The sequence below is a fragment of the Curtobacterium sp. MCBA15_007 genome, from assembly GCF_001864905.1.
GTDB classification, from domain to species: Bacteria; Actinomycetota; Actinomycetes; order Actinomycetales; family Microbacteriaceae; genus Curtobacterium; species Curtobacterium poinsettiae.
Map to the genome: position 1 here is coordinate 1 of NZ_MJGM01000023.1, position 57,671 is coordinate 57,671.

General features: G+C 71.8%; 49 protein-coding genes, 1 tRNA gene and 1 pseudogene (1 of these 51 running past the window's edge). 4 read left to right on the forward strand and 47 right to left on the reverse strand.

The features are described 5' to 3' along the window. Positions 1-74: 74 nt before the first annotated feature. Entirely contained in the window at positions 75-2,717 is a 2,643-nt protein-coding gene (gene polA / locus BIU95_RS11005) for a DNA polymerase I (protein ID WP_235517497.1), read from the reverse strand. A gap of 149 nt (positions 2,718-2,866) precedes the next feature. Here polA and BIU95_RS11010 point away from each other — a divergent pair, with 149 nt between their 5' ends. After that, a complete protein-coding gene (locus BIU95_RS11010; RefSeq protein WP_081612299.1) occupies positions 2,867-3,214 on the forward strand; it encodes a PaaI family thioesterase in 348 nt (115 codons plus the stop codon). Between the two features lie 20 nt (positions 3,215-3,234). Here the strand turns inward: BIU95_RS11010 and BIU95_RS11015 are convergent, their stop codons facing one another. The 5 genes from BIU95_RS11015 to BIU95_RS11035 all read right to left on the reverse strand — a co-directional run bounded on the left by BIU95_RS11015 (position 3,235) and on the right by BIU95_RS11035 (position 6,820). Continuing rightward, positions 3,235-3,705, reverse strand: a complete 471-nt coding sequence (locus tag BIU95_RS11015) for a GNAT family N-acetyltransferase (protein WP_071251686.1) — start codon at positions 3,703-3,705, stop codon at positions 3,235-3,237. Between the two features lie 116 nt (positions 3,706-3,821). Then, a complete protein-coding gene (locus tag BIU95_RS11020; protein WP_017887240.1) occupies positions 3,822-4,427 on the reverse strand; it encodes an ANTAR domain-containing response regulator in 606 nt (201 codons plus the stop codon). A 128-nt stretch (positions 4,428-4,555) separates the two neighbouring features. Beyond that, positions 4,556-4,637, reverse strand: a tRNA-Leu gene (locus BIU95_RS11025). A gap of 12 nt (positions 4,638-4,649) precedes the next feature. Beyond that, positions 4,650-6,140 carry a cell wall metabolism sensor histidine kinase WalK gene (locus BIU95_RS11030; protein ID WP_017887239.1) on the reverse strand — a complete coding sequence of 497 codons (1,491 nt, stop codon included), beginning with the start codon at positions 6,138-6,140 and terminating at the stop codon, positions 4,650-4,652. Beyond that, positions 6,137-6,820: a response regulator gene (locus BIU95_RS11035; RefSeq protein WP_197068668.1), complete on the reverse strand. Its 684-nt coding sequence runs from the start codon at positions 6,818-6,820 to the stop codon at positions 6,137-6,139. Before BIU95_RS11035 ends, BIU95_RS11030 begins: the two co-directional genes overlap by 4 nt. Positions 6,821-6,969: 149 nt before the next feature. Here BIU95_RS11035 and BIU95_RS11040 point away from each other — a divergent pair, with 149 nt between their 5' ends. After that, a complete protein-coding gene (locus tag BIU95_RS11040) occupies positions 6,970-7,446 on the forward strand; it encodes a hypothetical protein (RefSeq protein ID WP_139179755.1) in 477 nt (158 codons plus the stop codon). Positions 7,447-7,471: 25 nt separating this feature from the next. Here the strand turns inward: BIU95_RS11040 and BIU95_RS11045 are convergent, their stop codons facing one another. The 3 genes from BIU95_RS11045 to BIU95_RS11055 are packed head-to-tail and all read right to left on the reverse strand — an operon-like array spanning position 7,472 to position 10,687. Further along, positions 7,472-8,695: a helix-turn-helix domain-containing protein gene (locus tag BIU95_RS11045; RefSeq protein WP_071251688.1), complete on the reverse strand. Its 1,224-nt coding sequence runs from the start codon at positions 8,693-8,695 to the stop codon at positions 7,472-7,474. Positions 8,696-8,747: 52 nt separating this feature from the next. Beyond that, complete coding sequence (locus tag BIU95_RS11050; RefSeq protein WP_042540264.1) at positions 8,748-9,146, reverse strand: DUF779 domain-containing protein; 399 nt, start codon at positions 9,144-9,146, stop codon at positions 8,748-8,750. Then, a complete protein-coding gene (locus BIU95_RS11055; RefSeq protein ID WP_071251689.1) occupies positions 9,146-10,687 on the reverse strand; it encodes an aldehyde dehydrogenase family protein in 1,542 nt (513 codons plus the stop codon). The genes BIU95_RS11050 and BIU95_RS11055 overlap by 1 nt, the downstream gene beginning before the upstream one ends. A gap of 151 nt (positions 10,688-10,838) precedes the next feature. Here BIU95_RS11055 and BIU95_RS19085 point away from each other — a divergent pair, with 151 nt between their 5' ends. Next, entirely contained in the window at positions 10,839-11,378 is a 540-nt protein-coding gene (locus BIU95_RS19085; RefSeq protein WP_161598066.1) for an HdeD family acid-resistance protein, read from the forward strand. A gap of 98 nt (positions 11,379-11,476) precedes the next feature. Here BIU95_RS19085 and BIU95_RS11065 read toward each other — a convergent pair. The 20 genes and pseudogenes from BIU95_RS11065 to BIU95_RS11160 all read right to left on the reverse strand — a co-directional run. Continuing rightward, positions 11,477-12,568 (reverse strand): annotated as a pseudogene (locus BIU95_RS11065) (acyltransferase family protein); the annotation flags it as partial. 38 nt (positions 12,569-12,606) lie between these two features. Then, positions 12,607-13,701, reverse strand: a complete 1,095-nt coding sequence (locus BIU95_RS11070; protein ID WP_071251692.1) for a VIT1/CCC1 transporter family protein — start codon at positions 13,699-13,701, stop codon at positions 12,607-12,609. 130 nt (positions 13,702-13,831) lie between these two features. Beyond that, positions 13,832-15,277, reverse strand: a complete 1,446-nt coding sequence (pyk, locus tag BIU95_RS11075) for a pyruvate kinase (protein ID WP_017887208.1) — start codon at positions 15,275-15,277, stop codon at positions 13,832-13,834. A gap of 233 nt (positions 15,278-15,510) precedes the next feature. Next, complete coding sequence (locus tag BIU95_RS11080; protein WP_017887206.1) at positions 15,511-16,968, reverse strand: glutamate synthase subunit beta; 1,458 nt, start codon at positions 16,966-16,968, stop codon at positions 15,511-15,513. A 53-nt stretch (positions 16,969-17,021) separates the two neighbouring features. Further along, positions 17,022-21,539: a glutamate synthase large subunit gene (gene gltB, locus BIU95_RS11085; protein WP_042540278.1), complete on the reverse strand. Its 4,518-nt coding sequence runs from the start codon at positions 21,537-21,539 to the stop codon at positions 17,022-17,024. Between the two features lie 247 nt (positions 21,540-21,786). Then, entirely contained in the window at positions 21,787-22,773 is a 987-nt protein-coding gene (lgt, locus tag BIU95_RS11090; RefSeq protein ID WP_175470759.1) for a prolipoprotein diacylglyceryl transferase, read from the reverse strand. A 96-nt stretch (positions 22,774-22,869) separates the two neighbouring features. Further along, the gene (gene trpA / locus BIU95_RS11095) at positions 22,870-23,664 is read right to left on the reverse strand and encodes a tryptophan synthase subunit alpha (protein WP_017887203.1); all 795 of its coding nucleotides are present in this window, start codon (positions 23,662-23,664) and stop codon (positions 22,870-22,872) included. Continuing rightward, complete coding sequence (trpB, locus tag BIU95_RS11100; RefSeq protein ID WP_017887202.1) at positions 23,661-24,875, reverse strand: tryptophan synthase subunit beta; 1,215 nt, start codon at positions 24,873-24,875, stop codon at positions 23,661-23,663. Before trpB ends, trpA begins: the two co-directional genes overlap by 4 nt. Positions 24,876-25,003: 128 nt before the next feature. Then, positions 25,004-25,789: an indole-3-glycerol phosphate synthase TrpC gene (gene trpC / locus BIU95_RS11105; RefSeq protein WP_071251727.1), complete on the reverse strand. Its 786-nt coding sequence runs from the start codon at positions 25,787-25,789 to the stop codon at positions 25,004-25,006. A gap of 19 nt (positions 25,790-25,808) precedes the next feature. Further along, a complete protein-coding gene (locus BIU95_RS11110) occupies positions 25,809-26,048 on the reverse strand; it encodes an HGxxPAAW family protein (protein WP_017887200.1) in 240 nt (79 codons plus the stop codon). Continuing rightward, complete coding sequence (locus BIU95_RS11115; RefSeq protein ID WP_071251693.1) at positions 26,045-26,743, reverse strand: Trp biosynthesis-associated membrane protein; 699 nt, start codon at positions 26,741-26,743, stop codon at positions 26,045-26,047. Before BIU95_RS11115 ends, BIU95_RS11110 begins: the two co-directional genes overlap by 4 nt. After that, positions 26,740-28,284: an anthranilate synthase component I gene (locus BIU95_RS11120; RefSeq protein ID WP_017887198.1), complete on the reverse strand. Its 1,545-nt coding sequence runs from the start codon at positions 28,282-28,284 to the stop codon at positions 26,740-26,742. Before BIU95_RS11120 ends, BIU95_RS11115 begins: the two co-directional genes overlap by 4 nt. After that, positions 28,281-28,679 carry a phosphoribosyl-AMP cyclohydrolase gene (gene hisI, locus BIU95_RS11125; RefSeq protein WP_017887197.1) on the reverse strand — a complete coding sequence of 133 codons (399 nt, stop codon included), beginning with the start codon at positions 28,677-28,679 and terminating at the stop codon, positions 28,281-28,283. Before hisI ends, BIU95_RS11120 begins: the two co-directional genes overlap by 4 nt. Positions 28,680-28,704: 25 nt before the next feature. Further along, positions 28,705-29,475 carry an imidazole glycerol phosphate synthase subunit HisF gene (gene hisF, locus BIU95_RS11130; protein WP_071251694.1) on the reverse strand — a complete coding sequence of 257 codons (771 nt, stop codon included), beginning with the start codon at positions 29,473-29,475 and terminating at the stop codon, positions 28,705-28,707. Continuing rightward, a complete protein-coding gene (gene hisG / locus BIU95_RS11135; protein ID WP_017887195.1) occupies positions 29,472-30,311 on the reverse strand; it encodes an ATP phosphoribosyltransferase in 840 nt (279 codons plus the stop codon). The genes hisF and hisG overlap by 4 nt, the downstream gene beginning before the upstream one ends. A 70-nt stretch (positions 30,312-30,381) precedes the next feature. Then, positions 30,382-30,645, reverse strand: a complete 264-nt coding sequence (locus tag BIU95_RS11140; RefSeq protein WP_031259753.1) for a phosphoribosyl-ATP diphosphatase — start codon at positions 30,643-30,645, stop codon at positions 30,382-30,384. Positions 30,646-30,746: 101 nt separating this feature from the next. After that, positions 30,747-31,406 (reverse strand): ribulose-phosphate 3-epimerase, encoded by a 660-nt coding sequence (gene rpe, locus BIU95_RS11145; protein WP_017887193.1) that lies wholly within the window; start codon positions 31,404-31,406, stop codon positions 30,747-30,749. 35 nt (positions 31,407-31,441) lie between these two features. Then, a complete protein-coding gene (locus BIU95_RS11150) occupies positions 31,442-33,010 on the reverse strand; it encodes an RsmB/NOP family class I SAM-dependent RNA methyltransferase (RefSeq protein ID WP_254783345.1) in 1,569 nt (522 codons plus the stop codon). Then, entirely contained in the window at positions 33,007-33,942 is a 936-nt protein-coding gene (locus tag BIU95_RS11155; protein WP_071251696.1) for a methionyl-tRNA formyltransferase, read from the reverse strand. The genes BIU95_RS11150 and BIU95_RS11155 overlap by 4 nt, the downstream gene beginning before the upstream one ends. A gap of 67 nt (positions 33,943-34,009) precedes the next feature. Further along, positions 34,010-36,964, reverse strand: coding sequence for a DEAD/DEAH box helicase family protein (locus BIU95_RS11160; protein ID WP_071251697.1), 2,955 nt, complete (start codon positions 36,962-36,964; stop codon positions 34,010-34,012). 111 nt (positions 36,965-37,075) lie between these two features. Here BIU95_RS11160 and BIU95_RS11165 point away from each other — a divergent pair, with 111 nt between their 5' ends. Beyond that, on the forward strand, positions 37,076-37,531 hold the full coding sequence (locus BIU95_RS11165) for a DUF4383 domain-containing protein (protein WP_071251698.1): 456 nt from the start codon (positions 37,076-37,078) through the stop codon (positions 37,529-37,531). A 124-nt stretch (positions 37,532-37,655) separates the two neighbouring features. Here BIU95_RS11165 and BIU95_RS11170 read toward each other — a convergent pair whose 3' ends face one another. From BIU95_RS11170 to mltG, 18 genes are all read right to left on the reverse strand, one after another. After that, complete coding sequence (locus BIU95_RS11170) at positions 37,656-39,638, reverse strand: hypothetical protein (RefSeq protein ID WP_071251699.1); 1,983 nt, start codon at positions 39,636-39,638, stop codon at positions 37,656-37,658. Between the two features lie 8 nt (positions 39,639-39,646). After that, positions 39,647-40,858, reverse strand: a complete 1,212-nt coding sequence (metK, locus tag BIU95_RS11175; protein WP_017887187.1) for a methionine adenosyltransferase — start codon at positions 40,856-40,858, stop codon at positions 39,647-39,649. Between the two features lie 5 nt (positions 40,859-40,863). After that, positions 40,864-41,127, reverse strand: a complete 264-nt coding sequence (gene rpoZ / locus BIU95_RS11180; protein ID WP_017887186.1) for a DNA-directed RNA polymerase subunit omega — start codon at positions 41,125-41,127, stop codon at positions 40,864-40,866. Positions 41,128-41,154: 27 nt separating this feature from the next. Then, positions 41,155-42,078: a guanylate kinase gene (gene gmk, locus BIU95_RS11185; protein WP_254783347.1), complete on the reverse strand. Its 924-nt coding sequence runs from the start codon at positions 42,076-42,078 to the stop codon at positions 41,155-41,157. After that, positions 42,075-42,959, reverse strand: coding sequence for an orotidine-5'-phosphate decarboxylase (gene pyrF / locus BIU95_RS11190; protein WP_235517503.1), 885 nt, complete (start codon positions 42,957-42,959; stop codon positions 42,075-42,077). The genes gmk and pyrF overlap by 4 nt, the downstream gene beginning before the upstream one ends. Positions 42,960-42,970: 11 nt before the next feature. After that, complete coding sequence (carB, locus tag BIU95_RS11195; protein ID WP_071251700.1) at positions 42,971-46,264, reverse strand: carbamoyl-phosphate synthase large subunit; 3,294 nt, start codon at positions 46,262-46,264, stop codon at positions 42,971-42,973. Further along, entirely contained in the window at positions 46,264-47,463 is a 1,200-nt protein-coding gene (gene carA / locus BIU95_RS11200; RefSeq protein ID WP_071251701.1) for a glutamine-hydrolyzing carbamoyl-phosphate synthase small subunit, read from the reverse strand. Before carA ends, carB begins: the two co-directional genes overlap by 1 nt. Continuing rightward, positions 47,460-48,023, reverse strand: a complete 564-nt coding sequence (locus BIU95_RS11205; protein WP_042540296.1) for a hypothetical protein — start codon at positions 48,021-48,023, stop codon at positions 47,460-47,462. The genes carA and BIU95_RS11205 overlap by 4 nt, the downstream gene beginning before the upstream one ends. Then, entirely contained in the window at positions 48,020-49,378 is a 1,359-nt protein-coding gene (locus tag BIU95_RS11210; protein WP_017887179.1) for a dihydroorotase, read from the reverse strand. The genes BIU95_RS11205 and BIU95_RS11210 overlap by 4 nt, the downstream gene beginning before the upstream one ends. Further along, positions 49,375-50,349 carry an aspartate carbamoyltransferase catalytic subunit gene (locus BIU95_RS11215; RefSeq protein ID WP_071251702.1) on the reverse strand — a complete coding sequence of 325 codons (975 nt, stop codon included), beginning with the start codon at positions 50,347-50,349 and terminating at the stop codon, positions 49,375-49,377. The genes BIU95_RS11210 and BIU95_RS11215 overlap by 4 nt, the downstream gene beginning before the upstream one ends. Then, positions 50,349-50,915, reverse strand: coding sequence for a bifunctional pyr operon transcriptional regulator/uracil phosphoribosyltransferase PyrR (pyrR, locus tag BIU95_RS11220; RefSeq protein WP_027465743.1), 567 nt, complete (start codon positions 50,913-50,915; stop codon positions 50,349-50,351). The genes BIU95_RS11215 and pyrR overlap by 1 nt, the downstream gene beginning before the upstream one ends. Positions 50,916-50,972: 57 nt before the next feature. Beyond that, positions 50,973-51,425 carry a transcription antitermination factor NusB gene (nusB, locus tag BIU95_RS11225; RefSeq protein ID WP_017887176.1) on the reverse strand — a complete coding sequence of 151 codons (453 nt, stop codon included), beginning with the start codon at positions 51,423-51,425 and terminating at the stop codon, positions 50,973-50,975. 11 nt (positions 51,426-51,436) lie between these two features. Continuing rightward, positions 51,437-52,000 (reverse strand): elongation factor P, encoded by a 564-nt coding sequence (gene efp, locus BIU95_RS11230; protein WP_017887175.1) that lies wholly within the window; start codon positions 51,998-52,000, stop codon positions 51,437-51,439. Positions 52,001-52,110: 110 nt separating this feature from the next. After that, positions 52,111-53,802, reverse strand: coding sequence for an AarF/ABC1/UbiB kinase family protein (locus tag BIU95_RS11235; protein ID WP_017887174.1), 1,692 nt, complete (start codon positions 53,800-53,802; stop codon positions 52,111-52,113). Between the two features lie 178 nt (positions 53,803-53,980). Then, positions 53,981-55,078, reverse strand: coding sequence for a 3-dehydroquinate synthase (aroB, locus tag BIU95_RS11240; RefSeq protein ID WP_017887173.1), 1,098 nt, complete (start codon positions 55,076-55,078; stop codon positions 53,981-53,983). Further along, entirely contained in the window at positions 55,075-55,656 is a 582-nt protein-coding gene (locus tag BIU95_RS11245) for a shikimate kinase (protein ID WP_071251703.1), read from the reverse strand. The genes aroB and BIU95_RS11245 overlap by 4 nt, the downstream gene beginning before the upstream one ends. Further along, positions 55,653-56,873 (reverse strand): chorismate synthase, encoded by a 1,221-nt coding sequence (aroC, locus tag BIU95_RS11250; protein ID WP_031259741.1) that lies wholly within the window; start codon positions 56,871-56,873, stop codon positions 55,653-55,655. The genes BIU95_RS11245 and aroC overlap by 4 nt, the downstream gene beginning before the upstream one ends. A 42-nt stretch (positions 56,874-56,915) precedes the next feature. Next, positions 56,916-57,671 carry the 3' portion of an endolytic transglycosylase MltG gene (gene mltG / locus BIU95_RS18270; RefSeq protein ID WP_139179759.1) on the reverse strand. Its footprint extends 825 nt past the window's final position, so 756 of the gene's 1,581 nt are visible here — the last part of the coding sequence; its start codon lies off the right edge, out of view; it ends in the stop codon at positions 56,916-56,918.

Below are 57,671 nucleotides of genomic sequence, written 5' to 3' on the forward strand. Positions count from 1 at the left end.
ACAGGAGGCGCGGTGCCAGCTGGCACCGCGCCTCCTGTCCGTCGACCGTCACCACCAGGGCCGGCGGCCCCGCGTCAGTGCGCGGCGTCCTCCCAGTTGCGGCCGACGCCGACGGACACGTCGAGCGGCACCGTCAGCTCGGCGGCGTTGCCCATCCGGGTGCGCAGGATCTCCTCGACGCGCTCCTGCTCGCCGGGAGCGACCTCGAGGATGAGCTCGTCGTGCACCTGGAGCAGCAGGTGGGACTCCAGCTCGTCGTCGCGCAGGTCGTCGGCGACCCCGAGCATCGCGATCTTGATGATGTCGGCGGCGGAACCCTGGATCGGTGCGTTCAGCGCGGCCCGCTCGGCGTTCTCGCGCAGCACCCGGTTCGGGCTCTTCAGGTCGGGGAACGGACGACGGCGACCGAAGATCGTCTCGGTGTAGCCGTCCTCACGCGCCTGCTCGACGACGTTGCGCAGGTAGTCGCGTACGGCGCCGAAGCGGGAGAAGTACTCGGTCATGAGCGTGCGGGCCTCGGACTGCTCGATGCGCAGCTGCTTCGACAACCCGAACGCGCTCAGCCCGTACGCCAGGCCGTAGGACATGGCCTTGACCTTCGTGCGCATCTCGTTGGAGACCTCGGACGGGTCGACACCGAAGACCCGGGCGCCGACGAAGCGGTGCAGGTCCTCGCCCTCGTTGAAGGCCTGGATCAGCCCGGGGTCGCCGGAGAGGTGCGCCATGATCCGCATCTCGATCTGCGAGTAGTCGGCGGTGACGAGCGTCGTGTACGGCTCGGCGACCGCGAACGCCGAGCGGATCCGGCGACCGACGGCGGTCTTCACGGGGATGTTCTGCAGGTTCGGGTCGGTCGACGACACCCGGCCGGTGCTCGTGCCGGTCTGCTCGTACCGGGTGTGGATGCGCCCGTCGACCACGGCGGCGTCGAGGGTGTCGACGATCTGCCGGAGCTTCGTGGCGTCGCGGTGCTGCAGCAGGAGCCCGAGGAACGGGTGCGGGTGCTGTTCCTGCAGGTCGGCCAGGCTCGCGGCGTCGGTCGAGAACCCGGTCTTGGTCTTGCGGGTCTTCGGCATCGCGAGCTCGGTGAACAGGACTTCCTGCAGCTGCTTCGGCGACCCGAGGTTGACCTCGTGCCCGATCTCGGCGAACGCCTGCTGCGCCAGCTCGGCGGCGCGCTCCCCCAGCTCCTTCGACAGGCCCGTGAGCACCGGACGGTCCATGCCGACGCCGATGGTCTCCATGCCCGCGAGCACCGAGACGAGCGGCAGCTCGATGTCGTCGAGCACCTGCAGCGAGGACGCGTCGATCCGGGCACGCAGGGCCGTGGTGACGCGGAGCACGAACCAGGCGTGCACCCCGACGTTGACCGGGTCGGTCTCGGGGACGAGCTGGTTCGGGTCGGCCGTCGGCAGTTCTTCGCCGAGCTCCTGGTAGACGAGGTCGGACAGCGGCTGCCCCTGCTTGCCGGGCTGTGCGAGCCACCCCATGATCCGGGCGTCGCCGGCGACGCCGTTCACCACGAAGCCGGCGGTGCCGAGGGCCTTGATCGCGGCCTTGGCGTCGTGGAAGTGCTTCGGTGCGTCGGACGCGAACCAGGCCGAGAGCTGCTCGTAGTCCTGGGCACCGCTGCCACCCGGCACGAGCACGGCGTCGTCGTGGGTCGCGATGCCGATGGCGCTGAGGCGTCCGTCGATGACCTCGACCGCGACGCCGTAGCCGTTCGCCGCCTCGGTCGCGTTCCGGCGTTCGAGCCAGTAGCCGAGCTCTTCGTCGATCAGGGTCTTGACGGGCGGCGGGGTCGGCGCACCGTCGTCGACGGTGCCCTCGGCCGAGGGTTCTGCGGGCTCGCCCGACCCGGCGACCTTGAACACGCGGTCGAGCAGCGTGCGGAACTGCAGCTTGGCGAAGAGCTCGCGCACCGCGTTCTCGTCGACGGGACGGAGTGCGACGTCGGCCGGACCGACGGGCAGTTCGACGTCGGTGACCAGGCGGTTGAGCCGGCGGTTCCGCACGGCACGGTCCCGCTGCTCACGCAGGTTGTTGCCGACGACGCCCTTGATCTCGTCGGCGTGCTCGAGGACACCGTCGAGCGACCCGTACTGGGTGACCCACTTGACCGCGGTCTTCTCGCCGACCTTGTCGATGCCGATCAGGTTGTCGCTGGTCTCGCCGACGAGGGCCGCGATGTCCGGGTACTGGTGCGGCTCGATGCCGTACCGCTCGTAGACCTTGTCGCGGTCGTAGCGGGTGAGTTCGGAGACACCGCGGACCGACGGGTACAGCAGCGTCACGTCGTCGTTGACGAGCTGGATCGAGTCGCGGTCGCCCGAGACCACGTAGACCTTGTACCCCTGGTCGGAGCCCTGCTTGGAGAGGGTCGCGAGGATGTCGTCGGCCTCGTAGTCCTCTTTCGTGACGGTGGTGATGCCCATCGCCTCGAGCGCCTGCTGCAGCAGCGGGATCTGGCCCTTGAACTCGGCCGGTGTCTCGGAGCGGGTGCCCTTGTACTCGGCGTACTCACGCGTGCGGAACGAGAACCGGGAGATGTCGAACGCCACCGCCAGGTGGGTGGGCTTCTCGCGCTGCAGGAGCATCAGCAGCATCGAGATGAAGCCGTGGATCGCGTTGGTGTGCTGCCCCTCGCGGTTCACGAAGCTGTCGACCGGCAGCGCGTAGAAGGCCCGGAAGGCGAGCGAGTGGCCGTCGATGACCATGAGGGTAGGCTTTGCGGAGTCCGACACCCGGACAGCCTACCGACGCCCGCTGACACGGAAGGTCGACGCAGACCGTGACCGACGACACCACCTCGACCACGATCGACCCCCGCCTCGATGACCGCGGCACGGGCGAGCTGGCCGAGAAGATGGGCATGGTCATCACCGAGCTCTCGGCGGAGCGAGCGGTCGGTTCGATCCCCGTCGAGGGCAACCGCCAGCCGGTCGGCCTGCTGCACGGCGGTGCCTACGTCGTCCTCGCGGAGAGCCTCGGGTCGATGGCCGCGAACGTGCACGCCGGGCCCGGCCGCTACGCCGTCGGCATCGAGCTCAGCGCCTCGCACTCCCGGAGTGCCACGAGCGGCCTGGTCACGGGCACGTGCACCGCCATCCACCTGGGCGGCACGCTCACCACCCACGAGATCGTCCTGACCGACGACCAGGGTCGCCGCTGCTCCACCGTCCGGATCACGAACATGATCCGCGAGCGTCGCTGACCGACGGGCCGACCGGCCGCTCAGTCCTCGGGCGGCCGCTGCAGCAGCAGGCGGGCGTCGCCGAAGCCGAGCCGCCGGTAGAGCCGCTCGCCGTCCACGCTCGAGTGCACCGACGTCCGCTCCGCGCCGAGTTCGTCCGCGACCTCGAGCAGGGCCGTGACGAGCCGTCCGGCGACGCCGGAACCGCGCAGCTCCGGGTGCACGTAGACCGTCTGCAGCTCGGCGGCGAACCGGTCGCCGTCCACGTTCGGCGCCGGCGGCCGCGGGTGCACCGCCAACCACGCCATGCCGAGCACGACGCCGTCCCGCTCGGCGACGACGCACCGGTGCGACTCCCGGTGCCGGGCAGCGAACTCCGTCATCGCCCTGCGGTACTCCTCCGGCGTCTGCGCCGGTGAGCGGCCGCCCTCGTCCACGCTCCACCGCCACCGCAGGTCGGCCACCGCCGGCATGTCGTCAAGCCGGGAGGCCCGGATCACCACGTCGTCCATGCCTCCAGCCTGCCAGGTGGTCGCGCCCCATGCCCCGCCCTCGGACGCAGGAACGCCGCCGACCCCGGGGGGTCCGACGGCGTTCCGTGAGCGACGGTGCTGTGCTGCGGCGTCCGCTACTTCTTGGCGCTGAGCTGCTCGATGATCGCCTTGGCGACATCGTGCATGGTCAGGCGGCGGTCCATCGAGGCCTTCTGGATCCAGCGGAACGCCTCGGGCTCGGTGAGGCCCATCTTCTCGTTCAGCAGGCCCTTGGCACGGTCGACGAGCTTGCGGGTCTCGAAGCGCTCGACGAGGTCGGCGACCTCGGCTTCGAGCGTGATGATCTGCTGGTACCGCGAGAGGGCGATCTCGATCGCGGGGAGCAGGTCGTTCGGGGTGAAGGGCTTGACCACGTAGGCCAGCGCGCCGGCCTCGGTGGCACGCTCGACCAGGTCCTTCTGGCTGAACGCGGTCAGCAGGACGACGGGAGCGATGTGGTTCTTGGACAGCTTCTCGGCTGCGGAGATGCCGTCGAGCTGGGGCATCTTGACGTCCATCACGACGAGGTCGGGACGCAGGTCGGTCGCGAGCTGGACGGCGGTCTCGCCGTCTCCGGCTTCACCGACGACGTCGAACCCGTTGTCGCGGAGGATCTCCACGATGTCGAGGCGGATGAGCGACTCGTCCTCGGCGACGACGACGCGACGGGGTGCTGGTGCTGTTGCTTCTGTGTCACTCACGGACGAAAGCCTACTAGACGACGGAACTGCCGCATCCCAGACCACGCAGATCGATCAGACGGATGGGCAGCTTGGTACGAGTGGCGGGACGCGGGTCCGAACTGCCCCGCACGCCGTGAGCAATTTCGTACGAGTGGCGGGACTTGAACCCGCACGCCGTGAGGCAGAGCATTTTGAGTGCCCCGTGTCTGCCGATTCCACCACACTCGCGAGGACTCCAGGCTAGCAGGACGCGCGCACCACCCCGGTCGCCGCCGGGAGCGACAACTCGAACACGGCGCCGCCCAGCGTGCCTTCCTCGCCGTACCGCAGCCCGCCGCCGTGCGCCTCGGCGATGCCCCGTGCGATGGGGAGCCCGAGCCCCGCTCCGCCCGAGCGGGCGTCCCGTGCGGCCTCGAGCCGGACCAACCGGTCGAACACCCGCTCACGGTGTTCCAGGGGGATCCCCGGCCCGTCGTCCTCGACCCGTACCACGGGGCCGGGTCCGCGGTCGTCGAGGCTGACGACGACCCGTCCCGTCGCACCGCCCGCACGTGCCGCGTTGTCGACGAGGTTGCCGAGGACCTGGGCGATCCGCTCGGCGTCGACGTCGGCCTCCACCGGGTGCTCGGGCACGACGACGTCGAGCTCGAGGGTGGGCAGCCGGAGCCGGAGCCGGTCTCCCTCGGCCGCCAGGAACGCCCCGAGCTCGACCACCTGCCGGTCGAGTTCGATCCCGCGGTCGAGCCGGGCCATCGTGAGCATGTCCTCGATGAGCCGAGCTGCCCGGTCGGCCTGCCGGACGACGTGCACGGCGAGCACCTCGCGGGTCCGGTCGTCACCGGCGCCACCCCGCACCAGGGTGTCGGCGGCCGCGCGGACCCCTGCGACGGGTGTCCGCAGTTCGTGCGCGGCGTCGGAGAGGAACGACCGGACGCGGGCCTCTGCGGCGACGGCGTCACGCTCGGCGCCCTCGACCGCGTCGAGCATCTCGTCCAGGGCGACGGCCACGCGACCGATCTCGGTGTCGCGGCGCGAGGGTCGGAGTCGCTGACCACGGTCACCGCCGGCGATCGACCGCGCCGTCGTCGCCATCTGGTCGAGCGGTCGCAGGGACCGTCGGACGACCAGGACGACGCCGAGGACGGCGATGCCGAGGAACGCCGCCGAGGCGCCGCCCATCACCCAGCCGAGCTGCACGAGCGTGTCCTGGACGTCACGGGTGCCGGCGGTGAGGGTGATCCGGGTGCCGTCGTCGAGCCGGCTCACCAGGGTGAGGACACCGTCGTCCTCGCGAACCGACGACGACGTGATCGTGGCGCCGTCGTCGGCGGGCGCCGGCGTGGCCGGATCGGTGGGTGTCCGTCCGACGCCCCCGCTGCCTCGCGGGACCGTCACGGGGAGGGAACCGGGGTCGGGCGGACCGGCGCGGAGCTGGTCCGGTGTCGGTCCGGCCTCGACGGCGTCCCCGTCCGGCTGGACGATCCGGACCGCGAGTCCCTGCGCGGAGAGCCGGTCGGCCAGGTCCTCGGCGTCGACGGTGCCGACGAGCGCCGCAGCGGCCGACGCACGGTCGCGCAGGCGGTCCTCGGCCTGGGCGCGGAGCCGGACGCCGAGCAGCCCCTCGACCGCGATCGTCAGCCCGGCGAGCAGGACGGCGAGCAGGACCACGATGGCGACGACGGTCCGCAGCCGCAGCGAGGTGGTCCGCAGGCGCCCGGCCTCAGCCCTCACGCTGCGGTCCGCTCGTCGCTGAGCCGGTACCCGATGCCCCGGACGGTGTGCACGAGGCGTGGTCCGTGCGCCTCCATCTTCCGCCGGAGGGCGCTGAGGTGGACCTCGACGACGTTCGCCGCGACGTCGTCGTACCCCCACACCTGGGTCGTGATCTGTCCCTTGGACACCGTCCGGCCCCGGCTCTCGGCCAGGAAGCGCAGCAGGCGGAACTCCGTCGCGGTGAGGTCGAGCAGCACCCCGGCGCGGCGGGCGGTGGCGGCGTCCGGGTCGAGCACGAGGTCACCCACCTCGACGACCGAGGGGATCCGGCCACGCCGTCGGAGCACCGCGGTCACGCGGGCGACCAGTTCGGCCATCGCGAACGGCTTCACCACGTAGTCGTCGGCCCCCTCGGCGAAACCGCGCAACCGCTCGTCGAGTTCGTCCCGCGCGGTCATCATGACGACGGCGGCGTCCGTGGCGGAACGCACCCGTCCGGCGAGCACGATGCCGCTCGGTCCGGGCAGCATCCAGTCGAGCAGGACGAGGTCGGGGGCGCTGCGTCGCAGGTCGTCGACGAGGTCCCGTCCGTCCCCGGCCTCGGCGACGAGGAAGCCCTCGGCGCGGAGTGTGGTCGCGACCGCGGTGCGGATGGAGTCGTCGTCGTCGACGACCAGGATTCGGGCGGGAGCAGGCACGGCGGACACCGTACGGCGCTCCGACGGCCACCGAGCATGGAGGACGCTGGAGAACCCCTGTGCTTCAGGCATGCTTCAGATTCGGACTCGAGCGTCGTCTGCAGCGGCGGATCACCCGGATCCGCTCGGACAGACGAACGGTGACCACCATGCACGACGAACGAGACGACTCGACCACCACTCCCACCCGACGACGCGGGGCGCTCCTGCGACGGGTCGGCATCGGCACGGCCGCGGCCGCGGTCCTGGTGCTCGGCGGGTTCGGCATCGCCACGGCGAACGCAGCCACGACCTCCCCGGCGCAGGGCACCCCGACCGGCGCACCGACCGGTGCGACCACGCCGGCCCCGGCTCCGGCCGACGGCGACACCGCGACGGTGCCCGCACCGCCCGAGGGCGGGCCCGCGACGGCGCCCGGCTGCACGGCGCTCCCGGACGCCGGTGCGCACGCGACCGTCCCCGCCCCGCCGAAGGGCGCCGACGGGAAGGCGCCGACCCCGCCGAAGGAGGGTGCGAAGCCCACGGCGCCGACCCCGCCGGAGGACGGCGCGACGGGGAAGGCCACGGCACCCGCCCCGGCAGCTCCCGACGCGACCACGACCCCTGCGCCGGCCTCCGGTTCCTGATCACCGAGCCGGGGAGCGCGCGCCGTCAGCGATCCCGATCGCGCGGGGCGCGCCTCCCGGCCTGGTCGTCCCGAGCGTCTCCGGAACCCTCGAGCGCCTCGATCGCCGCCACGAGACCGGCCCGTCGCGGCGATCGCCGCGGCAGCACCGCGAGCAGCGCGCGGAGGACGAACGCATCCGTCGCGCCGTCCGGCGTGCGTGCCCACGCGAGCAGGGCGTCGACGCCGCCGTCGGCGACGACGGACTCACGGAACCGCAGCCGCACCAGGTCACGGACCGCGTCGACGCCGGGTGCGGCGGAGCCCGGCAGGACCGGTCCGGCGTACCGGTCGACGGCCTGGAGGCGCGCCCCGCGTTCGAGCGCGGACAGCACGCCGTCGACGTCGGTCCGGACCCCGGTCACCCGGTACGGCCGCGACGTCACCGTCACGCCCGGCGCGTGCTGCGCGAGGACCCGGCGGAGCCGCACCACCTCGGCGCGCAGGGTGACGACCGCGCCCGGGTCGCCGTAGACGGCGGCGGCGAGGTCGGTCGCCGCGAGGCCGCCGGGGTGCGCGGCGAGCACGACGAGCAGTTCCGAGTGCCGGGCGGACAGCTCGACCCGGCGGTCGGAGACACGGAGCACGGCGGTGTCGGTCCCGAGCACGGTCAGCTCGGCCGACGGCGCGCGGGGTGTCCGCGCGCGTGGGCGGGCCGCGGCGAGGGCGAGCTGGGCCTCGGCGGCGGCGACCGTGGCGGCGAGCAGCGACAGCGTGTGCCGCTCGACGGCGCGGTCGTCGCCCGTCAGGTCGAGCACCCCGACGGTGGCACCGCTCACGTCGTGCACCGGGACGGCCGTGCACGAGAACGGCTTGACGGCGTTCGCGTAGTGCTCGTCGGAGCGGATCTGCACCGGACGGTCCAGGCGCAGTGCCGTGCCGGGCGCGCTGGTGCCGACGCGGTCCTCCGACCAGTCGGCCCCGGGGACGAAGCCCATGTCCTCGGCGGCGCGACGCGTGGAGCGGGCGCCGTCGACCCAGACGAGACGGCCCGCGGCGTCCGCGACGGCGACGACGCACCCGGCCGAGCGGGAGTCGTCGAGCAGCAGCCGGCGGACCACCGGCAGCAGGGTGGCGAAGGGGCCGTCGTGCCGGACGGCGTCGAGTTCGTCGTCGCCGAGGGCGAGGACCGGGGCGGCGTCGGGGTCGACCCGGGCGGACCGTTGCCACGATGCGGCGACGAGCGGGCGGAGCCGACCGGGTGCGCGCATGCGTCCTCCGATCGACCCCGCCCGCCGCTCCGTCGCGACGCGTGCGGTCAGCCTACGTCCGGGCCACCCGCGGGACCAGGCCGAGATCGGCGAGCTCGGCGTCGTCGAACATCCGCGACCGGGTGAGGAACCGCTTGCCCTCCGGGACCTCGACCGAGAACCCGCCTCCCCGACCGTCGACCACGTCGATCGTCAGGTGCGTGTACTTCCAGTACTCGAACTGCGACACCGACATGTACACCTCGACCGGGTCCAGCCCGTCGACCTGCAACGCACCGAGCAGGACGTCCCCCGGACCGGTCCGGAACATGCCGACGGGGTAGCACATCGGACTCGAGCCGTCGCAGCAGCCGCCGGACTGGTGGAACATCAGCGGGCCGTGCCGGGCGGTGAGGGTCCGCAGGAGCTCCCCCGCCGCCGGCGTCACCGCGACGCGTGCGGTGTCGGGCATCAGAAGAAGCCCATCGGTCCGTCTGCGTAGGAGACGAGCAGGTTCTTCGTCTGCTGGTAGTGGTCGAGCATCATCTTGTGGTTCTCGCGCCCGATGCCGGACTGCTTGTAGCCGCCGAAGGCCGCACCCGCCGGGTACTGGTGGTACGTGTTCGACCACACGCGCCCGGCCTGGATGTCCCGTCCGGCGCGGTACAGGGTCGTGACGTCCCGGCTCCACACCCCGGCGCCGAGCCCGTACAGGGTGTCGTTGGCCGTGGCGATCGCGTCGTCGTAGCCGCTGAAGGACGTCAGCGCGAGCACGGGCCCGAAGATCTCCTCCTGGAAGATCCGCATCGAGTTGTCGCCCTCGAACACCGTCGGCGTGACGTAGTAGCCACCGGAGAGTTCGCCGCCCAGGTCGGCGCGCTCGCCACCGGTCAGGAGCTTCGCGCCCTCCTGCTTGCCGATGTCGATGTAGCTCAGGATCTTCTCGAGCTGGTCGTTGGACGCCTGGGCGCCGATCATCGTCGACAGGTCGAGCGGATGGCCCTGCTTGACGGCACGGACGCGCTCCAGGCCGTCCGCGACGAACCCGTCGTAGATCTCCTTCGCCACGAGTGCCCGGGACGGACACGTGCAGACCTCGCCCTGGTTGAGGTTGAAGAACGTGAAGCCCTCGAGCGCCTTGTCGTAGAAGGAGTCCTTGTCGGCCGCCACGTCGGGGAAGAACACGTTCGGGCTCTTGCCGCCGAGCTCGAGCGTCACCGGGATGAGGCTCTGCGAGGCGTACTGCATGATCAGCCGCCCGGTCGTGGTCTCCCCCGTGAAGGCGATCTTCCGGATGTCCGGGTGCTGCGCGAGCGGTGCGCCGACCTCGATGCCGAAGCCGTTGACGACGTTGAGCACCCCGGCGGGCAGCAGGTCGCGGATGAGCTCGACGAGCACGTGGATGGACGCCGGGGTCTGCTCGGCGGGCTTCAGGACGACGCAGTTGCCGGCGGCGAGGGCCGGTGCGAGCTTCCACACCGCCATCAGGATCGGGAAGTTCCAGGGGATGATCTGCCCGACCACGCCGAGCGGCTCGTGGAAGTGGTAGGCCACGGTGTCGTGGTCGATCTCGCCGGCGGAGCCCTCCTGTGCGCGGATCGCCCCGGCGAAGTACCGGAAGTGGTCGATCGCGAGCGGGATGTCGGCGCCGAGGGTCTCGCGGATCGGCTTGCCGTTCTCCCACGTCTCGGCGACGGCGAGCATCTCGAGGTGCTCCTCCATGCGGTCCGCGATCTTGTTGAGGATGACAGCACGTTCAGCCGCGCTCGTCCGTCCCCAGGCCGGGAACGCCTTCCATCCGGCGGCGACGGCCCGGTCGACGTCCGTGGAGTCACCGCGGGCCACCTCGGTGAACACCTTGCCCGTGACGGGGGTGGGGTTCTCGAAGTACTGCCCGCTGGCGGACGGCACGTACTCGCCGCCGATGAAGTGGTCGTACCGGGATCGGTACTCGACCAGGGAGCCGGGCTCGCCGGGTGCGGCGTAGCTGGTGGGCGAGGGTGCGATGGTCATGGTGGTGCCCTTTCGACGACGCTGTCGGGGCGCACGGGTCGCGCGCCTGCTCCGCACGGTACGACCGCGGGGGTTGCAGGTCGTTGCACGGCCCGCGGCTCCGACGGGTAGCGTGCTGGACACCAGCGCTGGCGATCAGGGAGGAGCGCTCGTGGATTCTCGTGCCGTCAGGACGTTCCGGGTGTTCATCGTCGTCACCGCCGTCGTCGCCATCGCACTGGGCATCGTGGCCATCGTCTGGCCCCGCCCGTCGCTCGTGCTCGTGGCGCTGCTGTTCGGCGTGTACCTCGTCGTGGCCGGGGCACTGCGCGTCTTCGCCGCGGTGCGGGGGCACGGCACCCGTCCGGTGTGGCGGTGGACGTCCGGCATCGTCGGCGGCCTGGTCGCGGTCGCGGGGCTCGTGACCCTGCTCGACCCGGCGATCCCGCTCGTCGTCTACGCGGTGCTCGCCGGTGTCGGGTTCGTGATCGAGGGGATCGTGTCGACCGTCGGTGGGTTCGTCGGGCACCCGGGATCGTCGCGCGTGCCGACGCTCGTGAGCGGGGTGCTGTCGATCCTCGGCGGCGTGGCCGTGCTCGTCGCCCCGGTGCTCGCGCTCGCGGTCTTCATGGTGTTCGCCGGCATCGCGCTCATCGTCGTCGGCGCCGCTGCGCTGCTGCTGCTCCCCCCGCGCGCCGCCGTCCGACGCTGACCGCCGTCGCGGCGGCGGCGGCCGAAGGCGCCCTCGAGCAGCGCGCGTTGGTGCGAGTTCATGAACGGACGCTCTACCACCACGGCGAACAGCACGCAGAGCGCGACGGCGACGGGGGCGACACCGAACAGCATCAGCGCGAACTGCACCGGGGTCGGCAGGTCGAGCGGCAGGAGGAGCAGGTTCCCGAGCGCGAGCAAGGGGCTGTGCACCAGGTACACGCTGTACGACACCAGGCCGAACTGGACCAGGCGCCGGCCGCCGAGCACCCCACGCGCGCGGTGCGTCCCGGCGCGCCCCGTCCGCTGCCCCTCGGCGAGGACCATCAGGAGCAGGGTCGATCCGACGCCGACCACGACACCCACCGTGACCCCGGACACGGCGCCGGGCGCCACGACGACCAGGCCGTACGCCGCGACCAGCACCACGGTGGCGACGACCAGCGTCGAGCGCTGGTGACGCAGGAGCGCCCGCGCGAGGCGGGGACGTCGGCGGCGCAGCTCATCCTCGGGGCCGACGACCAGGGACGCGCCGTACATGCCCAGGGCGAAGATGCCCAGGAAGTGGGGCGCCGACCACGCGCCGACCCCGGTCCGGACGGAGACCGCGGCCAACACGAACAGCAGTGCGACGAGGACGAGCGGCGGCACGCGTCGCCAGACGACCAGGAGCACCGGCATCAGGAGCATGAGCTGCATCTCGATCGGCAGGCTCCACAGCGTCCCGTTGATGGTCGTGATCCAGTCCGGCGAGAAGTTGTGCACCAGGAAGACGTGCGCCACGATGCTCTGCAAAGTCACGGGGAGCTTGTCGTCCCAGAGCGTGCCGTGCGGGACCCCCATCACCGGCACGAACGCGATGAGTGCGAGCGAGACCAGCAGCGCGGCGAGGTAGGGCGGCACGAGCCGTCGGATGCGCCGCTGCGCGAACACCACGTAGCTGCTGCCGAGGGCGAGGTCCCGCCGTCCAGCCACCGCGATCATGAGCGTGAACCCGGAGATCGCGACGAAGGCGGGGACCCGTACGTCGCCGGCGTCGAGCAGGCGCCAGACGACGGGCATCGATTCCTCGAGCGCTCCGGCCACCCCGGTGAACCGAGCGGTGTGCGCCAGGACGACGAGGATCGCGAGGATCCCCCGGAGTCCGTCCACGTGGGCGAGGTCGAGCCGGGGAAGACGATCGGATGCCATCTCAACAGCATCTCACATCTCGTATATGAATACCAAGGTCATGCGGAGCCGGTCCCGAACAGCAACCCGAGCACGTAGGTGACGACCGCCGCGCCGAAGCCGATCGCGAGCTGCCGGAACGCGCGCTTGGTGGGCGAGGCGCCGCTCAGCACGCCGACGACCGCACCGGTGCCGAGCAGGGCGATCCCCACCAGCCCGCCGGCGACCGCGATCGCAGCCCAGCCCTGCATGCCGAACAGGAACGGCAGCACCGGGATGACCGCGCCCGAGGCGAAGAAGCAGAAGCTCGACACGGCGGCGCTCAGCCCGGTGCCGACGGCCTCGTGGTCGTCCGCGACCGGGGTCGGACCGGTCGCCGGCCGCCGCTCCCCGATGCCGGACAGCACCTGCGCCGCGTGCTCGGTCGCCTCGGCCTCGGACATCCCACGCGCCCGGTAGACCAGGGCGAGCTCGTTCGCGTCGACGTCGAGGTCCGACACCGCCCTGCCGGCTTCGGGGTGCGGCGCGGACGCCTCGAGCAGTTCCCGCTGCGACCGGACGGAGACGTACTCCCCCGCACCCATCGACAACGCGCCCGCGAGCAGGCCGGCGATGCCGCTCAGCAGCACGAAGTGCCGGTCGGCCCCGGAGGCGCTGATGCCGATGATGAGCGCCAGGTTGGACACCAGGCCGTCGTTCGCGCCGAACACCGCCGCGCGGAACGTGCCGGACAGCCGCATCCGGCCGCGGTTCGCGAGCCCGCGCACGACCTCGCCGTGGATGCGTTCGTCGGCGGCCATCCGCGCGGTCGCGTCGGAGTCGTCGGCGTAGGGCGAGCGGTCCTCGGCGCGCTGCATGAGCGCGAGGACGAAGACCGACCCGAACCGCTTGGCCAGCGCGGCGAGCACCCGGGTCCGGAGGCTGCCCCGCTGCGGCCGGCCGACGTCGTCGCCGAGCAGGTCGAGCCAGTGGTCGGCGTGCCGCCCCTCGGCCTCGGCCAGCGCGGCCAGGATCTCGCGCTCCTCGCCGGAACGGCGCGCGGCGAGGTTGCGGTACACGGCCGCCTCGGCACGTTCGTCGGCCAGGTAACGACGCCAGCGGCGGACGTCGGCGCGCGGCGCCGGGGTGTCGGATCGGAGGCTCACAGCGACCATCCTGCCGCCTGCGGCCGACGTCCGGTCACCACCAGGGCCGTGGAGACGCGGCAGGGCGCGGACCGGAAGCGGTCGGTGCTGCGCGCACCGTGCCTCCCGCCCGCGCCCTGGTGGCGACGGATCCGTCGGATCAGTCCCGGACGTACGCCGGGGCGGCCTCGGCGTGGGCGTCGCCCACCCGGTGCACGCGGAGGTCGTTCGTCGAGCCCTCGATGCCGGGAGGGGACCCGGCCGTCACGATGACGCGGTCGCCGGGGGCGGCCAGGCCGTTCTCGAGGAGGACGTCGTCCACCTGCGAGAAGAGCTCGTCGGTGTGGGTCTTGCGCTCCACCAGGAACGAACGGACGCCCCAGGTGAGTGCCATCCGGCGGCGCGTGGCCTCGTTCGGGGTGAAGGCGATGATCGGCAGGCCGTGGCGCAGGCGCGACATGCGTCGGGCCGAGTCGCCGGACTCGGTGAAGACGCAGAGGTACGACGCCTCGGTGAACTCGGCGATCTCGACGGCGGCGAGGGTGATCGCACCGCCGAGGGTGCGCGGCTTGGTGCCGAGCGGCGCGATGCGCTCGAGGCCGTGGTCCTCGGTGGACTCCACGATGCGGGCCATGGTGCGGACGGTCTGCACCGGGTACTCACCGACGCTCGTCTCACCGGACAGCATGACCGCGTCGGCACCGTCGAGCACGGCGTTCGCGACGTCGGAGGTCTCGGCGCGCGTGGGGATCGGCGACGAGATCATCGACTCGAGCATCTGCGTCGCGACGATGACCGGCTTCGCCATGCGGCGGGACAGCTCGACGGCGCGCTTCTGCACGATCGGGACGGCCTCGAGCGGGAGCTCGACGCCGAGGTCACCGCGGGCGACCATGATGCTGTCGAAGGCGTCGATGATCTCCTCGAGCGCGTCGACGGCCTGGGGCTTCTCGACCTTGGCGATGACCGGCAGGCGCTTGCCCTCTTCGTCCATGATCTCGTGCGCACGCACGACGTCGCTCGCGTTGCGGACGAACGAGAGCGCGATGAGGTCGGCACCCTGGCGGATCGCCCAGCGGAGGTCGGCCTCGTCCTTCTCGCTCAGCGCGGGGACGTTGACGGCGACACCGGGCAGATTGATGCCCTTGTTGTTGGACACCGTGCCGGGGACGACGACCTCGGTGCGGACCCGGACGCCGTCGGTGTCGAGGACACGCAGGCGGACGCGGCCGTCGTCGATGAGCAGCGGGTCGCCGGGCTTGACGTCCTGCGGCAGGCCCTTGAACGTCGTGCCGCAGATCTCCTTCGAGCCGGGGACGTCCTCGGTCGTGATGGTGAAGATGTCACCGACCGCCAGGTCGTGCGGGCCGTCGGCGAAGCGGGCCAGACGGATCTTCGGACCCTGCAGGTCGACGAGGATCGCGACGGGCTTGCCGAGCTCTTCGGCGGCACGACGGACGTTGACGTAGTTGGCCTCGTGGACGCTGTAGTCACCGTGGCTGAGGTTGAGGCGGGCGACGTCGACGCCCGCTTCGATGATCTCCTTGACGGTCTCGTAGTCCGACGTTGCCGGTCCGAGCGTCGAAACGATCTTTGCGCGTCTCAATGGATTCCTTCGTGGTGGTGGATGGAGCTTGGGTTTCCGCGCTGTGGGGCCGCGCGGAACGAAGCGAGGCCACCAGCACCCTACCGAGTGCTGGTGGCCTCACGCTCACGGGAGCGTGAGCATCTGGTGGAGACGGTCCGTCTTCTGGCGGCGATCCGTCGTCCGGTGGCGGTCCGACATCTGGTGGCCGTCCGACATCTGGTGGCGGTCCGACATCTCGTGATCGTCCGGCATCAGACGGAGATCGCCCGGTCGGTCGCCTTGACCGGAGCCGGCAGGATGGTGGAGCCCTCGAGGTACTCGTCCACCTGTGCGGCCGCGGCACGGCCCTCGGCGATCGCCCACACGATGAGCGACTGCCCCCGACCCGCGTCGCCCGCGACGAACACGCCGGCCTCGTTGGTCGCGTAGTCGGCACGGCGGTCGAGCGACCCGGAGCCCGTGGTCGGCAGGCCGAGCTGCGGCTCGATCGTGTCCGACTCGGGGCCCGTGAAGCCCATCGCGATGAGGACGAGGTCCGCCGGGATCTCCCGCTCGGTGCCCGCCTTCGGCACCCGTCGGCCGTCGAGGTACTCGGTCTCGGCGACCCGGAGCGCACGGACCTCACCCGCGTCGTTCGACAGGAACTCGACGGTGGAGGCGAGGAAGTGCCGCTCGCCGCCCTCTTCGTGGGCACTCGTGATCTCGAACACGGTCGGGAACATCGGCCACGGCTGGTCGGACGGACGCTCGAGCGGCGGCTGCTTGCCGATCGCCAGGTTCGTCACGCTCAGCGCACCCTGACGGTGTGCGGTGCCGATGCAGTCCGCACCGGTGTCGCCGCCGCCGATGACGACGACGTGCTTGCCCTCGGCCGTGATCTGGTTGTCGACCGTCGTGCCCGCGTTCGCCTTGTTCTGCTGGACCAGGTAGTCCATCGCGAAGTGCACGCCCTCGAGGTCGCGCCCCGGGATCGGCAGGTCACGGGGCACGGTGGCACCGGTGGCGACCACGACCGCGTCGTAGCGGGACTTCAGGTCGTCCCAGGTGATGTCCTTGCCGATCTCGACACCGGCACGGAACCGGGTGCCCTCGGCCTGCATCTGGGCGAGGCGCGCGTCGATCTGGCGCTTCTCCATCTTGAAGTCCGGGATGCCGTAGCGGAGCAGTCCGCCGATGCGGTCGTCCCGCTCGTAGACGGCGACCGTGTGCCCGGCACGCGTGAGCTGCTGCGCGGCGGCGAGCCCGGCGGGGCCGGAGCCCACCACGGCGACGGTCTTGCCGGTCAGGCGCTCCGGCGGGTGCGGCGTGACCCACCCGTTCTGGAACGCCTGGTCGATGATCGAGACCTCGACCTGCTTGATGGTCACCGGCGGCTGGTTGATGCCGAGCACGCAGGACGACTCGCACGGGGCCGGGCAGAGCCGCCCCGTGAACTCCGGGAAGTTGTTCGTCTCGTGCAGGCGTTCGATCGCCTGACGGCCCTCACCGCGCCAGGTCAGGTCGTTCCACTCCGGGATGAGGTTGCCGAGCGGGCAGCCCTGGTGGCAGAACGGCACGCCGCAGTCCATGCACCGGCCGGCCTGGCGCTTCAGGACACCGGACTCCTGCTGCTCGTAGACCTCTTTCCAGTCCATGAGCCGCACGGGCACGGGGCGCCGGGGCGGGAGTTCGCGTTCCTGGACCTTCAGGAATCCCTTGGGGTCAGCCACCGGTCACCTCCAGGGTTGTGATGGGCTCTGTCGATTCCGGACGTGCGTGACGCTCAGCCACCGGTCACCTCCATGATCCGATTCCAAACGATGTCACCGTCGGGGTCGAGCCCCTCGTCGACGGCCTGTCTGCGCGTCTCGAGCACCGCCGCGTAGTCGCGCGGCAGCACCTTGACGAAGTCGCTCAGGTCCCCGGACGCCAGCAGGTCGGACGCGAGCGTCGACCCCGTCTCGTCGGCGTGCCGGGTGAGCAGGTCGGTGACGATCTCGACGTCGGCACTGTCGAGCGCCTCGAGCCGGAGCTCGCCGGTCGCCAGGGCGTCGGTGTTCACGTGCTCCCGGCGCAGGCCCCGGACGTACGCCGTGCCACCCGACATACCGGCACCGAGGTTCCGGCCGGTCTCGCCGATGATGAGCGCGAGTCCACCCGTCATGTACTCGAGCGCGTGGTCGCCCACACCCTCGACGACCGCCGTGGCACCGGAGTTGCGCACCAGGAACCGCTCGCCCACGATGCCGCGGATGAACATGCTGCCCTGGGTGGCGCCGTACCCGATGACGTTGCCGGCGATGACGTTCTCGGCCGGGTCGAAGCCCGAACCGGCGTCGGGGCGGACGACGATCTGGCCGCCGGACAGGCCCTTGCCGACGTAGTCGTTGCTGTCGCCGATCAGGCGCAGCGTGATGCCCGCCGGCAGGAACGCGCCGAGCGACTGCCCGGCCGAACCGCGCAGCGTGACGTCGATCGAACCGTTGGGCAGCCCGTGTTCCCCGTGTCGCAGGGTCACCTGGTGGCCGAGCATGGTGCCGACGGCGCGCTCGGTGTTCCGGATGGGCAGGTCGAGCGCGATCGACCCGCCGTGGTCGAGCACGTCAGCGGTCTGCTGGATGAGCTGCACGTCGAAGTGCTGGTCCAGCTCGTGGTCCTGCTCGCGGTGGTGGCGGCGCGGCTCCGCGTCGTCGAAGTGCGGTCCCTTGAGCACCGGCGCGAGGTCGAGGCCCGACGCCTTCCAGTGCTCCACGGCGCGGTCCACGTCGAGCGCGTCGGTCTGCCCGATCGCCTCGTCGAGGCTGCGGAAGCCGAGCTCCGCGAGGAGCTCGCGGACCTCTTGTGCGATGAACTCGAAGAAGTTGACGACGAACTCCGGCTTGCCGGAGAAGCGCTTGCGGAGCTCGGGATTCTGCGTGGCGACGCCCACAGGGCAGGTGTCCAGGTGGCAGACGCGCATCAGGATGCACCCCTCGACCACCAGCGGAGCGGTCGCGAAGCCGTACTCCTCTGCTCCGAGCAACGCGGCCACGACGACGTCGCGCCCCGTCTTCATCTGCCCGTCCACCTGCACGACGACCCGGTCGCGCATGCCGTTCAGCATGAGCGTCTGCTGGGTCTCGGCCAGGCCGATCTCCCACGGAGTGCCGGCGTGCTTGAGCGAGTTCAGCGGGCTGGCGCCGGTGCCACCGTCGTGGCCGGACACGAGCACGACGTCGGCCAGGGCCTTCGTCACACCGGCCGCGACGGCACCGATGCCGGACTGGCTGACGAGCTTCACGTGGACGCGGGCGGCCGGGTTGGCCCGCTTCACGTCGAAGATCAGCTGCTTGAGGTCCTCGATGGAGTAGATGTCGTGGTGCGGCGGCGGCGAGATCAGGCCGACGCCCGCGGTGGCGTGCCGGGTGCGGGCCACCCACGGGTAGACCTTGGCCGGGGGCAGCTGACCACCCTCGCCGGGCTTCGCACCCTGCGCCATCTTGAGCTGGATGTCGGTGGCGTGCGTCAGGTACATGCTCGTCACGCCGAAGCGTCCGGAGGCGACCTGCTTGATGGCGCTGCGGCGCTCGGGGTCGAGCAAGCGGTCGACGTCCTCACCGCCCTCGCCCGTGTTCGAGCGGCCGCCGAGACGGTTCATCGCGATGGCGAGGGTCTCGTGGGCTTCCTTCGAGATGGACCCGTAGGACATCGCGCCCGTGTTGAAGCGCTTGACGATCGACTCGATCGACTCGACCTCGTCGAGCGCGATGGGCTTGCGCGCACCCTGCTTGAAGCGGAACAGCCCGCGGAGCGTCATCAGCTGCTCGGACTGGTCGTCCACGGCGCTCGAGTACTCGCGGAAGATGTCGTACCGGCGGGCACGGGTCGCGTGCTGCAGGCGGAACACCGTGTCCGGGTTGAACAGGTGCGGCGGACCCTGACGGCGCCACTGGTACTCGCCCCCGATCTGCAGCCGCTCGTGCGACAGCACCGCGCCGTCCTGCGGGTACGCCTGGGCGTGCCGCTCGGCGTTCTCCTTGGCGATGACGTCGATGTCGACGCCGCCCAGGATCGACGAGGTGCCCGTGAAGTACTTGTCGACGAACTCCTGGCTGAGCCCGACGGCCTCGAAGGCCTGCGCACCGGCGTAGCTGGACACCGTGGAGATGCCCATCTTCGACATGATCTTCAGCACGCCCTTGCCGAGCGCCTTGATGACGTTCTTGACCGCCTGCTCGGGGGTGATGCCAGGGATCATGCCCGCGCGGACCAGGTTCTCGCAGGTCTCCATCGCCAGGTACGGGTTGATCGCCGACGCGCCGTACCCGATCAGGGTCGCCACGTGGTGGACCTCGCGCACATCGCCGGCCTCGACGATGAGCCCGACCTTCATGCGCTGCTCGGTGCGGATCAGGTGGTGGTGCACCGCCGCGAGGAGCAGCAGGCTCGGCACCGGCGCCTGCTCGGCGTTGCCGTCGCGGTCGGACAGCACGATGAACTGCTTGCCGGACTCGATCGCGGCGTCGACCTCGTCGCACACGGCGGCGATGCGCTTCTGCATCGCCTTCTTGCCGGCGTCGACGCGGTACAGCCCCTTGATCGTGACGGTCAGGTGGCGACCCGACTCGGTCTCGAAGTGCTGGACCTTGGCGAGCTGGTCGTTGTCGATCACGGGGAAGTCGAGCGTGATCTGCTTCGCGTGCTCCGGACCGGCGGAGAGCAGGTTGCGCTCCGGACCGAGACCCATCCCCATCGAGGTGATGACCTGCTCGCGGATCGAGTCGAGCGGCGGGTTGGTCACCTGGGCGAACTGCTGCGTGAAGTAGTCGAAGAGCAGTCGCGGACGCTCCGACAGCACCGCGATCGGGGTGTCCGACCCCATCGCACCGAGCGGTTCGGCACCCGCCGCGGCCATCGGACGGAGCAGGATGCGGACTTCTTCTTCGGTGTAGCCGAACGCCCGCTGACGGCGGGTGACCGAGGCCGGGGTGTGCACGATGTGCTCGCGCTCCGGCAGGTCGTTCAGGTTGATGCGGCCGGCTTCGAGCCAGTCGGCCCACGGACCCGAGGCGGCGAGCTCGCGCTTGACCTCGTCGTCCTCGATGATGCGGCCGGCCTCGGTGTCCACCAGGAACATCCGGCCCGGGCGCAGGCGGCCCTTGCGCACGACCTTGGCGGCCGGCACGTCGATGACCCCGGTCTCGGAGCCCATCACGATGAGCCCGTCGTCGGTGACGAGGAACCGGCCGGGGCGCAGGCCGTTGCGGTCGAGGGTGGCGCCGACGAGCGACCCGTCGGTGAAGGTGATCGCGGCGGGGCCGTCCCACGGCTCCATGAGCATCGAGTGGTACTCGTAGAACGCCCGGAGGTCCGGGTCCATCCCGACCTGGTTCTCCCACGCCTCTGGAACCATCATCGACACGGCGTGCGGCAGCGTCCGACCGGTCAGGGTCAGCAGCTCGAGGACCTCGTCGAACGAGGCCGAGTCACTCGCCCCCGGGCTGACGATGGGGAGCAGCGGGGCCATGTCGCCCAGCAGTTCGCTCTCGAGCTGCGACTGGCGCGCCCGCATCCAGTTGCGGTTGCCGCGCACCGTGTTGATCTCACCGTTGTGGGCGATGGTCCGGAACGGCTGGGCGAGCGGCCACGACGGGAACGTGTTGGTGGAGTAGCGCGAGTGCACGATCGCGAGCTTCGACGTGAAGCGCTCGTCGCTCAGGTCCGGGTAGAACGGCTCGAGCTGGAGCGTCGTGACCATGCCCTTGTAGACCATGGTGCGGCTCGACAGCGACATGAAGTACAGGTCGTTGTCGTGCTCGGCGCGCTTCCGGAGCCGGAACGCCTGCCGGTCGAGGGCGATGCCGCTCCACGATGCCCCGTGCACGTCGTGCCGGATCGAGGCGACGAACAGCTGCTCGAACGCCGGCATCGCGGCGCGGGCGAGCGTGCCGAGGACCTCCGGACGCACCGGGACCTCGCGCCACCCCAGGACCTTCAGGCCCTCTTCGCGGGCGAGTCGTTCGACGGCGCCCTTCACCGCGTGCCGGGCGTCGTCGTCCAGCGGCAGGTAGGCGGTCCCGACGGCGTACTCCCCCGCTGCCGGCAGCTCGAACGGTACGACGTCCCGCAGGAACTCGTCCGGCACCTGGCACAGGATGCCGGCGCCGTCACCGGTGCCCGCGTCGGATCCCACGGCACCGCGGTGCTCGAGGTTCCGGAGCGCACCGAGCGCCGCGTCGACGATGTCGTGCCCCGGCGTGCCGCGCAGGGTCGCGACCATCGCCAGTCCGCAGGCGTCCTTCTCGTTCGCCGGGTCGTACATGCCCGTGGCGTCCGGGATCGCGGAGAAGCGGCGGTGCGGCGGCACGAGGCTCGTCGGTGCCGAGGGCTGGGTTGGCTGGAGCGCCATGGGGAACCGTCCTCACGAGGAAGTGGAACAGGGACAGCGGTGGCCCGGTGGTGCGTTCCGCCCGAGCGGGCGGGACTGGTGCCCGTGCCCGCCGTCAGTGGTCGTTGCCCTGGCGGCCGGCGAGGTTGCTGGGCCCCGCTTGTGGCGGAGACCGTCTGGTTCAGCGGGTGGTCGTGACCGGTTCGTCACTCGTGACGCCGTCTGCTGCGTCGTCGTCGTGCTCCGAGAAGGTGTCTACGGAGTCTACATCGGAGGTCGGACGAGGCCCGCGACCCGGCAGGTAGGGGCTCGGCTCCTTGCCGGTGTGCCGTCGGCTCTGCACCACGAAGATCAGGATGCCGATGACGACCGCGGCGAGGGCCATCCACACGTTCGTGCGGACGCCGAAGAAGGTCTCGCTCGTGTCGACGCGGATGGACTCGAGCACCGAGCGGCCCGCGCCGTACCAGATCAGGTACAGGCCGAGGACCTTGCCCCACTGCAGCGTGAACTTGCGTGCCAGGAACAGGATGACGACCACGCCGAGGACGTTCCAGATGATCTCGTACAGGAACGTCGGGTGGAACAGCGTGCCTTCGGGCAGGCCCTTCGGGAACGCGGCGTTGCTGGAGTCGATCTCGAGCCCCCAGGGCAGGCTCGTCGGCATGCCGAAGAGCTCCTGGTTGAAGTAGTTGCCCAGGCGTCCGAAGGCCTGTGCGAGCAGGACGCCCGGCACGACGGCGTCGATGAACGACGTGAACCGGAGACCGACCTGGCGGCACCCGATCCAGGCACCGACCGACCCGAGGATCAGCGCGCCGAAGATGGCCAGCCCGCCCTCCCAGATGTACAGGAACGACAGCGGGTCGATGCCGGGGCCGAAGTAGTCGGACACATGGGTGAACACGTGGAAGAGCCGTCCGCCGATGATGCCGGCGGGCACGGCCCAGATGGCGATGTCGATGATGATCCATCGCTCGACGCCCCGGGCGTTGAGCCGACGGTTCGCGAGGACGACCGCGGCGACGATCCCGACCAGGATGCAGATCGCGTACGCGTGGATGCGGAAGTCGAGGGGCAGCGACCAGCCGAACGCGTCGCGGAGCCAGGCGGTCAGGTCGAAGTACTGCCAGGCGGTGCTCGGGCTCGGGATGCTCAGGAGGGGCATGGAGGTGCTGTCGCCTTTCGGAACTGACGGGGCGCGGTCGACGTGGCGTCGGCCTCGCTCACTGTAGCGCGGGTCGCGGGCCCGACAGGAACTGGACTAGCGGCGGCGGGCGCCGGTGGCGAGGTCGGCGGCCCGGTCGGCCACACCCTGCACACCGAGGTCGGCCAGGGCCCGGACGAACGCGGACCCGACGATCGCACCGTCGGCGTACTCGAGCACCTCGCCGACCTGCTCCGCCGTCGAGATCCCGAGGCCGACACAGGTGCGCTCGACCCCGGCGTCACGCAGGCGCGACACGACGGTGCGTGCGGCGACGTCGACCCCGACCCGGGCACCGGTCACGCCCATCGTCGACACGGCGTAGACGAAGCCACGACTGGACTCCACCGCCTGACGCATGCGCTCGTCCGACGAGGACGGCGCGGCGAGGAAGACCCGGTCGAGGCCGGTGCGCTCGGACGCCTCGGTCCACGCGGTGGCCTCGTCGGGGATGAGGTCGGGCGTGATGAGACCGGCGGCTCCCGCGGCGACGAGGTCGTCGGCGAAACGGTCCACGCCGTAGCGCAGCACCGGGTTCCAGTAGGTCATGACGAGCACCGGCACGTCGGCCCGCTCGGTGATCTGCTGCACGGCGTCGAAGACCTGTGCGACCCGGAAGCCGTTCGCCAGGCTCTCCTCGGCTGCGCGCTGGATGACGGGGCCGTCCATGACCGGGTCGGAGTACGGCAGGCCGAACTCGATGACGTCCACGCCGTTCTCGGCGAGGGCGACGGCTGCGTCGACGCTGGTCTGCAGGTTCGGGTACCCGGCGGGCAGGTACCCGACGACGGCTCCGGCGCGCTCGGCGTTGGCGGCGTCGATCGTCTGGGCGACGGTCTTGTTCGTGGTCACAGCTGCACCGCGTTCTCGTCGAGGATGCCGAAGTAGCGACTGGCGGACGCGACGTCCTTGTCACCGCGGCCGGACAGGTTCACGAGCACGACGCCCTCGGGCCCGAGCTCCTTGCCGAGCTTGATGGCACCGGCCAGGGCGTGCGACGACTCGATCGCCGGGATGATGCCCTCGGTCTGGCTCATCAGGCGGAACGCCTCCATGGCCTCGGTGTCGGTGATCGGCTGGTACTTCGCCCGGCCGATCGACGCCAGGTACGCGTGCTCCGGGCCGACGCTCGGGTAGTCGAGCCCGGCGGAGATGCTGTGGCTCTCGATGGTCTGGCCGTCCTCGTCCTGCATCAGGTAGGACTTCGCTCCCTGCAGCACGCCTTCGCGACCGAGCGTGATGCTCGCCGCGTGCCGACCGGTCTCGACGCCGTCACCACCGGCCTCGAAGCCGTGCAGCGCGACGGACTCGTCGTCGAGGAACGCCTCGAAGATGCCCATCGCGTTCGAGCCGCCGCCGACGCACGCCGCGACGGCGTCCGGCAGCCGACCGATGCGGTCGAGGACCTGCTGGCGCGCTTCCTCGCCGATGACCTTGTGGAACTCGCGCACCATCTCGGGGAACGGGTGCGGACCGGCGACGGTGCCGAGCAGGTAGTGCGTCGACTCGACGTTGGCGACCCAGTCGCGCAGGGCGTCGTTGATGGCGTCCTTGAGGGTGCGCGAACCGGTCTCGACCGGGATCACCTCGGCGCCGAGCAGGCGCATCCGCGCGACGTTGAGCGCCTGGCGCTCGGTGTCGACGGCGCCCATGTAGACGACGCACTCCATGCCGAACAGGGCTGCGGCGGTCGCGGTGGCGACACCGTGCTGCCCGGCCCCGGTCTCGGCGATCAGGCGGGTCTTGCCGAGGCGGCGGGCGACGAGGGCCTGGCCGAGGACGTTGTTGATCTTGTGCGAGCCGGTGTGGTTCAGGTCCTCGCGCTTCAGGATGATCCGGGCGCCACCGGCGTGCTTCGCGAACCGCGGCACCTCGGTGATGATCGACGGACGCCCGGTGTAGTCACGGTGCAGCGCGTCGAGTTCCGCACGGAACGCCGGGTCCGCCCAGGCCTGACGGAAGGCGGCCTCGAGCTCGTCGAGCGCGAGGACGAGGGACTCGGGGACGAAGCGTCCGCCGAAGTCGCCGAAGTAGGGGCCGTGCAGGTCGCGGAGTGAGGTCACGATGTGTCTCCCGGGACGAGTCCGACGCGGCCGGTCGGCCGCGTCGGACGGGTGGAACGTGCGGCCGCGGTCGGCGGCCTCGATGCGTGGAGCGGACCGGGCCGCGGTTCGGCGGCCTGGTGAGCCGGTCAGGCCTGGTCGGCGGCGTCGATGAACGACGCGAGGGTCGCGGCGGGGTCGCTCCCCGTCACGAGCGCCTCGCCGACCAGCACGACGTCGGCGCCCGCTGCACGGTAGTGGGCGACGTCGGCGGGACCGGAGACCGCGGACTCGGCGACGCGCACGACCCCGTCGGGGATGCGGTCGGCGAGCGACCCGAACAGGTCGCGGTCGAGCGAGAAGTCGGTGAGGTCGCGGGCGTTCACGCCGAGGATGCGGGCACCGGCGTCCAGGCCACGCGTGACCTCGTCACCGGAGTGCGCCTCGACCAGGACGCGCATGCCGAGTTCTTCGGCGAGCGTGTGCAGCTCGACCAAGCGGGCCTGCTCGAGCGCCGCCACGATGAGCAGCACGACGTCGGCACCCGACGCCCGGGCCTCGATGACCTGGTACGGGTCGGCGATGAAGTCCTTGCGGAGCACGGGGACCCCGACACGGGCCTTCACGGCTTCGAGGTCGGCGAGGCTGCCGAGGAACTTGCGCCCCTCGGTCAGGACGCTGATCGTCGAGGCGCCACCACGTTCGTAGTCGGCGGCGAGGCCTGCGGGGTCGGCGATCGCTGCCATCGCCCCGCGGGACGGGCTGGCGCGCTTCACCTCGGCGATGATCTTCACCCGGTCGCCCGGGCTCAGGAACGCGAGGGCGTCGAGGGGCGACGCCACCCGGTTGAGGTCGCGTTCGACGTCCGCGTACGGGCGATCGACACGACGGGCTGCGGCGTCCTCGAGGGCGCCGGCGACGAGGGTCTCGAGCACGTTCGGCATCGGCAGACCCCTACTCGCCGTGGTGCTTGGGGACGAACTTCGGACCGTCGACGCCGTAGCCGGCCTTCTTCATCACGCCACCGACGATGAGGCCGATGAGGACGACGCCAGCGGAGGCCCAGACGCCCCACGGCTGGTCGAACCAGAAGAACAGCGTGCCTGCCGCGAATCCGATCAGCATGATCACGACGGCGGTCCAGGCGGCCGGCGAGTGGCCTTCGCCGAGTTCTGCGGGCTCAGTGTTGCTCACGGTGCTCCTCGTTCTGCTCCGGCGTCGTCGGTCGAGCGACGCCCTGTCGATCCTACCGTGTCGTCACTCGGCGCCCCCGCGCCCGCGCCGTCCACGGTGGTGGGGTCCACGCCCGCGCTCAGGTCGTCCCAGTCGACGACCGCATCGCGCTCGACGGGTGCCGCGGCCCTCGCCGCGGCGGCGGCTCCGGCGGTCGCGGCTCCGTACTTCCGGCTCGGTCCGGGCCAGGCGCGCTGGACCACGATGACGACGACACCCAGCAGCACGGCGAGCACGCCGCCCGCGATGCCGACTGCGGGCCACGGGCTCACGCTGACGCTCGACACGACGCTCCGGACGGCGCCGAGGTCGCTCACCCCGGCGACCTCGCCCACGGCGCCGCGTGCAGCGGCGATCGGGTCGGCGGCCGCGGTGATGCCGCTGACGACCACGCCGAGGCCGAGCAGGATCTCCACGGCGGCGAGCACGATGCGCAGCACCCATCCGGCGATGGTCATCGCGAGGAACAGCGCGAGGCTCGCGATCGCCAGCGCGGTGAACTGCGGCACGACCGCTGCGCCGTCGGCGGCGACCGTCGAGGTGACTGCCGCTCCCGCGTGCAGGCGGACGGTGAACCAGGTCTGGGTCCACGCGAGCATGATGATGCCGGCGACCAGGAGTCCGGCGACGACGACGATCGGGCGCGACCGCTTCACGAACGGACCTCGCGCATCCGGTTCGCCGTCGCGACGGCACGCAACGGGGCCGCGGCCTTGTTGACCGCCTCGACGTGCTCGGTCTCCGGGTCCGAGTCGGCCACGAGGCCGGCCCCGGCCTGCACGCGGGCGACGCCGTCCTTGATCAGGGCGGTGCGGATCGCGATCGCCAGGTCGGCGTCCCCGGCGAAGTCGAAGTAGCCCACGACACCGGCGTACGCACCACGCTTGGCGGGCTCGAGCTCGTCGATGATCTGGAGCGCTCGGGGCTTCGGCGCGCCCGAGAGCGTGCCTGCCGGGAACGTCGCCCGGAACACGTCGATGGCCGAGGCCTCGGGACGGATGCGGCCCTCGACGCTCGACACCAGGTGCATGATGTGGCTGAACCGCTCGACCGTCATGAACTCGGTGACGGCGACCGTGCCCGGCTCGCACACCTTCTGCAGGTCGTTGCGGGACAGGTCGACGAGCATCAGGTGCTCCGCGCGCTCCTTCGGGTCGCCGAGCAGGTCCTCGCCGAGGCGGACGTCCTCTTCGGGCGTGGCACCACGCGGGCGGGACCCGGCGATCGGGTGGGTGACGGCGTGGTCGCCCTGCACCTTCACCAGCGCCTCGGGCGAGGCGCCGACGATCCAGAACCGCTCGTCGGCGGTGTCCGCCAGCGCCAGGAAGTACATGTACGGGCTCGGGTTCAGGGTCCGGAGCACACGGTAGACGTCGAGCGGGTCGGCCGTCACCTCGTGGTCGAACCGCTGCGAGATGACGACCTGGAACACGTCGCCATCGCGGATGAAGTCCTTCGACCGCTCGACGGCGGCCATGTAGTCGGCCGGGCTCGTCCGGTGCGTCGGGGTCGGCTCCGCGATCTCGAACGCCTCGGCGACGGTCGCGACGCTCGGCTGCACCAGGTCGCCCTGCATGCGGTCGAGGCGCTGCTGCGCGTCCGCCCACAGGGCATCGGCGTCGTCCGTGCCGTCGTTCAGCACGCTCGCGACGAGCAGCACGAGCCCGGTGCGGTGGTCGAGGGCGGCGAGCTCGGACACGAAGGACAGGGCCTGACCGGGGACGTCGAAGTCGGACGGCGGCACGTTCGGCAGGTGTTCGAGCTGCCGGACGGCCTCCCACCCGATGAAGCCCACGGTGCCGCCGACGAGCGGCGGCGAGCCGGGCACACGGGGCGTGGCCCAGCGCTCGTGCAGCCGCGCGAGGACGTCCAGCGGGGCACCGTCGAGGGACCCGACGGCCCGCTCGGCGTCGATGCCGGTGTCGATCCACGCCGCGCGGTCGCCGTCCTGCGTCAGGACGCCGAAGCTCCGCACCCCGACGAACGACCAGCGCGACCACAGGCCGCCCTGGCCGGCGGACTCGAGCAGGAACGACCCGGGGCGGCCGTCGGCGAGCTTGCGGTACACGCCGACCGGCGTCTCGCTGTCGCCGTACAGGGCGCGGACGACCGGGATGACACGGTGGTCGTCGACCAGACCGTCGAACTCCGGCCGGGAGGTCGTGTGCGGGTTCTCGGAGATCGTCGCGGCGGTCATCGGGTCGCCTCCACGGCTGCGTCGGCCGGGGCGGACATGGTCACGGGCGCGAGCGGGTCGACGTCGAAGCACCGGTGCGCACCGGTGTGGCACGCCGCCCCGACCTGGTGCACCGTCACGAGGAGCGTGTCGTCGTCGCAGTCCAGCGCGGCCCCGCGGACGTACTGCGCGTGTCCCGACGTGTCGCCCTTCCGCCAGTACTCGTTCCGCGACCGCGACCAGAAGGTCACACGGCCCTCGGTGAGGGTGCGGCGGAGGGCTTCCCGGTCCATGTAGCCGAGCATGAGGACGTCCTTCGACGATTCCTCCTGCACGATGGCGGGGAGCAGGCCGTCCGCACCGAAGTGTGCGCGGTCGAGGACCGCCTCGGTGTCGGTACTGGTGCTGTCGGTCATGAGACTCCTAGCCTACGGCGGCGGATCAGCGGACGGCGTGACCGGTCGCGCGGAGCGCGGCCTTGACGTCCCCCACGGTCATCTCGCCACGGTGGAAGACGCTGGCGGCGAGGACCGCGTCCGCACCCGCGTCGACGGCCGGGGCGAAGTGCTCGACGCGACCCGCGCCTCCCGAGGCGATCACCGGGACGGACGAGACCGCGCGCACCGCGGCCACGAGTTCGAGGTCGAACCCGTTCTTCGTGCCGTCGGCGTCGATCGAGTTGACGAGCAGCTCCCCCGCACCGCGTTCGACGGCTTCGCGTGCCCAGGCGATCGCGTCGAGGTCGGACTCGGTCCGCCCCCCGTGGGTGGTGACCACGAAGCCCGAGGGCATCCGGTCCGACCGCTTGACGTCGAGCGAGAGCACGACGGCCTGCGCGCCGAACCGGTCGGCGATCTCGCCGACGAGTTCGTGGCGGGCGATGGCCGCGCTGTTCACGCCGATCTTGTCCGCACCGCACTGCTGCAGCCGCGACACGTCGTCGACGCTGCGCACCCCACCACCGACGGTGAGCGGGATGAAGACCTGTTCGGCCGTCCGGGTCACGGTGTCGTGCATCGTCGCCCGGTTCTCGACCGTGGCGCCGACGTCGAGGAAGGTCAGCTCGTCGGCACCCTGCTCGTAGTACCGCGCCGCGAGCTCGACGGGGTCACCGGCGTCCTGCAGGTCGAGGAAGTTGACACCCTTGACGACTCGGCCGCCCTTGACGTCGAGGCACGGGATGACCCGCACCGACACGCCGCCGGTGGTCACAGGCGTGCGGCGTGGATCGGGCTGACGAGGATCGCCCGGGCGCCGAGGTCGTAGAGCGCGTCCATGATGAGGTTCGCGTCGTCGCGCGGGATCATCACGCGGACCGCCGCCCACTCGCGGTCGTGCAGCGGCGACACCGTGGGCGACTCGATGCCGGACGCCACCGCCGTCGCCTGCTCGAGCAGTGCCGTGGGGACGTCGTAGTCGAGCATCACGTAGCCGCGGGCGACGAGCACGCCCTGCAGCCGCCGACGCAGCACGTCGATGCCGGCGATGGTCTCGTCGGTGGAGACGAGCACCGCGGTCGACTCGAGGATCACCGGGCCGAAGATCTCGAGGCCCGCCTGTCGGAGCGTGCTGCCCGTCGACACGACGTCGGCAACAGCGTCGGCGACCCCGAGCCGCACGGCGCTCTCGACGGCGCCGTCGAGCTTCACGAGCGTCGAGGTGACCCCGTGCTCGGCGAGGAACGCTCCGACGAGGCCGGGGTAGCTCGTGGCCACGCGGACGCCGTCGAGGTCCTGCAGCGAGGCGAACCGTCCGGGCGTGCCGGCGAACCGGAAGGTGGAGTCGGCGAAGCCGAGCGCGTCGACCTCGTGCGCCTCGGAGCCGGAGTCGAGCAGCAGGTCACGGCCGGTGATGCCGACGTCGAGTGCGCCGGACCCCACGTACGTGGCGATGTCCCGCGGGCGGAGGAAGAAGAACTCGACGCCGTTGCGCTCGTCGAGCAGGTGCAGCGCCTTCGGGTCACGGCGACCGGCGTACCCGGCCTCACGCAGCATGTCGGACGCGGTCTCGGACAGGGAGCCCTTGTTGGGCACGGCGATGCGGAGCATCAGGGGTCTGCTTTCTGGTCGGGGTCGTGGCGGATCGAGGTCGGTGCGCGGGCTGGTGCCCGAGCGCGTCCTACAGATGTCGCCAGACGTCCGCCGGGGTGAGCCCCTTGGCGACCATGAGGACCTGGAGGTGGTAGACCAGCTGCGAGATCTCCTCCGAGGTGCGCTCGTCGCCCTCGTACTCGGCCGCCATCCAGACCTCGGCGGCTTCCTCGACGATCTTCTTGCCGATCTGGTGCACGCCGGCGTCGAGTTCGGCGACGGTGCCGGAGCCCTCGGGGCGCGTGCGCGCCTTCTCGGTGAGCTCCTGGAACAGGTCGTCGAACGTCTTCACGGGGTCCAGGCTACCGGTCTCCGCTGACGCGGCCGACGCACCGTCCGGACGGGAGGCGGTGGTCGCCTCGGCCACGCCGGTACCGTCCGGCGTTCCCCCGGTCACGAGCGTGCCCGAGCGGCGGCCTCGCGCAGGTCGGTGATGCGCGCGGCGGGCTCGCCGCCGAAGACCGCGGACCCCGCGACGAGCGTGTCGGCACCGCTCCGCACGGCCTCGGGCACGGTGTCCACCGAGATGCCCCCGTCCACCTCGAGCCAGACGTCGAGCCCCGAGGCGTCGACCGCCGCGCGCGCGTCAGCGAGCTTCGGCATCACGGACGGCATGAACGACTGGCCGCCGAACCCGGGCTCGACCGTCATCAGCAGGATCATGTCGTAGGCGTCGAGGTGGTGCAGCACCTGGGTGATCGGGGTGCCGGGCTTCACGGCGACGGCCGCGCGGGCACCGTTCGACCGGATCGCCGCGGCGGTCGCCACCGGGTCCTCGGCTGCCTCGAAGTGGAACGTGACGCTCGACGCACCGGTCTCGGCGTACTTCGGCGCGTTGCGGTCGGCGTCAGTGACCATGAGGTGCACGTCCAGCGGCACCGGCGACACCTGCTGCAGGCGCTCGACGATCGGCAGCCCGAGCGTCAGGTTCGGCACGAAGTGGTTGTCCATCACGTCGACGTGCACCAGGTCGGCGGTCTCGATGCGGTGGAGTTCACGCTCGAGGTTCGCGAAGTCGGCGGACAGGATGCTCGGCGAGATGCGGATCGTCACCGGGCAAGCCTACCGGCGTGCCGCGCGTCGGGGCCTCAGTCGACGCGGCGGAACAGCGCGATGAACATCGCGTCGGTGCCGATCCGGTGCGGCCAGAGCTGCGCTGTGTCGCCGTCCGCGATCTCCGGGTCACGAGCGGCGACACCCCGGACGACCGTGGCGGTGTCGAGCTGCTCGAGCCGGTCACCGTGCCGCCCCATCAGCGCGTCGACCTGCCCGCGCGTCTCGGCCAGGTGCGGCGAGCACGTCACGTACGCCAGGGTCCCGCCCGGTGCGAGCACGCGGACGGCGGCGTCGAGCAGTTCGGTCTGCAGCGCCGCGAGCTCCTCGACGTCCTCGGGGAGCTTCCGCCAGCGGGCCTCCGGCCGGCGACGCAGTGCGCCGAGCCCGGTGCACGGGGCGTCGAGCAGGATGCGGTCGAAGGTCATCCCGGTGCCGTCGCGGCCGTACCGACGGGCGTCGCCCTCGACGACCCGCACGTGGTCGCCGAACACGCCGAGGGCGTTCCGCACGAGTCCGGCCCGGGCGGGCACGAGCTCGTTGGCGACCAGGGTCGCCCCGCCCTGCTGCGCCTCGGCGGCGAGCAGCGCGGCCTTGCCGCCGGGACCGGCGCACATGTCGAGCCACCGCTCCCCCGCACGCACGTCCGACGAGCGGCTCAGCGCCAGCGCGGCGAGCTGCGACCCCTCGTCCTGCACGCGCAGGCGCCCGGCGGCGACGCCCGGCACGCGCGCCGGGTCGCCGCTGATGCCGCGGATGCCGACGGGCGACACCGGCGCGGCGTCCGCCTGCACGACGGGCTCGTCGGCCCGGACGGGAGGCACGGTGCCGGTCGCGCCGTCGGCCTCCGGTTCGTCGTCCGCGGGCATCAGGGCCGCGGGCACGTCGTCCGCACCGGTCGCGTCAGCGAACGCGGCGTCCGGGTCGTCGTCCGGCGCGGTGCGCGCGGTCGCCGTGGCGATGTCCTCGTCGGTGGCGAGTCCGGGCAGGGCTGCGAGCTGCACCCGGGGTGCTGCGTTGTCGGCAGCGAGCAGGGCTGCGAGCTCGTCGCGGGAGCGCTCGGCGGCCAGGGCGTCGCGGAGCGCGGAGACGACCCAGACCGGGTGCGACCACCGGGTGGCGAGCAGGGCGTCCCCGGCGCGGCCCTCGGTGATCAGGGCGTCCCACTCGTCGTCGGTGCGGGCGGCGATCTTCCGCATCACGGCGTTGACGAACCCGGTGGCGCGGCGGGCACCGACCTCGCGGGCGAGCTCCACCGTGGCGTCGACGGCGGCGTGCGTCGGCGTGCGCATGGCGAGCAGCTGGTGGGCGCCCAGGCGCATCACGTCGAGGACGTCCGCCTCGATGTTCTCGGCCCGGCGACCGGAGGCCAGCGCGATGATGACGTCGTAGCGGCCGAGCATCCGGATCGACCCGTAGGTGAGCTCGGTCGCGAACCCGGCGTCGCGGGCGGTGAGCCCGGCACGACGGATGCGCGTCGGCAGCAGCAGGTTCGCGTAGGCGTCGTCGACCTGCACGGCGCGGAGCACGTCGAACGCCACGCGGCGGGCACTGGCCGGGCGGGGGCCACGGCGGGCAGCCTGGGGCTTCGTCTGGGGGCTCATGCGAGGACCTTCCCGTCCAGTTCGCCGAGGCCACGGGCCCAGGCGGCGGCGTCCATCGCCTTCTTGCCCGCCGGCTGCACCTCGAGCAGCACGAGCGGGGTGTCGGCGGTCCCGACCAGCAGCCGACCGCCGTGGAGCGCGAGCGCACCGGGCGCGAGCGACGGGGCGGGGTCCTCGGCGCCTCCTGGCTGGAGCGTGCTGCGGAGCAGCTTCACGCGGGTCTCGCCCAGGTGGGCGTACGCGCCGGGCTCGGGCGTGACGCCGCGCAGCCGGGCGTGCACGACCGCTGCCGGAGCGGCGAAGTCGACACGGCCGTCGTCGATCGTGAGCTTCGGGGCGAGCGTGGGCTCGCCGGACTGCTCGGTCGCGACAGCGGTGCCGGCGGCGATGCCGTCCACGACGTCCGCCACGACGTCGGCACCGACCTCGGCCATCGCGGCGAGGACCTCACCCGAGGTCGCCCCGGGGTCGATCTCGAAGGGCCGCGCGGCGTAGACCGGGCCGGCGTCCAGCGCCTCGACCAGCTGGAAGACCGTGGCGGCGGTCCGGGTGTCGCCGGCCATCACCGCACGCTGCACGGGAGCAGCACCGCGGTACGCCGGCAGGTCGGAGAAGTGCAGGTTGATCCACCCGTGCCGCGGGGCGTCGAGGGCCGGGCGGCGGAGCAGAGCGCCGTAGGCGACGATCACGCCGAGGTCGACGTCGAGGTCCGTGATCCGGGCGGTGACGGCGTCGTCGACGCGCGAGGCCTCGATGACCGGCAGTCCGAGCTCCGCGGCGACGACGGCCACCGGGGTCGGGGTGAGGACACGCTTGCGGCCCTGCGGGGTGGCCGGCCGGGTGAGTACCGCGACTATCTCGTGGTCGGACGCCGCCAGACGGCGGAGGGTGGGGACGGCCGCAGCGGGGCTGCCGGCGACGACGAGACGCATGGGTCCATCGTCCCACGCGCGTCGCCCGCGGCTGGCACGAGCACCGGCCGACGTCACCAGCCCGTCGTCAGGACCACTGGTCACGCAGGGACGGCGGCGTCTTCGTCGCCCCGGAGTCACGTCGAGCGCGGAGCAGCAGCACGAGCGACGCTGGCGAGTCGATCTCGTGGAGTCGACACGGACCGACCGAACGGTCCCAGTCGGCGGCGAACGCCTCGGCGTCCTCCCGCCGTCGTCCGATCCCCGTCGGGACCGCCAGGAACCGGTTGCCGCGGGTGGTCGTCCGTGCGATCCACAGCGCGAGCGCCAGCAGCGGTGCCCGGCGCAGCCGCGCTGCCTCGCCGCGCCCGGTCTCGAGCAGGAACCGCGGCGTGCGGACCGGACCGAACGCCTCGGCGAGTGCGCTCGTCACCGTGCGGCGGTCCTCCACGGTCCCGCCGAGGGCCTCCATGGTGAACGCCACCGGCAGCCTGCCGACCATCGTCGGGGTGACGCGGATGTCGCCGTCACCGTAGGCGGGGATGCGTCCGGCGCGGTGCAGGCCGTCGACGACGACGCGGACGGCGCTCCGGTAGCCGTGCGCGGTGTCGAACCGCTGTCGCAGCGCCGTGCCGAGCTGGCGGGCGACCGGCCAGGCGACCGCGGTCGCGGCGACCACGGCGAGGACCGCACCGACGACGCCGAGGACGACGCCGGCGCGCCAGAGTTCGACGACGACACGGAACGACTGTGCGACGACCGCGAGCACCAGCGCGAGCACGACGGTCATCACGGCGGCTGCGGTGGGGCCGGTGGTCCACGGCGCGGCATCGGGTTCGTGGAGGACGGCGGCCGTGCTCTCGCGGTCGGCGTACGGCTCGCCGATGCGCCAGGCCGCGTGGGTCTGCTCACGGGACGGCAGCGCCGCCGCGATGTCGTCGTCGAGCGCTCGGACGCTCCGCCGCTTGTCCTTGGCGACGATCGCGGCGAGCCGCAGGGCGTGTGCGTCGGAGAGTGCGGTCCCGGTGCCGCGGACGACCTGGGTGTCGTCCTCGCGGAGGAGTCCCCAGAGCTGATCGTGCTTCCGGTGCATGCGGCTGACGTCCGGCGCTGCGAGGAGCGGGACGTCAGCGGGCACGACGGCGGTGACGGTCCAGTTGTGGGCGACCTTGCGGGGCCAGGCGGGGTCGAGGCGCAGGGTGCGACCGCGGAGCTGCTGGGTGGCGGAGGACGTCGCGACGGCCGTGAGGTCGATCAGGGTGTTCACCGCCGGGCAGTCCCAGCCCTCGCCGAGGAGTCCGCGGGTGCCGACGACGAGACGGGTGGTCGCGTCGGTAAGCAGTGCCGAGACGGCGGCGATGACCGCGGCCGAGCCGGTGCCGGCGGTCTCCACCGCGAGCACCCCCGGTGTGCCGTCCACCGGACTGGCGGGCAGTTCGGTGCCGAGGTGGCGTCGGAGCGCGGGCAGCAGGACGTCGGCGTCGCGGGCGGCGATGCGGAGGTGCTTCGCGGTGACGAGGACGGGGTGCAGGCCGGTGAGGGTCGGGTCCGCGGCGATCGTCGCGAAGGTGCGGAGCGCGCCGGCGTCGCGCCCACCCGAGCCACGGGCGTTGCCGTGCGTGGCGTGGTCCGTGACGACGACGGTGCGCAGGCGGCCCGCGCCCTCCTGCTCGAGTTCGAGCCGGAGGATCTCCCCCACCGCGGTGTCCTTGGCCGCGGACGAGGCGAGGACGGTGTCGACGGGGTCGCGGCCACGCCGGACCCCGCGGTCCGTCAGGGTGAAGCCGAAGTCGACGATGGACCGTTTGATCCGCTGCCACTGTTCCGCTCGGTCGGGATCGGGCAGGAGCCGGTCGAGGGCGTAGCGGGCGAGCAGCCGGAGTCGCTGCTCGGCGTCGGGTGTGCTCCGGGCGGCGTGGTGGACGAAGGCCAGGACCGGGTGGTCCGGACGGACCTCCGCGAGCATGCGCGCGGCGGACTCGGCGACGGCGAAGTCGGTGTCGAACGCACGGGCCAGCCGCGTCTCGGGCGATGCCGTGGCCGAGCGGTCACCGTCGGACTGGTCGACGGGTGGCTGCAGGGTGTGCACCAGCCAGTCCGCGCCGTCGGGGTCGTCGAACGTCGTCGCCACCAGGCTCGCGAGCCGGTCCTCGTGCTCGCGGAGGAACGCGATCTCGTCCTGCGTGGGTTCGACGAACCAGACGTGGTCTCGGTAGGGCGCGAGGTTGCCCTCCTTCACCACGGCCGGCGTCGGGACCTCGTGGTCGACGTCGCCGAGCAGCGCGGTGTAGTTGTCGTGCGCGTCCCGGTCGTCGGTGGACGGCAGGGTGGCGGTGAGCCCGATGAGCAGGGGTTCACGGCCGGCCTGCCGGATGCGTGCGGCGAGGTACGCGACCACGAGCGCCCAGTGGTCGAGCAGGTGGTGGCACTCGTCGAGCACGATGGTGCCGACGCCGTGCGCGACGAGCCGGTCGACCAGGGCCCGGGCGTTCGGGTGCAGCGCGGTCGCGAGGAGCGCCGGGTCCTCGCGGGCGAGTCGACGGCGGATGGCCCGTGAGCGCCGCGCGATCCCCTTCCGGTACGCCGTCGGGTTGGAGCCCTCGAGGTCGACGAGCCACGCTGCCGCTGCCTGCTCGTCGCGGCCGCCCTCGACGAGTTCGCGGCGCCAGTCCGCGGCCGCGAGCTCGGTGAGCGGGTTGCCGGTCTCGAGGACCGAGAGCATCTGGTAGGTCAGCGCGGTCAGGTCACCGGGGTGCTCGGGGTCCTCGGACACGCGGACGGCCGGAGCACCGTCGAGCGCGGCAGCCGAGACGGCCCACTGGGAGCGGATCGTCGCGGTCGGCGCGAGGACGAGCGCGCGGGCTCCGGCGCGGCCGGCCAGCAGGAGCCCGAGCAGGGTCTTGCCGGAGCCCGGCGGCGCGACCACGTGCACCGGGTCCCCTGGCACCACGGGCACCCGGTCGAGCACGTCCTGCTGGTAGCGCCGCAGCGTCCCCTGGTAGCGCCAGCCCGTGAGCGGACCGCCCCGTTCCCCCGTCGTCACGCCTCGAGTCTCCCACGGGCCGTGCGCGGCGGGATGCGTTCCGTGGACCGTCCGTGAACCGACTGCGCGGTGGCTGCGTACGGTCTGAACCACATCAGGAAAGGAACCACCATGAGCGACGTCACCACCGCCACCAACCGCTACGCCGGTTCGTCCGTCCAGAAGGCCGCCCTCGTGGTCGGCATCGTGTTCCTGCTCGTCGGGATCGCCGGGTTCGTCCCCGGCATCACGACCGGTGACCTGGCCGGCGCCGGACACGAGTCGATGGGCATGCTGCTCGGCATCTTCCAGGTGTCGGTGCTGCACAACATCGTCCACCTGCTGTTCGGCGTCGTCGGACTGCTCGCCGCCAACCGGGCCACCGGCTCGCGGATGTACCTCGTGCTCGGCGGGGTCGTCTACTTCGTCCTGTGGGTCTACGGCCTGTTCACCGCCGGGCACAGCTCGGGTGCGAACTTCGTCCCGCTGAACAACGCCGACAACTGGCTGCACCTCGTGCTCGCCATCGGCATGGTCGCCCTCGGCGTCGTGCTGCCGCGCGAGCGTCGCCGGCCCGCCAGCGCCTGACCGGCGCACACCCGACTGTCGCAGCAACGCGGCAGACCCCGAACGACACCGCCGACGTCCCACGACGTCGGCGGTGTCGTTCTGCGTCGGGGCCAGCCAGTCGTGCCCACCCGGTCGGCCGGGCTCAGACCTCGGAGAACGGTTCGGCGTCGTCGAGCCGCACCCGCAGCGTCGGAGCGGCCCGTCGGCGGTTGCCGCCCTTGAGCACCCGCCGGGTCGACGAGCGCCGGATGACCTCGGCCTTGAGCGTCGCCGCGACCTCGGCACCGTGGGCGTACGGGAACCGCACGATCGCCCGGACCGTGCCGGGCAGGGCATCGTCCTCGACGGGGACCGGACCGAGCACCGGACCGACGACGGCGTCGCCCAGGGCCTCGACCGCAGCGGTGACGGCCTCGTCGGTGCCGGTCATCGTCGCCACCCGGACGGCCGGCGGGAAGTGGAGTTCACGGCGGTCGGTGAGTTCGTCGTGCGCGGGTCCGTCGAGCCTCCACAGGGCCATCGCCGATGCCAGCCGGCCGCCGATCCCGACCAGGTACACCTCGGCGCCGGGGGCCGACTTCGCCGCCGCGTTCGTCCAGAAGCGCAGCACGTCCTCCTGCACGCGCAGCCCTTCGCGGGCGAGCATCTTCTCGCCGTCGAGCAGCAGCACGCAGGCGTAGCCACCGGGCACCGAGGGTTCCGCCCCCCGGGTGGCGACGACGACCGACGGCTTGGCGGGGACCTCGTCGAGCGGACGGGATCCGTCCGCGACGATGATCCGGGTGCCGGGGAACGCCCGCCCGAGCTCCTCCGCGGTGCGCTGTGCGCCCTGGCCGACCGGCTTGACGGTGCCGTTGCCGCACGTCGGGCAGCGGAACCCGACGGCCAGCGCACCGCAGAACCGGCACTGCGGCGTGGCGCCCCGGTGGGGGCTGCCGAGCGGGCCGCCGCAAACCCGGCAGTGCGCCCGTTCGCCGCACTCGGCGCAGACCAGGCCGGTGCCGAAGCCCGGGCTGGCGACCTGCACCAGGACGGCGCCGTGCTGGCTCGCCTCGCGCGCGGCACGCCAGGCCGAACTCGGGATGCGCGCCTGGGCGGCGAAGCCCTCGGCCCCGGTCTGCTGCACGGTGGGGATGACCTTCGGGGTCTTCACGCGGTACGGGACGACGTCCTGCAGCCAGTGCAGCTCGACCAGGCGTTGCACGTCGGTGCTGCGCGCGTGCGAGACGAACAGCAGCGCGGCACCGGACTGGGCCGCCCGCACCAGGGCGACGTCGCGCGTGTGCACGTAGGGGGCCCGCTGCTCGATGAACGAGGCGTCGCCGTCGTCCCACATCGCGATCAGCCCGAGCTCCGTCGCCGGCGCGTACATCGCCGTGCGGTTCCCGATCGCGACCACCGGGTGCGTGCGGGCCTGCAGCAGGGCCTTCGCACGCTGCCCGTTCGTCTGCTTCGCGTCGAACCGCACCACCCGCTCCGGCGGCAGCACGGCGAGCAGGGCGCGCTCGAGGTCGATGACGTCGCGGAAGTCCGGCACGGCGACCACCGCGGACTGCTCGGCCGCCAGCGTGTGCGCCGCGGCCTGGGCGAGCGTCGCAGCCCATCCCGGCACCCACACCGATGCGTCCGCGTCACCCACCGCCACGGGCTGGGGGACGGCGGCGACCGCAGCACGTCCGTGCTCCGTCACCACGGCCTCCAGGACGCCGTCGGCGTAGCCGGTGACGGGCGGAGCGGTCACCGGCGGGGGCGACCACGCGGTGTCACGGGCGAGCCAGGCCTTCTCGGCGCGCACCTGCCGCGGTGGGATGGCGAGGCGCAGGACGTCGGAGGCGACGCCCGCCGCCCGGTCCGCGACGGCGCGCGCGAGGGTCCAGATCTCCGGCGCCAGGACGGGCACCGGGGACAGCACGGCCTCGATCTGGCTGAGTTCCCCCGGGTACTCACCCTCGGTGACGATCTCGACCACGTACCCGTCGGACATCCGCGCCCCGGTGCGCAGCGGCACCTTGACGCGGACCCCCGCGACGCAGTCGTCCTCGAGCTCGGCCGGCACCCGGTAGTCGAACAGACGGTCCAACTGCGGGAGCGGCGAGTCGAGGACGACGCGCGCGACGGTGGTCACGCGGTGCTTCAGACGGTCGCGGCGACGAGTCCTGCGGCAGCGCGGAGTTCCTCGACACGGTCGAGCTGCTCCCACGTGAACCCGGGGAGCTCGCGGCCGAAGTGGCCGTAGGTCGCGGTCTGCGCGTAGATCGGTCGGAGCAGGTCGAGGTCGCGGATGATCGCGGCCGGACGCAGGTCGAACACCTGGCGGATGGCGGCTTCGATCGTGGCGTCGTCGACGTGTCCGGTGCCGAAGGTCTCGACGTAGAGCCCGACGGGCTTCGCGCGGCCGATCGCGTACGCGACCTGCACCTCGAGCCGGTCGGCGAGCCCCGCGGCGACCGCGTTCTTGGCGACCCAGCGCAGCGCGTAGGCGGCCGAACGGTCGACCTTCGACGGGTCCTTGCCGCTGAACGCGCCGCCACCGTGACGGGAGGCCCCGCCGTACGTGTCGACGATCACCTTGCGGCCGGTGAGTCCGGCGTCGCCCTGGGGTCCACCGATCTCGAAGCGACCGGTCGGGTTGACGATGACGTCGACGTGCGAGGAGTCGAGGTCGACGAGGTCGAGGACCGGACGGATCACGTGCTCGGTGATCGCGGCGGTGAGCTCGTCGAGCGTGACGCTCGGCGAGTGCTGCGTGGAGAGCACGACGGTCTCGACGGTCTTCGGCACGACGCCGTCGTACCCGACGGTGACCTGGGTCTTGCCGTCGGGACGCAGGAACGACAGCTCGCCCGACTTGCGGACCGCGGCCAGGCGCTCGGCGAGGCGGTGCGCCAGCCAGATCGCGACCGGCATGTACTCGGGGGTCTCGTTCGTCGCGAAGCCGAACATGATGCCCTGGTCGCCGGCGCCCTGACGGTCGAGCGGATCGACCGCACCGGTGCGGGAGTCGAGCGACTCGTCCACACCCTGCGCGATGTCGGGCGACTGCGCACCGATCGAGACCTCGACACCGCACGTGGCACCGTCGAACGAGACGTCCGACGAGTTGTAGCCGATGCCGGTGATGACGTCACGGACGAGCTTCGGGATCTCGACGTAGCCGGAGGTCGTGACCTCGCCGGCGACGTGCACGAGCCCGGTGGTCACCATCGTCTCGACGGCGACGCGCGCGTTCGGGTCGACCGTGAGCAGCGCGTCGAGGATGCTGTCCGAGATCTGGTCGCAGATCTTGTCGGGGTGCCCCTCGGTCACCGACTCGGACGTGAAGAGGCGGAGAGCAGCTGCAGTCACCGGGATCAGTCGGTGGGCTGCTGCTGCTTGGTGACGGTGAGCTTGTCCTCGTTGATCTCGTGGAGCGCAACGGACAGCGGCTTGTCGTCGATCGTCGAGTCGACGAGCGGGCCGACGTTGTCGAACAGCGAGCCCTCGTGCAGGTCGGCGTAGTAGTCGTTGATCTGGCGGGCGCGCTTCGACGCGAAGATGACGAGCGCGTACTTCGACTCGACCTTGCTGAGCAGGTCGTCGATGGGCGGGTCGATGATGCCCTGGGGGTTGGCCATGGTGTCTCCTCGAAGTCAGTGCACCCGTCAGGGCGCAGAGAACAAGTCTACGACCTCACGTGCCGCGGTGCCGACATCGGAGTTCACGATCCGCACGTCGAACTCGTCCTGGGCGGCCAGCTCGACCTTCGCGGTCTCGAGACGACGCGCCTGTTCATCCGCGGATTCGGTGCCACGGCCGATGAGCCGGCGCACCAGTTCCTCCCACGTCGGGGGCAGCAGGAACACCAGCACGGCCTCGGGCATGGCGTCACGGACCTGTCGGGCGCCCTGCAGGTCGATCTCGAGCATGACCTTCTCGCCGGCGTCGAGCGCACGGTCGATCGGCGGCCGCGGGGTGCCGTAGCGGTACGAGTTGTGGACGGTCGCCCACTCGAGCAGGTCGCGATCGCGGATCATCCGGTCGAACTCGGCGTCGTCCACGAAGTAGTAGTGCACACCGTCGACCTCGCCGGGGCGCGGCTTCCGGGTGGTGGCGGAGACGCTGAGGTTGACGTCCGGGTACTGCTGTCGGATGTGCGCGCTCACCGTGCCCTTGCCGACCGCGGTGGGTCCGGCGAGCACGACGAGCTTCGAGGCACCACGCTTGCGACCGCGCGCGGCGAGCCAGTCCGCCAGCGCGGTCCGCTGCCGGGTGCCGAGGCCACCGAGGCGCTTCGACGGTGCGATCCGCAGGGTCCCCATGATCGCCTCGGCTCGTGCGGGGCCGATGCCCGGCAGGCTGACGAGCAGGTCGCGGACCCGCAGCGAACGCTCGGCCGAGGTCGTCTCGACCAGCGAGTCGTCCCACGCGGCACGGGCGACGTCGAGTGCGGAGCGCTCCCCCGACGCGATCGCCGCCTTCACCGCAGCCCGGGCGCGTCGCGCGGCGACGGCGGCCTTCGCCGCGGCGACGCGGTCCACCTCTGGCGGGGTGCGGTGCGCGGGCAGGCCCTCGGGCGCGTCGGTCACGCTGCCGCCGCCAGTGCCGTGCGGATGCGGTCGGCGCGGTCGGCGACGAGGGCCGCGACCCCGTCCGGACCGTCGGTCAGCAGGCCGCGCGACTCGCTCACGAGCACCTGCTCGGCACGGGCGCCGTACAGCGCCCGGAGGTCCTCGATGCGGGCCCCCTGGGCGCCGAAGCCCGGGGCGAGGACCGGCGCGGAGCCGATCGCGTCCGCGTCGATGCCGAAGTCGTCGAGGTGAAGGGTCGCGCCGAGCACGAGCCCGACGTCGCCCAGGGCCTGATCGCCCACGGACCGGTTGTCGTCTGCCACGTCCAAGACGATACCGGCCGCGACCGTCCGGCCGGTACGCGGTCCCTCGGCCAGCACCGCGGTCTGCAGCACCCGGGCCTCGGGGTTGCTCGTCGCCGCGAGCACGAAGACCCCCGCACCGTTCCGGCGCGCGACGTCGATCGTGCCCCGGAGCGAGCCGTACCCGAGGTACGGCGACACCGTCATCGCGTCGGCCGCGAACGGCCCGTCGCGGTCCAGCCACGCCAGCGCGTAGTCGTCACCGGTCGTCCCGATGTCGCCCCGCTTCACGTCGGCGACGACCAGGAGGCCCGCATCGCGTGCCCGACGGATCGTCGCGTCGAGCGCGCGGTAGCCCGCCACCCCCGCCGCCTCGAAGAAGGCGACCTGCGGCTTCACGATCGCCGCGCGGCCGGCAGCCGCGTCGACCAGGGCCGCGCCGAATGCGGCAAGGCCCTGCTCGTCGCGGCCGAGCCCCCACGCCGCCAGGGTGGCGGCGTGGGGGTCGATGCCGACGCAGAGCGGTGAACGCTCGCGCACGGCGGACGCGAGTCGGTCGCCGAAGGAGGCCGGGCCTCCTGACCGGTTCGTGCCCACGCTGGCAGCCGTCACCAGGTGGCGCGCTCGAGCGCGTAGTCCTGCAGGCTGCGGACGTTGAGCGGCGAACCGATCGTCTCGATCGCCGCGACGGCCGCCCCGATCTGCGCGATCGTCGTGAACAGCGGCTTGTCCGCCGCGACCGTGGCCGCACGGATCTCGTACCCGTCCGCACGACCGGCAGCACCGGACGGCGTGTTGATGACGATGTCGACCTCGCCGGTGGCCAGCAGGTCGACGACGCTCTCGCCACCCTGGCTGTACTTGCCGACGATGCCGACCTCGATGCCGTTGCGCCGGAGGATCTCCGCCGTGCCCTCGGTCGCGATGATCGTGAAGCCGAGCTGCTGCAGTCGGTGCACCGGCAGCACGATCGCGCGCTTGTCGGTGTCGGCGACGCTCACGAAGACCGTGCCGCTGGTCGGCAGGCCGCCGTACGCGGCGTCCTGCGACTTGAGGAAGGCCCGCGGGAAGTCGCGGTCGATGCCCATGACCTCGCCGGTGGAGCGCATCTCGGGGCTGAGCACCGAGTCGACGACCTGGCCCTCGCGGGTGCGGAAGCGTCGGAACGGCAGCACGGCTTCCTTGACGGCGACCGGCGACTGCGCGGGCACGAAGGCACCGTCGCGCTCGGGCAGCATGCCCTCGGCGACGAGCTCGGCGACCGTGGTGCCGGTCATGATGCGGGACGCGGCCTTGGCCAGCGGGATGCCGAGTGCCTTCGAGACGAAGGGCACCGTGCGGCTGGCGCGCGGGTTCGCTTCGAGGACGTAGAGCACGCCGGCGCCGATGGCGAACTGGACGTTGAGCAGGCCCTGCACGCCGATGCCGCGGGCGATCTTCTCGGTCGCGTCGACGACGCCCTGGATCTCCGCGCGGCCGAGGCCGACCGGGGGCAGGGTGCAGGCCGAGTCGCCGGAGTGGATGCCGGCCTCTTCGAGGTGCTCCATGATGCCGCCGATGTAGAGCCGCTCGCCGTCGAAGAGCGCGTCGACGTCGATCTCCACGGCGTCGTCCAGGAACCGGTCGACCAGCAGCGGGAGCTCCGGGCCGATGATCGCCTGGTCGGCCATCCGGTCGAAGTAGTCCGCGAGCGACGGGGAGTCGTAGAGGATCTCCATGCCGCGGCCGCCGAGCACGAACGACGGGCGGACGAGGACCGGGTACCCGATCTCCTCGGCGACCGTGGTGGCGCTCGTCAGGTCGTGGGCCGTGCCGTTCCGCGGTGCGAGCAGCCCGGCCGCGTCGAGGATGGCGGAGAACTGCCCGCGCTCCTCGGCCGAGTCGATCGCGGTGGGGCTGGTGCCGAGGATCGGGATCCCGGCGGCCTCGAGCGGCTTCGCCAGGCCCAGTGCGGTCTGACCACCGAGCTGCACGACGACACCGACGAGTTCGCCGGACGCCGCCTCGGCCTCGATGACCTCGAGGACGTCCTCGGCCGTGAGCGGCTCGAAGTACAGGCGGTCCGAGGTGTCGTAGTCGGTTGACACGGTCTCGGGGTTGCAGTTGATCATGATCGTCTCGAACCCGGCGGCGCTCAGCGCGAAGGACGCGTGCACGCAGGAGTAGTCGAACTCGACGCCCTGCCCGATGCGGTTCGGACCGGAACCGAGGATGACGACCTTCTTGCGGTCGCTCGGCGTGATCTCGGTCTCGGTGTCGTACGACGAGTAGTGGTACGGCGTCAGGGCGGGGAACTCGCCGGCACAGGTGTCGACCGTCTTGAAGACCGGTCGGATGCCCTGGGCGTGCCGCTCGTCACGGACCTGCTGCTCGGAGACCGGTGCCGCGTCCGTGCTGCGCAGGCTCGCGATCTGGGTGTCGCTGAAGCCGTGCTCCTTCGCCCAGCGCATCGTGTCCGCGTCGAGGGTCTCCGCGGCACGGACCTCGTCCGCGACCTCGTTGATGAGCACGATCTGGTCGATGAACCAGGGGTCGATCTTGGTGGCCTCGAAGACCTCTTCCGCGGTGGCACCCGCGACCAGGGCCTGCTGGACCGTGACGATGCGGCCGTCGGTCGGGATCGACGACTTCGCCAGCAGGGCGTCCTTGTCGAGCTCGGACGCCGGGGTGTCCCAGTGGAAGCTCGACCCGCGCTTCTCGAGCGAGCGCAGCGACTTCTGCAGCGCCGTGGCGTAGTTCCGGCCGATGGCCATCGCCTCGCCGACGCTCTTCATAGTGGTGGTCAGGGTGGCGTCGGCGGCCGGGAACTTCTCGAACGCGAACCGCGGGGTCTTCACGACCACGTAGTCGAGCGTCGGCTCGAAGCTCGCCGGGGTGACCTTCGTGATGTCGTTCTCGATCTCGTCGAGCCGGTAGCCGATCGCGAGCTTCGCGGCGATCTTCGCGATCGGGAACCCCGTGGCCTTCGACGCCAGGGCCGACGAGCGGGACACGCGGGGGTTCATCTCGATGACGATGACGCGGCCGTTGGACGGGTCGACGGCGAACTGGATGTTGCAGCCACCGGTGTCGACGCCGACGCGACGGATGATGTCGATGCCGATGTTCCGCATGTTCTGGTACTCACGGTCGGTCAGGGTCAGCGCGGGGGCGACCGTGATCGAGTCACCGGTGTGGACACCGACCGGGTCGACGTTCTCGATGGAGCAGATGACGACCGTGTTGTCGTAGTTGTCGCGCATCAGCTCGAGCTCGTACTCCTTCCAGCCGAGGATGGACTCCTCGAGCAGGACCTCGGTCGTCGGGCTGGACTGCAGCCCGTCGCCGACGAAGCGGACGAGTTCGGCCTCGTTGTAGGCGAAGCCCGAGCCGAGGCCGCCCATGGTGAAGGACGGGCGGACGACCAGCGGGTACCCGAGGTCCTTCGCGAACTCCTTCGCCTCTTCCAAGGTGTGCGCGATGTGGCTGCGGGCGACGTCGGCACCGGACTCGAGCACGAGCTCCTTGAAGAGCTGGCGGTCCTCGCCGCGCTGGATCGCCTCGACCTTGGCGCCGATGAGCTCGACGCCGTGCTTGGCGAGGATGCCCGCCTCGTCGAGCGCGATGGCCGCGTTCAGGGCCGTCTGACCACCGAGGGTCGGCAGGACGGCGTCCGGCTTCTCGATGCGGATGATCTCCTCGAGCGACGCGTTCGTGATCGGCTCGATGTAGGTCGCGTCGGCGAAGTCGGGGTCGGTCATGATCGTCGCCGGGTTCGGGTTGACGAGGATGACCCGGACGCCCTCGGCCCGCAGGACGCGGCACGCCTGGGTGCCGGAGTAGTCGAACTCGGCGGCCTGACCGATGACGATCGGGCCGGAACCGATGACGAGGACGGAGTTGATGTCTGCGCGCTTGGGCATCAGTTCGCTTCCTTGGTGATGTCTGCTGCTGGGGTCGTGGCGTCGGCGGTGGCCGCGTCGAGCGGCTCACCGTCGCGACGCTCGCGCACCATGTCCGCGAACCGGTCGAAGAGGTACATGCTGTCGTGCGGCCCGGCGGCGGCCTCGGGGTGGTACTGCACGCTGAACGCCGGCACGTCGAGCGCTCGGAGACCCTCGACCACGTCGTCGTTCAGCGAGTAGTGCGAGACCTCGACCCGACCGAACCCGGCCGGCGACTCGATGACCTCGCCCAGGGGCGCGTCGACCGCGAAGCCGTGGTTCTGGCTCGTGATCTCGACCTTGCCCGTGGTCGTGTCGAGCACCGGCTGGTTGATGCCGCGGTGGCCGAAGGGCAGCTTGTAGGTGCCGAAGCCCAGGGCACGGCCGAGCAGCTGGTTGCCGAAGCAGATGCCGAAGAACGGCCGGCCGGTGCGCAGGCTGCCCTGCAGCAGTTCGACCTGCGCGTCCGAGGCGGCGGGGTCACCGGGGCCGTTCGAGTAGAAGAGGGCATCCGGTGCGAGGGCTTCCAGCTCCTGGGCGGAGATGTCCTGCGGCACGACGTGCACCTCGAAGCCGCGGGCGGCGAGGTACCGGGTGGTCGACGCCTTCACACCGAGGTCGAGGACGGCCAGGGTGCCGATCTGCTCACCTTCGGCCGACACCACGTACGTCTCCGGGGTGGACACCAGCGACGAGAAGCTCGCGCCCGCCATGGTGGCCTGCGACCGCACGGCGTCCAGCTGCTCCGACTCCGGCAGTGCCGCGTCGGCGCCGCTGAAGACGCCGCCCTTCATGGCGCCGGCGTCGCGGATGCGGCGGGTGAGGGCGCGGGTGTCGATCCCTGCGATGCCGACGATCCCGTCGCGCACCAGGTGGTCGTCGAGCGTGGCGTTCGCGCGGTGGTTCGACACCACGCGGCTGGGGTCGCGCACCACGTACCCGGCGACCCAGATGCGACGGGACTCGGGGTCCTCGTCGTTCACCCCCGTGTTGCCGATGTGCGGCGCGGTCTGCACCACGATCTGCCCGGCGTAGGAGGGGTCGGTCAGCGTCTCCTGGTAGCCGGTCATGCCGGTCGCGAAGACCACCTCGCCGAGCGTGCGCCCACGGGCGCCGTAGGCCCAGCCGTCGTACCGGGTGCCGTCTTCGAGGACCAGGACGGCCCGTTCGCGTGTCATGCTTTCTTCCCTTCGCCCGCGGTTCGCGGAGCATCGGCCGCAGTCGCCTGCGGCCCGGTCTCGGTCAGTCCCTGCAGGGCGTGCAGCGCGGCTGCGTCGCCCTCCGGGAACCGGAAGTAGGTGTCCAGGTCCGTCGCACCTGCGGCGCCGGTCGCCGTCCATCGCAGACGGACCAGTCCCCCGGGTTCGACCACTCGGTCGATCGCCCACGTGGAGCGGTCGGCGCCGCGGACCGCGTCACGCGCGATCCAGCGGTCGTCGGTACCGGCGAGGCGCATCACCACGCCGGTCGCGTGGACCGTCACCCCGCCGCGGCCGCGGAACCCGAGGCCGCCTGCGGTGATGCGTTCCAACGGCTGGTCGGCGCGGGTCGTCGCGACGGTGAACCCGTCCCACGACCCGACCGCCGGTGCCAGGTCGGCCGGCACCCGGACCGGAGGCACGGCTTCCGCCTGCTTCCTGGTCCGCGTCCGCCAGGTGCGCGCCATCGCGACGAACAGGGCGGCGACCGCGAGCAGGATCACCGCGCCGAGGAGCCAGCGCTGCGTGTCGCCGCTCATGCGCGCGCCCCTGTCCGGAGCGCCGCGGCGTGCGCCGCGATCGTGTCCGCGTCGACGACCCGGCCGTCGAGCACCGTCGCGTACCCCTGGTGGAAGGTCGCGACGACCCGGCCCGGCAGGGTCATGCCGAGGTACGGCGAGTTCTGCGACTGGCCGGCGAGGTCGGTGACCGCGAACTCACGGCTGGCCGACGGGTCGTAGAGCGTGATCTCGGCGGGCGCGCCCTCGGCGATGCGCTGCCCGTGCCCCTCGACCTGACCGATCCGCGCCGGCGCCTCGGACAGCACCCGGGCGACGTCGGCCCAGTCGAGCCGGCCGTCGTCGACCACGGCGGACTGCACCACGCTCAGCGCCGACTCGAGACCGACCATGCCGTTCGCGGCGGCCGGCCACTCGCAGCACTTCGCCTCGGCGGTGTGCGGCGCGTGGTCGGTCGCGACGATGTCGATGGTGCCGTCGGCCAGGGCCGCGCGGAGCGCCTCGACGTCCTCGCGGGCGCGGAGCGGCGGGTTCACCTTGTAGCGGGCGTCGTACCCGGGGGCGCCGTCGTGCCCGGCGATGAGGTCCTCGGTGAGCACCAGGTGGTGCGGCGTGACCTCGGCCGTGACGTCGATGCCACGGGACTTCGCCCAGCGGATCACCTCGACGCTGCCGGCCGTCGAGACGTGGCAGACGTGCAGCCGCGCCCCGACGTGGTCGGCGAGCAGGACGTCGCGGGCGATGATCGCCTCTTCCGCGACGGCGGGCCACCCGGCGAGGCCGAGCTCGGAGGACAGCCGGCCCTCGTTCATCTGCGCGCCGATGGTCAGGCGTGGCTCCTGGGCGTGCTGCGCGAGCACCCCGCCGAACCCCTTGATGTACTCGAGTGCCCGGCGCATGAGCAGCGGGTCGGCCACGCAGGAGCCGTCGTCCGAGAACACCCGGACCTTCGCCCGCGAGGTCGCCATCGCACCGATCTCGGACAGGTGCGTGCCCTGCAGCCCCTGCGACACGGCGCCGATCGGGCGGACCGTGACGTACCCGGCGTCGTCACCGAGCGCCTGGACCTGCTCGACGACGCCCGCGGTGTCGGCGACGGGGCTCGAGTTCGCCATCGCGTTCACGGCGGTGAAGCCGCCGGCGGCCGCGGCACGCGAGCCGGTGAGGACCGTCTCGGACTCCTCGTGGCCGGGCTCGCGCAGGTGCGTGTGGAGGTCCACGAGACCGGGCAGGGCGATGAGCCCGTCCGCGTCCACGGTGGTGGCGCCGACCGCGTCGAGACCGGACCCGATCGCGGTGATGCGCCGGCCCTCCAGACGGATGTCGGCACGCGAGCCGTCGACCAGCTGCGCGCCACGGATCAGGTGAGCGGTCATGCGGCGGACTCCTTCGCGTCGGTGCCGTTGCCGGCGCTGCCCGTCAGGGCGAGGTAGAGGACGGCCATCCGGACCGAGACGCCGTTCTCGACCTGCTCGACGACGGTCGAGCGGGGGTCGTCGGCGGCGACGCCGGCGATCTCGAGCCCGCGGTTCATCGGACCGGGGTGCATGATCAGCGTGCGCTCGGACAGCCGTCCGAAGCGCGCCGCCGTCAGGCCCCAGTGCCGCGTGTACTCGCGCGGGTTCGGGAAGAAGGCGTCGTTCATGCGTTCCTGCTGGATGCGCAGCGTCATGACGACGTCCGGGTCCTCGGCCAGGGCGGTGTCGAGGTCGTGGTGCACCGCGGCGCCGAACGGTGTCGTCGTGGCGGGCAGCAGGGTCGGTGGCGCGGCGAAGGTCACGCTCGCGCCGAGGGTGCGGAGCAGCCAGGCGTTCGAGCGGGCGACACGGCTGTGCAGCACGTCGCCGATGATCAGGACCCGCACGCCGTCGAGGCCCTGGCCGCGCGAACCGGTGCCGTGCAGGCGGCGGCGCATCGTGAAGGCGTCGAGCAGCGCCTGCGTCGGGTGCTCGTGGGTGCCGTCGCCGGCGTTGACCACCGGCACGTCGATCCAGTCGGCGTCGGCGAGCACCCGCGGGGCGCCGGACGCGCCGTGGCGCATGACGATGCCGTCGATGCCCATCGCGCCGAGGGTCTGCACGGTGTCCTTCAGGGATTCGCCCTTCGAGACGCTCGAGCCCTTCGCGGCGAAGTTCAGGACGTCGGCGGACAGGCGCTTCGCGGCGGCCTCGAACGAGATGCGCGTGCGCGTGGAGTCCTCGAAGAACAGGTTCACCACGGTCTTGCCGCGCAGGGCCGGGAGCTTCCGGACCTCGCGCGTGTTGACCTCGGCCATCTCCTCGGCGACGTCGAGGATGTGGACGGCCTGGTCGCGGGACAGGTCGGCGGTGGAGAGCAGGTGCCGCATCACGCCACCCCCTGCTCGATGAACACGGTGTCGTCGCCGTCGGTCTCGGCCAGGTGCAGGGTGACCCGCTCGTCGGACGCCGTGGGCAGGTTCTTGCCGACGTGGTCCGCGCGGATCGGCAGTTCGCGGTGGCCGCGGTCGACGAGCACGGCGAGCCGGACGGCACGCGGCCGACCGATGCCCTGCAGCGCGTCGAGCGCGGCGCGGACGGTGCGGCCGGAGTACAGCACGTCGTCGACGAGCACGACGACCTTGCCGTCGATGCCGCCGGCGGGGATGACCGTCCGGTGCGGGGCTCGACCGATGCCGTGGCCGAGGTCGTCGCGGTGCATGGTGACGTCGAGCGTGCCGACACGCTCCGTCCCGATGCCACCGGCGGCCGAGGACCACTCCGGCTCGATGCCGGCCAGGATCCGGCCGAGGCGTTCCGCCAGGACGGCGCCGCGGGTCGGGATGCCGAGGAGCACGAGGTCCGAGCCCCCGTGGTTGGCTTCGAGGATCTCGTGCGCGATGCGTGTCAGGGCACGCGTGATGTCGGGCTGTTGCAGGACCGTTCTGGTTCCCACGTCGACCCCCTTCCCCGCCTCACTGGACGGCATTAAAGGATGCTGACGTGGCCAACCCTACCGGGACTCCTGGTCTCCTGCGACCGTCCGACCAGACGGTGCACGACCGCCGGCGACGGCCCCGAGCACGCCGTTGACGAAGCCCGCCGAGTCCTCGGTGGACAGCGACTGCGCGAGCTCGACCGCCTCGGCGATCGCGACGGCGTCGGGGACCTCGGGGTTGAACCGGAGCTCCCAGACGGCCATCCGCAGGATGCAGCGGTCGAGGACCGGCATCCGGGCGATCGACCAGCCCTGGGCGTGGTCGACGATCACGGCGTCGATCTCGTGACGGGCGTCGTCGACACCCGTGACGATCTGGCGGGCGTAGTCCCAGCTGGAGGCACGCTCCGGCTGGTCCAGGTGCCGGACCGTCTCGGTGGCGAGCACGTCCGCGATCGGCAGCTCGCGCACCTCGGCGACGTACAGCATGTCGAGGGCGCGCTTGCGGGCCTTCGAACGAGCACTCATACGGTCAGCGCCTAGGAGTTGACGCGGCCGAGGAAGCTGCCGTCGCGCGTGTCGATCTTCACCAGGGTGCCGCTTTCCAGGTACAGCGGGACCTGGATGCGGTGACCGGTCGCGATGATGGTCGCGTCCTTGGTGCCACCGGACGAACGGTCACCCTGCAGGCCGGGCTCGGTCTCGACCTCGGTGACGATCGACGTCGGGAGCTCGACGTACAGCGGGTTGCCCTCGTTCATGGCGATGGTGACCATCGCGGACTCGAGCAGGTAGTTCTTGGCGTCGCCGACCACGGTCGCGGAGACCGGGATCTGGTCGTACGTGTCGGTGTCCATGAACACGTAGGAGTCGCCGTCCTCGTAGAGGAACTGGTAGTCACGACGGTCGACGACGGCGGTGTCGATCTTCGCGCCGGCGTTGAACGTGCGGTCGACGACCTTGCCGGAGACGACGTTCTTCAGCTTGGTGCGGACGAACGCGCCGCCCTTGCCCGGCTTGACGTGCTGGAACTCGACGACCGACCACAGCTGGCCGTCGATGATGAGAACGGCGCCGTTCTTGATGTCTGTGGTACTGGCCATGAGTCGTCGGTGTCCCGTTCGGTCGTGTTGTGAAGTGTCCTCGGGCCGCGGACGGCCCCGCACGAGTGTAGCGGACGCCCGCCCGGCGGCCGGAGCGGTGCCCGTCGCGCTCAGCGCCGTCGTCGGGCGAGCCAGGCGTCGATCGCCGCCCAGGCGAGCAGCACCACCGCCGCTCCCCCGAGCAACGCACCCGCGACCCCGGTGGACAGGGTCGCCGTCGGCCGCGCCGGCAACGACAGGTACACGATCGCCAGGACCCCCGCCCCGGCCCCGAGCAGCACGAGCAGGATGCGCCGGATCATGCCGGACACGAGCTGCCGGTCGCGGCTGTCCGCGAAGAGCCGGATGTTCACCGTGAACCGGCCGGTCTCGATCGCCTCGCCGATGCGGTCCACCCGGCGGGGCAGCCGACGGGCCGCGGACACGACCCCGAGCAGCTCCTTCGCCGCCAGGTCGCGGAGCTTGCCCGGCCGGAGTTGGTCGGTGATCTGCTCCCGGGCGAGTCCGCGGGACTCCTCGAGCAGGTCGAAGGACGGTGCGAGCGTGCGGAGTGTGCCCTCGAAGATCGCCAGGGCACGCGCCGCAGCGACGAAGTCCGGCGGCGGCTTCAACCGGTACCGCCCGAAGACCTCGACCGCGTCGTCCACGGTGTCGACGCCGATGCGTGCCCCCGGACCGAGCTCGTCCGCGACGAAGCGGGCGATGTCCCGACGGAAGTCGGGCTCGTCGTGCGCATCGCGCACGGGCGCCATCCGCAGGACCGCATCGGCGATCCGCGACGTGTCGTCCTGCAGGTAGGCGGCCAACAGGTCCTGGACCGTGTCCCGGAGACCCGGGTCGAGCCTCCCGACCGATCCGAAGTCGATCAACGCGGGCCGCCCGTCGGGCAGCACCAGGACGTTCCCCGGGTGCAGGTCCGCGTGGTACAGGCCGTCGAAGACGACCTGGCGCAGGAAGGCGCGGAGGATCGCGCGCATCGGCGCGTCGAGGTCGCGCTCGGAGCGCTCGGCGCGGATCGCGCTGAGCGTGTCGCCCTCCAGGAACTCCATCACCAGCACACGCCGGCCGGACAGGTCCGGGTAGGGGTCCGGGAACCGGACCTCGTCCGGACGCGCGCTGCGGGCCTGGGCCGCACGCAGCGCAGTGAGGTTCCGCAGCTCGGACACGAAGTCCACCTGACGGATCAGGTCGTCCGCGTACTGGCCGGCGATGTCCTGCACGCCGACCTGTCGCGCCTCGGTCGACCACCTGGCCATGAACCGGACGACCCGCAGGGCGATGTCGACGTCGCGGCGCACGGCGGCGTCGATGCCCGGCCGCTGCACCTTCACGGCGACCGCGGTGCCGTCGGGCAGCCGGGCGCGGTGCACCTGCGCGATCGACGCCGCCGCCACCGGCACCGGGTCGAACGTGGCGAAGACCTGGTCGACCGGCGCACCGAGCTCCTGCTCGAGCAGCGCACGGACCTCGTCCGCCGGCGCCGCCGTGACGTTCCGCTGCAGGTGCGCGAGTCCCTCGGTCCACTCCTCGGGCAGCAGGTCGTCGCGCGTGGAGAGCAGCTGGCCCATCTTCACGAATCCACCACCGGCTTCCTCGAGCGCCCGGCGCAGGTGCTCGGCCTGGTCGCGACGCAGGTCCGAGGTCGCCGGGTCGTGCGAGAAGTCGAGGCGGCGGAAGGGGACCAGGTGGTGTCGGCGGGCGATCGAGAGGAGTTCGGTGAAACGCCGGCCCCGGGAGCGCAGCGTGCCGGTGTCGGCGTCGCGCGGGCCGGAGAGGTCGCTCAGTCGGGGTGGGGTGGGCACGCCCGTCAGTCTGCTCCCCGCTGCTGGGTCCGCCGCGTGCGGGTGGTGCCGTCCGTCGCGTCGCCCCATCCTCCTCCACAGCCTGGAGGCCCGGCGCGGCTTCCACAGGTCCGCGCGGGCCCGGCGCGGGGCTCGGTCTCTGCAGTGGATTCGTCGGGTCCTGCGCTGACCGAGCAGGCTAGACGCCGACCTCCTGGTAGGCGGTGAAGAGCAGGTGGTCCTCGGGGCCCTCGAGCACGACGGGCTTGCCGACGCCGTCGAGGATGATGAACCGCAGCATGCCGGCACGGGCCTTCTTGTCGCGACGCATGGTGGCGAGCAGCCCCTGCCACCGTCCGACGCCGTACGAGGTCGGCAGCTCGAGCGACTCCAGGATCGTCCGGTGGCGGTCGACCGTGGCGTCGTCGAGGTGTCCGGTCAGCCGGGCGAGTTCGGCGGCGAACACCATGCCGACCGACACCGCCGCACCGTGGCGCCACTGGTACCGCTCGGCGTGCTCGATCGCGTGCCCCAGGGTGTGCCCGTAGTTCAGGATCTCGCGTCGGCCCTGCTCGGTGAAGTCGTCCGACACGACCTCGGCCTTGAGCGCGATGGCGAGCTCGACGACCCGGCGGAACTCCGGCGTCGTCGGGTCGGTCACCCGGGCGACGTCGGCCTCGACGATGTCCAGGATCTCGGGCACGGCGATGAACCCGGCCTTCACGATCTCGGCGAACCCGGTCAGGATCTCGTTGCGCGGCAGGGTGCGGGCGAGGTCGAGGTCCACGACGACGGCGCGGGGGGCGGAGAAGGCGCCGACCAGGTTCTTGCCCTCGTTCGTGTTGATGCCCGTCTTGCCGCCGACGCTGGCGTCCACCATGCCGAGCACGCTCGTCGGGACGGACACGTACGCGACACCGCGCAGCCAGGTCGCCGCGACGAAGCCGGCGAGGTCGGTGACGGCACCGCCGCCCAGGCCGATGACCGCGTCGGTGCGGGTGAAGTCGGCCTGCCCCATGATCTGCCAGCAGAACGCCGCGACCTCGACACGCTTGGCGCCTTCGGCGTCGGGGACCTCGGCGATCAGGGCCTCGAGGCCTGCTTCGACCAGGAGTGCTCGGAGCTCGTTCGCCCGGGCGCCGAGCGTCGGCGAGTGCACGATCAGGACCTTCGCGACACGCGGGCCCAGTATCCCGGGCAGGGTGCCGAGCAGGTCCGTGCCGACGGCCACCGTGTAGCCGTCGTCACCGCCCACCCGGATCTCGGTGGTCCCGGCGGGCAGGGTCGGCTCGGTCACGGTGCTCCTTCGGTGCTGGTGGTGCTGCTGGTCGTGCTGCTGGGCGCGGCGTGAGTGCCAGCGTCGCTGCGCACCCACGTGACGACGTCGTCGACCACACGGGACATCGGCCGTCGGGACGTGTCGACCACGACGTGCGCGAGTTCGGCGTAGGTGGCCGCTCGCTCGTCCATGATCGTCTGCCAGGCGTCGATCCCACCGTTCGCCAGCAACGGCCGGTCGGACCCGGCGATGCGCTCGGCGACGGCCTCGGGCGAGACGGTGAGCAGGACGATGCGAGCTCCGGTCAGGGCCCGCCGGGTGTCCGCGTGGGTGACGGCTCCCCCGCCGACGGCGACGACGCCGCCCGTGGACAGCGCTGCCCGGACGGCTTCGGCCTCGAGCGCACGGAACGCCGGCTCACCGCGGTCGGCGAAGATGCCGGGGATCGGTCCGTGCTCGCGGACGATGGCCCGGTCGGTGTCCGTGAACGGCACACCGAGGGCCTTCGCCACCCGCTTGCCGACGCTCGACTTGCCGGCACCCATCGGGCCGATGACGACCACGGGCGCGTCGGCGCGTCGGACGTCGGTGCTCACAGGTCGGTCGAGGTCGCCGAGGGCTCGGTCCGGCGCGTGCGCAGGGTCTCCGGGATCGCGGCCAGGTAGGCGTCGAGGTTGCGCTTGGTCTCGACGACGTTGTCGCCGCCGAACTTCTCGAGCACCGCGTCGGCGAGCACCAGGGCCACCATCGCCTCGGCGACGACCCCCGCAGCCGGCACAGCGCAGACGTCCGAGCGCTGGTGGTGCGCCGCGGCGTCCTCACCGGAGACGACGTCCACCGTGTGCAGGGCGTGCGGGATCGTGGCGATCGGCTTCATGCCGGCTCGGACGCGCAGCACGGTGCCCGTGGACATCCCGCCCTCGGTCCCACCGGCACGGTCGCTCGTGCGGTAGATCTCGCCGTCCTCGCGGTACAGCTCGTCGTGGGCCGCGGAGCCACGGCGACCGGCGGTCGCGAAGCCGTCGCCGACCTCGACACCCTTGATGGCCTGGATGCCCATGATCGCCGCGGCGAGGCGGGCGTCGAGCCGGCGGTCCCAGTGGACGTGCGAGCCGAGGCCGGGCGGAACACCGTAGAACAGCACCTCGACGACACCGCCGAGGGTGTCGCCGTCCTTCTTGGCGGCCTCGACCTCGGTGACCATGCGCGCGGAGGTCTCGGCGTCGAAGCAGCGCAGCTGGTCCTCGTCGAGGCGGTCCACGTCGTCGGGCAGCGGCAGGTCGGTGCCGTCCGGCACCCGGACCGTCCCGACCTGCAGCGTGTGCGCCACCGAACGGATGCCGAGTTCGGCCAGGAAGGACTTCGCGACGGCTCCGAGCGCCACGCGTGCCGCGGTCTCACGGGCGCTCGCACGCTCCAGGACCGGGCGGGCCTCGTCGAAGCCGTACTTCTGCATGCCGACCAGGTCGGCGTGACCCGGACGCGGTCGGGTGAGCGGGGCGCTCCGGCCGCGGGACATCTCGGTGGACTCGATCGGCTCGGGGTTCATGACCTCGACCCACTTCGGCCACTCGGTGTTGCCGATGCGGATCGCGATGGGGCTGCCGAGCGAGTAACCGTGTCGGACGCCGCCGGACACGTGCAGCTCGTCCTGCTCGAACTTCATCCGCGAGCCGCGGCCGTAGCCGAGCTTGCGGCGTGCGAGGTCGGCACGGATGGACTCGAACGACACCGGGACACCCGCGGGCAGGCCCTCGAGCATGGCGATCAGTTCGGGTCCGTGGGACTCACCAGCGGTCAACCAACGAAGCATGCGGCAATCCTCCCACAGCGTTCGTCCGTGCGACGTCGGCGCCTACTGGTAGTCGGGGTGCGCTCGCAGCCAGGCCTGGAACTGTTCGACCGCGACCAGGTGCTGGTCGTAGGTGTCCGAGAAGACCGTCTTGCCCGACTCCAGGTCGACCGTCACGAAGTACAGCCACTTGCCCGCGGCCGGAGCCGTGACCGCCTTGATCGCGACGTCACCCGGGTTCGAGATCGGTGCGGGCGGCAGCCCCTCGTGCACGTAGGTGTTGTACTCGTTCGAGGCGTCCGCGCGCTCCTCGTCGGTCGTGGTCACGGTGTGCGTGTTGCCCGTGCCGTACGCGACCGTGGCGTCGGACTGGAGCTTCATGCCCTGGTCGAGCCGGTTCTGGAACACCCGCGCGACCTTCGGGTAGTCGGCCGCGAGCCCGGCTTCCTTCTGCACCAGCGACGCGAAGACGATGGTGCGCTCCTGGTCGGCCTCCTTGACGCCGGCGGCGGCGAGGTGCTCCTTCATCGTGTCGACCATCGACTTGAAGTACTGTTCGGCGGACCAGCCCGGGTTGATCGGGTAGGTCGCGGGGAAGAGCCAGCCCTCGAGCGTCGTGACGCCTGCCGGCAGGTCGTACGCCGACAGGTCCTTCGCGGCCGCGTCGACCTGCTTCTTCGTCAGGCCGGCCTTCGAGACCATGCCGGCCTCGATGTCGGCCAGCGCGGTGCCCTCGGGGATGATGATCGACGCCTGGACCCGGTTGTCCTTGTCCTGCAGGGCGGCCAGCGCGGACTTCGAGCTCATCTGCTTCTTCAG

Coding starts and splice junctions, on each gene's coding strand:
- polA (WP_235517497.1), bottom strand. CDS start 2,717: ATGGTCATCGACGGCCACTCGCTCGCCTTCCGGGCCTTCTACGCGCTG.
- BIU95_RS11010 (WP_081612299.1), top strand. CDS start 2,867: ATGGGCATGGTCATCACCGAGCTCTCGGCGGAGCGAGCGGTCGGTTCG.
- BIU95_RS11015 (WP_071251686.1), bottom strand. CDS start 3,705: ATGGACGACGTGGTGATCCGGGCCTCCCGGCTTGACGACATGCCGGCG.
- BIU95_RS11040 (WP_139179755.1), top strand. CDS start 6,970: ATGCACGACGAACGAGACGACTCGACCACCACTCCCACCCGACGACGC.
- BIU95_RS11045 (WP_071251688.1), bottom strand. CDS start 8,695: ATGCGCGCACCCGGTCGGCTCCGCCCGCTCGTCGCCGCATCGTGGCAA.
- BIU95_RS11050 (WP_042540264.1), bottom strand. CDS start 9,146: ATGCCCGACACCGCACGCGTCGCGGTGACGCCGGCGGCGGGGGAGCTC.
- BIU95_RS11055 (WP_071251689.1), bottom strand. CDS start 10,687: ATGACCATCGCACCCTCGCCCACCAGCTACGCCGCACCCGGCGAGCCC.
- BIU95_RS11070 (WP_071251692.1), bottom strand. CDS start 13,701: ATGGTCGCTGTGAGCCTCCGATCCGACACCCCGGCGCCGCGCGCCGAC.
- gltB (WP_042540278.1), bottom strand. CDS start 21,539: ATGTACGACCCGGCGAACGAGAAGGACGCCTGCGGACTGGCGATGGTC.
- lgt (WP_175470759.1), bottom strand. CDS start 22,773: ATGCCCCTCCTGAGCATCCCGAGCCCGAGCACCGCCTGGCAGTACTTC.
- BIU95_RS11120 (WP_017887198.1), bottom strand. CDS start 28,284: ATGACCGCCGCGACGATCTCCGAGAACCCGCACACGACCTCCCGGCCG.
- hisI (WP_017887197.1), bottom strand. CDS start 28,679: ATGACCGACAGCACCAGTACCGACACCGAGGCGGTCCTCGACCGCGCA.
- hisG (WP_017887195.1), bottom strand. CDS start 30,311: ATGCTCCGCATCGCCGTGCCCAACAAGGGCTCCCTGTCCGAGACCGCG.
- BIU95_RS11150 (WP_254783345.1), bottom strand. CDS start 33,010: ATGAGCCCCCAGACGAAGCCCCAGGCTGCCCGCCGTGGCCCCCGCCCG.
- BIU95_RS11155 (WP_071251696.1), bottom strand. CDS start 33,942: ATGCGTCTCGTCGTCGCCGGCAGCCCCGCTGCGGCCGTCCCCACCCTC.
- BIU95_RS11165 (WP_071251698.1), top strand. CDS start 37,076: ATGAGCGACGTCACCACCGCCACCAACCGCTACGCCGGTTCGTCCGTC.
- rpoZ (WP_017887186.1), bottom strand. CDS start 41,127: ATGGCCAACCCCCAGGGCATCATCGACCCGCCCATCGACGACCTGCTC.
- carB (WP_071251700.1), bottom strand. CDS start 46,264: ATGCCCAAGCGCGCAGACATCAACTCCGTCCTCGTCATCGGTTCCGGC.
- carA (WP_071251701.1), bottom strand. CDS start 47,463: ATGACACGCGAACGGGCCGTCCTGGTCCTCGAAGACGGCACCCGGTAC.
- BIU95_RS11205 (WP_042540296.1), bottom strand. CDS start 48,023: ATGAGCGGCGACACGCAGCGCTGGCTCCTCGGCGCGGTGATCCTGCTC.
- BIU95_RS11210 (WP_017887179.1), bottom strand. CDS start 49,378: ATGACCGCTCACCTGATCCGTGGCGCGCAGCTGGTCGACGGCTCGCGT.
- BIU95_RS11215 (WP_071251702.1), bottom strand. CDS start 50,349: ATGCGGCACCTGCTCTCCACCGCCGACCTGTCCCGCGACCAGGCCGTC.
- nusB (WP_017887176.1), bottom strand. CDS start 51,425: ATGAGTGCTCGTTCGAAGGCCCGCAAGCGCGCCCTCGACATGCTGTAC.
- efp (WP_017887175.1), bottom strand. CDS start 52,000: ATGGCCAGTACCACAGACATCAAGAACGGCGCCGTTCTCATCATCGAC.
- aroC (WP_031259741.1), bottom strand. CDS start 56,873: ATGCTTCGTTGGTTGACCGCTGGTGAGTCCCACGGACCCGAACTGATC.